Here is a 55,383-nt window from a genome sequence, read left to right as displayed (position 1 = left end):
CCGCCCGCGGAGTTCGAGGCCGATCACTACCAGCGGGAGTTCGGGTCAGCAGAGGATAGAGCGTTGGTTCCGAGCCTCTAAAGAACCCGGCACGGAACAGGGAGTCGCGGTACTCGCCGAGCCCGGGTACCTGATCGAGGTCGACGCGATAGCGGTGATCGATCAGCGGTCGGACGTGCCCTCGTCCGATCGATCAGCGGTCGGACGTGCGCTCGTCCCTCGTGGCACGGCCTCGCCAGCCCGGCCATCCGGTCGGCGCGCTCGATGGTCCTCCCGCGTAGGTCTCCTGTCGGGTCCGCGCGGAGCCGTGCGCGGAGCGGCGGATTCGTCCGGCACCTCACATTCCGCGGGGCTGTCCGGTCGAACAAGTAAGGCACCGTCCGGCACGCGGAGAGCCGTGCGGCGGCCCGCGGGTCCCTGGCCGGGAGGCCCCGCTTCGGGCATGCCGCCCAGGCGACCCAGGAGGCGCAGCCGCGGCGACCCCTGGGGATGCCGCCGCGGCGACCCCCTTCCGCCTCCGACCGTGAGAACGGCGCCGCACGGGGGATACCGAGAAATAGGGAGACCTTGCCATGTCCACACCCACGGCAGCCGACCTGCCAACGGGGCAGGACGACATCCAGTCGCCCCCGCCCGACCTCACCACGGTGTTCCCCGAGATCGCGGCGCTCTCCGAGGCCGCGCACTACGCCCTCCGCAACGGCCGGGTGCCGCAGACCACCATCGGCCTGATGCAGCTCCGCGCCTGGCAGGTCGTCGGCGGCACCTTCCACTCCATCGGGTCGACCCGGCAGCTGCGCGCGGCCGGTGAATCGGAGGCGCGCATCACCGCCGTCGCGACGTGGCGGGACGCCCCCTACTTCACCGGCGCCGAACGAGTGGCGCTGGAGCTCGCCGAGGCTGTCCTCGCCCCGAACCCGTTCGGGGAGCGAGTGTCCGACGAGCTGTTCACGAGGGCGGCCGCCCACTACGACGACGCGGCGCTCTGGACGCTGACCATCGCGCTCGGCCAGTTCTACCTGTTCGTCCCGGTCGTCCTCGTCGGCAGGCCGATCCCCGGCAGGCGGCCCGGCACGAACCACGGCAGCTGAGCCGCCAACGGGCACGGGGCGGTCCGGTGTTCCGGTGTACCGGCGCTGTGACCGCGCCGGGCACTCCGGCCCCCCGGCCCCTCGGGCATCCCGGCCCCTCGGGCATCCTTGGCCCCGGGCACTCCGGGCGCGGCCGGTCCAGCCAACTACAGCGGAAAGGCAAGCGCGATGGCCGAAGCCGCCGATGCCCGTCGGACCCGTCGGACACCGCACCGGGCGCGTGGCCGGGTGGTACTGGGGGTGCTGCGCTGGGTCGCCGCAGCGCACACCGCCGCGATCCTCGCCCAGCCGGTGTTCGCCGGCCGGTACCTGATCGGCGACTACGACATGCTGGCGCTGCACACGCTGGGCGCCGACGTGGTCACCTACCTCGCGCTGGTGCAGCTGGTGCCCTCGGCGCTGCTCTGGTGGCGTGTCGGGACGCGCTGGCCGTTCTGGGCGGGCCTGCTGCTGTTCACGTGCGAGTCCGGGCAGTACTTCGCCGGGCTGTCCGGCGCGCTGGACCTGCATGTCCCGCTCGGTGTCGCGCTCGCCGTGTTCGCGTCGCTCATGCTGGTCGGGATCTGGCGGACGGACGGGGCGGCGCCGGAGGTACTGCCATGAGCGGGCCGTCCCGGCGCCGGTTCCTCGGCCTGGCGGGCGGGGCGGGCGTGCTGCTCGCCGCGGGGGCCGCCGGGCCGCGGCTGGTCGGGCGCGCCGCGGCGACAGGGGAACTCCTCGGCAGCGCGGTGCCGCTGCCCGCGCCGTTCCAGGTCCCGCTGCCGGTCCCGGCCGTGCTGGCGCCGGTCGCGAAGGACGCGGACGCCGACCGGTACGAGATAGTCCAGCGGCAGACCACAGCGGAGATCCTGCCCGGGCTGCGCACGCCGATCTGGGGATACCAGGGCACCTTCCCCGGGCCGACCATCGAGTCCCGCAGCGGCCGGACCGCGGTCGTCCGGCACCGCAACGAGCTCCCGGTGCCGACGGTCGTCCACCTGCACGGCGGCCGCACCCCGCCGGACTCCGACGGGTACGCCACCGACCTGGTGCTGCCCGCCGACGGCACGCACGCGGCGTTCTCCCATGGCGGGCACACGGGAATGCGCGACCCGGACGCGACGGTCACCCGGGGCGAGCGCGAGTACCGGTACCCGTTGCGGCAGCAGGCGGCGACGCTCTGGTATCACGACCACCGGATGGACTTCACCGGGCCGGCCGTCTACCGCGGCCTGGCAGGGTTCCACATCGTCCGGGACGACGAGGAGGACGCGCTGCCGCTGCCGCGCGGCGAGCGGGAGCTGCCGCTGATGATCACCGACAGGGCGTTCGCCGCGGACGGCTCGATGCGCTACCCGTCCGTCGACCCGTCGCTGACCACCCTGCCCGGCGTCGAGGAGCCCTACGTCGAGGGGGTGCTCGGCGACGTCATCCTGGTGAACGGCGCGCCGTGGCCGGTGGCCGAGGTGTCGGCGGCCCGGCACCGGCTGCGGGTGCTCAACGCGTCCAACGCCCGCCGCTACGACCTCGCGCTCGACCCGCCGCCGCCCGGCGGCGGGGCCTTCACCCAGATCGGCGCGGACCAGGGGCTGCTCGCCGCGCCGCGCGTGCACGGGCACCTGCCGATCGCCCCGGCCGAACGCTACGACCTGGTCGTGGACTTCGGCCGGTACCCGGTCGGTACCGAGGTCACCCTGGTCAACCGGCTCGGTACCGGGACGACGGCCCGGGTGATGCGGTTCCGTGTCGCCCGGCGCGGCGCCGAGGACAGCCGCGTCCCGGACCGGCTCGCCGACGTCGCCCCGCTCGACCGTGCACAGGCCGCCGTGACCAGGGATTTCTCCTTCCGCGGCGGGCGGGTCGGCGACCGGCACGGCTGGACGGTCAACGGGGAGCCGTACGCGCCCACCCGGATCGACGCCCGGCCCCGGCTCGGCGCCGTGGAGATCTGGCGCTTCGTGGCGGACCTGCACCATCCGATCCACCTGCACCTGGTGCACTTCCACGTGCTCTCCCGCGGCGGCCGCGCGCCCGGGCCCTACGACGCCGGCCGCAAGGACACCGTCGACCTGCGCCCCGGCGAGGCGGTGGAGGTGATCGCCCGGTTCGACGGCTACCGCGGCCGCTACATGTTCCACTGCCACAACGCCGAGCACGAGGACATGGGCATGATGGCCAACTTCGCGACGGTCTGACCGGCCGTGTTCCCGGCCGCCGCGGGAGGCTCAGGCCGCGGGGACCCCGGCCGCCGCGAGGGCCTCGGCCGCGACGGCCGGGACCGCCGGGCGCGGTGCCCCCGCGGCCGGGAGTCAGCCCATGCTCTTGGCGCCGTCGAGGGATTCGCGGATGATGTCGGCGTGGCCGGCGTGCTGCGCGGTCTCGGCGGCGATGTGCAGCAGCACCCTGCGGGCCGTCCACCGCGCGCCCGGCTCGTTCCAGGGGGCCTCCGGCAGCGGGTGGTCGGCGTCCAGGTCGGGGAGCGAGGCGGCGAGCTCGTCGGTGCGGCGGGCCACGTCCTCGTAGGCGGCCAGGACGCCGGCCAGGGTCTCCTCGGGGAGCAGCCGGAAACCGTCGGTCCACTCGGCCATGTCGGCCTCTGACATCTCCGTGAAGTCGCCCATGGCCGACGGGCCGTTCAGGATGAAGTCGCCCCAGTTCGACTCGACCGCTGTGACGTGCTTGATCAGCCCGCCGAGGCACAGCTCGCTGGCGGTGGTCCGCTGCCGGGCCTGGTCATCGGTGATCCCGCGGGTGGTGTAGCGCAGGAAGTGGCGGTTCTGCGCCAGGGTCGACAGCAGGTCGGCGCGCTCCCCGGGAAGGGCGGGCGTGTTCTCTGCTGCGTGTGCGGTCTGCTGGTCGACGGCCATGGTCGGTGCCTTTCATCGCTGCTGTTCGCGTGTCACCACGAACGTTAGAAGCCGTCTAGGCCAGTTCATGACCTAGATGACCCGCTGCGTAAAATCGGCACCGATGGGATCCCGGGTGCAGGCGCCAGAGCATGCGGCCGCGACGGTGGCGGTGGCGGTGGCGGTTCTCGACCGCAGCGACACCCGCACCTGACCGCGCCGGCGGCGTGCCGCCGGCGCGGCGGTTCTAGGAGGTCTCCGTGGTGGGTGCGGCCGCGGTGCCCGGCGCCCCGGTGGTCCGACCGCCGCCGGCGTGGGCCAATGCGCTGGGTGTGCGGCGCCCGACGATCGCCGGGGCCTCGTGGACGAGCGTGTCGTCGGTGAGGGCCGCCACCATGAACAGGGCGAAGTCCACGCGCCGGGTCCGGTTGCTCGCGAGGGCGGGGTCGCCGACGTGGCGGCGCCACACGGGCAGCCCCTGGCTCTCGCCCTCCTCGAGGTCGCTCCCGCGGACGACGGTCCACCGCCGGTCGCTGGCGAAGATCCGCCGGCACGCCGCCACCTGGTCGTCGACGTCGACGACGCGCGCGAGGCGGGCGAGCACGCCGACGACCCGGACGGTCGCCCTGAACAGCAGGGAGTACCGGTCGCCGCCGTCGCGGGCGACGTGCCAGCCGCACGAGAAGACCAGGCGCGCGTCGGGCTCCGCGTGGTCGAGCACCGCCTGCGCCGTGCCCGACGAGTACTGCCGCACACCCCACGGGACCAGCACCGTCAGCACGCCGTCGCATCCGGCGACCGCCCGCCGGATCACCTCGCTGTCGTTGGTCGGCCCGGGGACGACCGTCATGCGGCCCTCGAACTCGGCGAGTTTCGCCACGCTGCGTTCGCGGCACACGCCGACGACCTCGTAGCCGCGGTCCAGCGCTTGCCGGACCATGTACCGCCCGAGTTTCCCCGAGGCGCCGATGACGCAGATCCGCCGCATCCGGTCAGTGCTCATGTCGGGCTCCCGCCTCTCGCACCACCACTCTGACTTACTGTGTAAGTCAGGTTAGACTTACGCCGTAAGTCCGTCAAGGAAAAGGGCAACGGGAGGGCGCACCCATGCGCGAGCGCAGTACCGGCGGGCGCACGAAGCGGCAGCCGCTCAGCAGGGAGCGGGTGATCACCGCGGCGATGGCGCTGGCCGACGAGAAGGACACGGCCGGGGTCACCATGCGGGCGATCGCCGCCCGGCTCGGCGTCGAGGCGATGTCGCTCTACAACCACGTACCCAGCAGGGACGACATCCTCGACGGGATGGTCGACGCCGTGTTCGGCGAGATCGCGCTGCCCGCCCCCACCGCCGGCTGGAAGGAGGCCATGCACGACCGCGCCGCCTCCGCGCGCACCGTCCTGCGGCGCCACCCCTGGGCCGTGGGCCTGCTGGACTCCCGCAGCAACCCCGGCCCGGCGACCCTGCGCCACCACGACGCCGTCCTGGGCGCCCTGCGGGCGGGCGGTTTCTCCGTCGCGATGGCGGCACACGCCTTCTCGCTGATCGACAGCTACCTCTACGGCTTCGTCCTGCAAGAGCGGAGCCTGCCGTTCGAGAGCACCGCCGAACTCGACGACATCGCGGACGGCATCCTGAGCGCGCTGCCGACCGGCACCCACCCGCACCTCGCGGAGCTGATCACCGAGCACGCCAGCCGACCGGGCTACGACTACGCGGCCGAGTTCGAGTTCGGCCTCTCCCTCATCCTCGACGCACTGCGCCCCGACGAGGACCGCGGCGGCCCCCGAGAGGTGCCCGAACCGGATCGCGCCTGAGGACGCCCTGGCGAACGGGTCGAGGCCGGGGGCTCAGGCGGTCCGGCCGGGCACGTCCTCGGCGCCGGGTGCCGGCCGGACCATCGTCCGCTGGTGCACGCGCCCGCCGTTGTGCCGGAGGCCGGGCACAATCGGTGCCGGGCCGTGCGCGACGAAGCCCATGCGCTCGAAGAACCGCACCGCCCGGGCGTTCTCGACCAGGGTTTGCAGGTGGCAGCCCGGCGACCCGATGTCGCTGAGGCGGCCGAGCCACCCGCGCATCAGGCCCTCGGCGGCACCGGTGCCGCGCGCCTCGGGCGCGACGTTGATGTGCAGGTGCGCCGGCCACCTGGGGTCGGCGAACCCGCCGGAAACGGGCCGCCCGCGCACCGCGGCCCAGCCCGCATCGGCCATGCTACGCGCGAAGAAGGCCGCGGGCCCGCGGCGGAGGACCAGGCGGTGGGCCCGCACCGCCCGCGCGATGCGCTCGCCGTCGTCGGGGAACGCCGCGCTGTCGGGGCAGCCCGTCAGGTAGCCCACCAGGGCCCCGTCGGCGACGGCGACGAACAGCGAGTCGGGCGCCAGGTCCATGTACGGGGCGAGGTAGACGGCGAGTTCGGATTCGGCGTGCCCCCACAGCGACGCGGTGGGGGCTCCCTCGCCCGCGCGCCGGGTCAGTGCGCGCAGCTCGGCGCGGTCGCCCTGCGCGAAGGTGCGGATCTCCACGACGCCTCCCGAGCATGCGATCCCTACCGTGTACAGGATATACGGAATCAAGGGACGCGGACCCGCCCCGGCGTCCGACGGCGCGCGGACCCGCCCCGGTGCCGGACGGCGCGGCGGACCCGGCCGTCCCGCCCGGACACTCCCCGACCTGCGCGGGCCGCGCGCCGCCTCACATTCCCCGTTGCCGCGTCGTCGGACAGCTGAGACACCGGACCGCCGGCCGCGAACCGGCGTCGAGATCGAGGAGGGACGACCGCCCATGTCCACACCCACGAGGACCCGACGCGGCAGCGTCACGGTCCTGCATGCCGCGATCGCCGTGCAGACCCTGGCCGTCCTCGTCCAGGCCGTCACCGCCGGACTGCTGCTGTCCGCATCCCACGGAATGGCGCTGCACAGTCTCGGAGCGCGTGCGCTGGTCGCCGCCGTGCTGCTGCACCTCGCCGCCGCGATCGTGGTGTGGCGGCAGAGCGGCGGCCCGCCCGGACCCGTCCTGCAAGCATCCGGTTTCCTGGCGGTCACGCTGGCGCAGATCGCGCTGGGCATCGCGGAGGTGACGGCCCTGCACGTCCCACTGGGCGTGGTGATGTTCGGCGGGAGCGTCCTCCAGCTCGCCCGGGCCGCGGCCGAGCGCCGCACGCGTGCGCCCGCATGACCGCCCGCGCCCCCGCACATCCCGCCCGGGCGTGCCGCCGGACCGGCTGAGACACCGTCCGGCGCACGCGAGCCCCCGACCCCCGGCCGGACCGCGTATCGCCGCCGAGCACCGCGTCGGACCGCGCGGCGGCCCCGCGACAGCGCACCCGTCCCGCCGGACCGCACGACCACCGCCGCAGAACCGAGAAGGGACGACCATGACCACACCAGCCACCGAACAGGACGCCTACGAGTCGCGCCTGCCCAACCCCGTCCCCCTCTTCCCCGAACTGGCGAGCATCGGGGCGGACATGGAAAAGGCGAGCCGGAACGCGGGGATCCCGCGCGCCACCGTCGGCCTGGTGCAGCTCCGCGCCGGACAGATCGTCGGCAGCACCTACCACTCCGTCCGGCAGGCCGGCCTCCTCCGCAGGGCCGGGGAACCGGAGGAGCGCATCACCGCCGTCGCGACGTGGCAGGACGCCCCCTACTTCACCGCAGCCGAACGGGTCGCGCTGGAGCTGGTGGAGGCCGTCCTCACCCCGAATCCGAGCGGCGAGCGCGTCCCCGACGAGCTGTACGCCAAGGCGGCCGCCCACTACGAGGAGAAGGAGCTCTGGGCACTCACCATGGCGATCAGCCAGATCTGCTTCTTCATCCCCGTCGCCCTCATCGCCAAGCCGATCCCCGGCAGGCCCCCGGGGCAGAACTACAGCAGGTAGCCGCGGGTCGGCCCGGCGCGGGCGCCGCCGGGCCGGGCCGACCGGGCACCGCGTTCGGCCTGGCACCGCGTTCGGGCGGGCCGCCGCGTTCGGGCGGGCCGCGAATGTGTCCCCCGCGTGTGCCACCGTGGTGGGCACCATGGACGACGCCGCGAACCGCCCGGACCGCCCCGCCGCCGAGCAGCGCGCGGCGGCCGAGCGCATCCGCGCCGCACGGGCCGAGGCCGCCGAGCTGGCGGCGAACCTGGAGCGGCAGTGGGACGCCGTCGTCGCGGCGGCCGCGTTCACCAACAACGACGACGAGCACGACCCCGAGGGCTCCACCCTCGCCTACGAACGCGAGCGCCTCACCGCGATGCGCGACCACGTCCGCCGCGAACTCGCCGGCCTCGACCGCGCCGCCGAGCGGCTGCGCGACGGCGCGTACTGGACGTGCGAGCGCTGCGGCGGGCCGATCGCGGCGGCGCGGCTGGACGCCCGCCCCGCGGCGCGGACCTGCATCGGCTGCGCGGCCGGGGCGCGCCGGTGACCCGGCGGCGGGAGCCCGCGGCCGCGCGGCCCTGCCGCACGCCGCGGTTCAGTCGGCGGGGAGCGCGCTCAGGGCGAGGCCGATGCTGTACGCCGCCGGCCACAGGATGTGTCCGGGCCGGACGTCCGGGCCGCACGAGCGCGAGCCGAGCCCGTGCTGGGCGGCGTCGAGGTACAGGTAGGTGCCCGCGCTGTCCGGCAGCTCGTGCGGGTGCGCCGCCGCGCTGAGCTCCTGCGCGGTGTGCCGGGCCGCGGTGAAGCCGACCTCGCTGCCGCCCACCGCGCGCACCCGCAGCCCCGGCACGGGGCCGGTGAGGCGCACCCACCGGGTCCCCGACCGGTGGCCGGTCTCCTGCGGCTTCGAGTACCGGACGCCCAGGTCGTCGATCGGGGCGCCGTAGGTGCCCACCAGCGCGGCCCGGCGGGAGTCCGGGTAGGACTCGTGCGGCCCGGTGCCGAACCACTCGGCCCCGCTCAGCGCCGCGGGCAGGTCCAGGCGCACCCCCAGCCGCGGCCACGGGCAGTCCCACTCCCCCGTGGGCACGGCGGTCAGGTGCAGGAACAGCTCCGCGCCGGCGGAGGTGTAGGTGGCGGTGACGTCCACCCCCAGCGAGGTGCCCGCCGCGCCGACCCGGGCGCGGACGACGAGCCGGTGGCCGTCGGCGCGCACCTCGGCCGTGCGGTGCAGCAGCCGGTCCAGGCCCCGATCGCGCCACTGCTTGGCCCACGACGGGACCTCGGTGCCGACCTCCGGCCCGTGGTCGTCGGGCAGGTAGGTGTGCGGTGCGGTGCCAAGGTCGTTGTCCGTGGGGGCGCGCCACAGTTCGAGCAGCGGACCCGCGACCTCCGCGTCGCCCAGCCGGAGCAGCCGGCCGGTGTCCGGGTCGAACCGGGCGGGGCCGAGCGCGAGCCCGCCCGCCCCGCGCTCCGGCCGCACCGCGCGCGCCGGGCCCGGTGGCAGGGCGCCGTGCGGGCGCGCCGCCCGGCCGCGCTGCGGCGCGGTGGTGCAGTCGACCTGGTGGGCGGCCACCACGTGCCCGGCGGGCGCCCACGCGGTCTCCTCGGCCAGTTCGGCGGTGATGGTCAGCCACACCTCGCCGCCGTCCGCCGCGCGCAGCGCCGACAGGAGTGCGGGCGGGGCGTCGGCCCCGGCGGATCCCTGCGGCGGCACCGCCTTCACGGGCACCTCGCCGCCGCCCGCTGTGCGGCCGTCGACCTGGACCTCCCACCGGACGCGCAGGTCGGCGGTGTCGGCGCTGTGCCGCCGGCTGGTCAGGACGATCCGCTCCTCGCCGGGGTCGAACGCGAGCCGGACCGGGGCGGCGACGGCGGCGAACTCGGCGAGGCCGGGCGAGGGGGTGTCGTCGGACAGCACCAGCCCGTCCATGACGAAGTTGCCGTCGTGGACGGGTTCACCGAAGTCCCCGCCGTAGGCGAAGTACCCGGTGCCGTCGGGGGTGCGGGTGCGCAGCCCGTGGTCGCGCCACTCCCAGACGAATCCGCCGTGCAGGCGCGGGTGCCGGTCGAACAGCTCCTCGTAGGCGTCGAGGGCGCCGGGGCCGTTGCCCATGGCGTGGGCGTACTCGCACAGGACGAAGGGGCGGCGGCGCAGCCGGGCCGCCTGGGCGGGTGCGGCGAACCGGATGGGGCCGGACTCCGCGCCGATGGCGGCGCACTCCTCCAGCGTGGCGTACATCCGCGAGTACACGTCGGTGTAGTCCCCGGTGTAGTCGCCCTCGTAGTGGACGGGGCGGCCCGGGTCGCGCCCGTGGACCCAGGCGGCCATGGCAGCGAGGTTGCGGCCGGTGCCGGACTCGTTGCCCAGCGACCACATGATGACGCTGGGGTGGTTCTTGTCCCGTTCGACGGTGCGGGCGATGCGGTCGAGGCAGGCGTCCGCCCACCGCGGGTCGTCGCCGGGGTTGTCGCGCCAGCCGGCCTGCTCGAAGCCGTGCGTCTCCAAATCGCACTCGTCGATGACCCAGAAGCCCAGCTCGTCGGCGAGGTCGAGCACACCGGGGTGCGGCGGGTAGTGGCTGGTGCGGATGGCGTTGACGTTGTGCCGCTTCATCAGCTCCAGGTCGGCGCGCGCGTGCTCGGCGTCGAAGACCCTGCCCCGGTCGGCGTGGATCTCGTGGCGGTTCACGCCGTGGAACGCCACCGGGCGGCCGTTGACGGTGAACCGGTCGCCCTCGATGCGCACCGTGCGGAAGCCCACGAGCAGGGCCGCCCGCTCCCCCGCCGCGGTGACGACCGCCTCGTAGCGGCGCGGGTCCTCGGCGCTCCACGGCCGCACCGCGCCGACGTCGACGGCCCCGACGTCCTCGGCGCGCTCCCACCGGTGCGCCACCCCCAGCTCGGGGATCTCCAGCACGACGGGGTAGGCCGCCGCGGGGGCGTCGATCTCCGCCGCCAGGCGCCCGGTCCCGGTGGCGTGGTCGTACTCCGCGCGCAGCCAGACGTCGTCGAGCCGGGCCGCGGGCCGCGCGAGCAACGTGACCTCGCGGAAGATGCCGGGCAGCCACCACTGGTCCTGGTCCTCCAGGTAGCTCGCCGACGACCACTGGTGGACGCGCACAACGAGCAGGTTCTCCCCGGTGCGCACCGCGCCGGTGACGTCGAACTCCTGCGCCAGGCGGCTGCCCTTGCCGACGCCGACCTCGGCCCCGTTCAACCACACCCGGTAGGCGGACTCCACGCCGTCGAAGCGCAGCAGCACCCGCTCCGCCTCGGACCACGCCCCGCCGGCGGGGACCGTGAAGCGGCGGCGGTGGTCGCCGGTGGGGTTCTCGGTGGGCACCCGGGGCGGGTCGACGGGGAACGGGTACCGGACGTTGGTGTACCAGGGGCGCCCGTAGGCGCCGTCGCCGTGCAGCACCCAGTGGGAGGGGACGGGCAGCTCGTCCCACGCGGCGTCGTCGTAGTCCGTGCGCCAGGTCTCCTCGCCCGGGTCGGCGGTCGGCCCCAGCCGGAACCGCCACCGGCCGCCGAGGTCGAGGGCCGCCGCGTCGGTGCGCAGGCGGGCGCGCGGTGCGGTGCGCGCACCGGCGCCGGGCGAGTAGTCCTCGTAGTAGGGCAGCTGCGTCACTGATGGTCCTCCAGGGTCGGTCCGCCGAGGTGCGTCGGGTTCGTTCCGGGCCGGTCCGGTGGCTACTCCTTGACCGCCCCCTCGGTGAACCCGCCCCGCCAGAACCGCTGGAGGACGAACATGGCCGCCACCAGCGGAACGGTCGAGACCAGCACTCCGCCGGTGGTCAGCTCGTAGAACTCCGGGAGCCGCTCGACCTGGGCGTACCAGTTGTTCAGGCCCAGGGTCAGCGGGTACAGGTCGGGGTCGGCGAGCATGATCAGCGGCAGGAAGTAGTTGTTCCAGATGCCGACGAGCTGGAACAGGAACACCGTGACCATGGCGGGCACCATGGCGCGCAGGCCCAGTGTGGCGAAGATGCGCATCTCGCCCGCGCCGTCGATCCGGGCCGCCTCGATCACGGTGTCGGGGACGGTCGCCGCGGCGTAGATCCGGCACAGGAAGAGCCCGAACGGCGACACCACCGAGGGGATGAGCACACTCCAGTAGGAGTTGGTCAGGCCGAGCTCGCTGAACAGCAGGAACAGCGGCAGCGCCGTGGCGGTCGCGGGAACCAGCACGCCGCCGAGGACCAGCCCGTACACGGCCTCGCGCCCGCGGAAGGCGTACTTCGCCAGCGCGTATCCGCCGGCCGCTGCGAAGAGGGTGGCGACCAGGCCGCCGATTCCGGCGTAGAGGACGCTGTTGGCGAACCAGCGCAGGAAGATCCCGTCGTCGTAGGTCAGGACGCGGGTGACGTTCTCCGTGAGGTGCGTGGTGGGGGCGAACCAGAACCCGTTGGTGGTGAACAGGTCTTCGGTGGTCTTGGTCGCCGCCACCACGATCCAGTAGGCGGGGACCAGGAAGTACACGCTGACGACCACCAGGATCCCGGTGACCAGGATCGTGGAGCCCGCGTTGGCGCGCCGCTGCCGGGGGTCCGCCGCACGGGCACCCGCCCTGTCCTTCGCACTCACCGCCGCCCCGCCTTCCGGTTGCTCAGGTAGAGGAACGCGTACGACAGGACGAACGCGGCGAGCGCGATGAGCACGGCCTGGGCCGCCGCCACGTTGTACTCGTTGTAGTTGAACGCCGAGTTGTAGGCCGCGAGGTTGGGCGTGTAGTCGTTGTTGATCGCGGGCGACACCTCACGCAGGATCTTCGGCTCGGCGAAGATCTGGAGGGTGCCGATGATCGAGAACACGACCGTGAGCATCAGCGCCGGGCGGATGAGCGGGAGCTGGATCGACCGGGCGATCTGCCACGGCCCGGCGCCGTCGACGCGCGCCGCCTCGTACAGGTCGCCGGGGATCGCCTTGAGCTGGGCGACGATGATGAGCGTGTTGTAGCCGGTGTAGGTCCAGGTGACGATGTTGGCGATGGACCACAGCACCGTGGACGGCCCCAGCACGTCCACGGTGATCCCCAGGCTCTCGGCGAGGTCGAGGAACGGGCTGAGGCCGGGCACGTACAGGAACGACCACAGGATGGTCGCGATGACGCCGGGCACCCCGTAGGGCATGAAGTAGGCCGCGCGGAAGAACCGCGGCCACTTCGCCGACGCCGATTCGAGCAGCAGCGCGAGCACCGTCGCCAGCGCGATCATCAGCGGGACCTGCACGGCGCCGAACAGCAGCACCCGGCCGATGGAGGCGGTGAACTCGGGGTTGCCCAGCGCCTTGGCGTAGTTGTCGAAGCCGGCGAAGGACGTGGTCGCGCCGTCCTCCCCGAAGAGCCCGGACAGCCGGACCCGGGTGAAGCTCTGCCAGACGGCGTAGAGGATCGGCAGCAGGAAGGCGAGGGTGAAGAAGGCGAGGAACGGCGTGAGCAGCAGCCAGGGGGCCGCCTTCTGCGCCTTCACAGCGACCTCGCGCTCAGGCCCTTGTCGCGGAGCATCCGCACCGTGTCCCGCTCGGTGCGGGCGCACGCCTCCATGAGGGTGATCTCGCCGGTGAGCCGGCGCCGGAAGTTGTCGGCAAGGTTGTCGAAGACCTGCTGGACAACGGGGCTCCAGATCCAGTCGGGGTTCTGCCGCCGCGACGCGGGAACGAAGACCTCCTCGTTGTAGCGCTGCCCGCCGAAGAACTCCGACGCCTGCCGCCGCCGGGTCCCGATGTGGTCGGGCGCCGGTGTCCAGCCGATGCCGGAGTGCTCGATCATCGCGTCGATCCCCGCGGGGTCGGTGGTCATCCACACGCTGAAGTCCAGGGCCTCCTGCGGGTGCGCGGAGTTGGCGAGGACGGCGGCCGTCGACCCGCCGAGCTGGGTGGAGCCGTAGCCGGTGCCGGACCAGGTGGGCATGGGCGCCACCCGCCACAGGCCCTCGGTGCCCCCGGTGCCCTGGATGAGCGCGTCGGCCCACGACGCGCAGGTGATCGCGCCGATCCTGCCGTCGGCCGCGGCGGCGAACCAGCCGGGGGAGAACATCCCCAGCGAGGTCTCGACCAGGTCCCGCTCGATGGCCCTGTCGAAGTGCTCGGCGACCATCATGGTGGCGTCGTCGGTGAGGTCGACCGCCCACCGGTCGCCGTCGATCTGGAACCAGGCGGCCCCCGCCTGGGCCGCGATGGCGGCGAAGAGCGAGGTGTCGCTGACGTAGAAGCATTCGAGGTAGCGGTCGGCGGCGCGGTACTCCGCCGAGAGGTCGGTCCACTCCTGCCAGGTGCCGGGCGGTTCGGCGCCGATCTCGTCGAGGAGGTCGGAGCGGTGGAAGAACGCGCAGGGCCCGGAGTCCTGGGGGGCGCCGTAGACGCCGCCGTTGAAGCCGACCTGGCTGACAAGCGTGGGATCGTACTTGTCCGCGTGGCGGTCGAACCCGTAGCGCGACAGGTCGACGAGGCCGTTGACGAGCATGAACGCGGGGATCTGCCGCATCTCGATCTGCGCGATGTCGGGCCCGCCCCCTGCTGCGAGTGCCGAGAACATCGACTGGTAGCCGCCGTCGTTGCCGGGCTGCGACCACACGGCCTCGACCTGGACGCGGGGGTGCGCCGCGTTCCAGACGTCGCAGACGCGCTGCAAGTCCTTCAGCCACGACCAGTAGGTGAGGTGCACGGTCTCGCCGGGCCCGGCGCGCGGGATGAGCGGCGGCTGGCCGGCAGGGCGGGCCCCCGTCCCGCACCCGGCCAGTGCGGCCACCGCGCCCGCTCCGACACCGGCCCGCAGAAGGTTGCGGCGCGACAGTCGGGCCATGCGTCCTCCAGACTCCGGGGGCCGGGGCACGGCCGGAGTGGGGGTACGCGCGGCGCCCGGCCGCACGTCCGCCGCCCGACCGGTGCTCACGGTGGCAGACCTGGTGCGTCTGAAACAGAGCGTCCGAAAACATCCGAACGTTTCTGATCAGAAACACGCATATCATCCGCACTGCGGCGATCTGATGTCAATAACGCCGATCAAATTCGATCGAAATGTCGGATTCGGCTGCGCGGCCGCGGCCCGCCGGTCCCTCAGGCGGCCGCGCCGTCGGGCGGACCGCCGCGCCAGGTGGGCAGCGGGTCCCGGCCGAGGGCGACCCCGACCGCGGCTTCGGCCGCCAGCGTGGTCGACTCCAGGGTGGGGATGGGCGACTGGGCAGGTGAGACAAGCAGCGGGAACTCGGTGCAGACCAGCGCGACGGCCTCGCAGCCGGCCGCCTCCAGGCCCCGGATGACGGCCACGAACTCGGCGCGGGCGGCGTCGGTGAAGAGTCCGTGGGTCAGCTCGCCGAAGGTGAGTTCCTGGATCCGGTCCCGGCTCGCCGCGTCCGGGACACCGGCCGAAATCCCGTGTGCCGCCAGGACCCGGGGGTACAGGTCCGCCTCCATCGTCCAGCGGGTGCCGAGGATGCCGACGCGCCGGTACCCCGCGGCAGCGGCGTGCCGGGCCACGGCCTCGGCGATGTGCAGCCCCGGCAGCGCCAGGTCGGCGCCGTCCCGCTCCAGTGCGAGATGCGCGGTGTTGTCGGGGCAGACGAAGAAGTCGCAGCCCGCTGCGGCGAGGCGGGCCGCGCTCGACGCGAGGACGGCCCGGACCGCGTCGTGGTCGCCGTCCTCCCACGCGGGCATGCTCCGGCCCATCGCGATGCAGTCCATGGTGACGTCGGGGTGCTCGTGCTCGCCGAGTTCGGCCATCGCCGTCTCGCAGAAGTGCCCGAAGCACAACGCGGCGCCGGGGACGCTGTGCGCCAGGATTCCCGCGTGCTGCACGACGACCACTCCCCCGTACCGGCGTGCTCCGAAGGATGCGGACCGCCCGAGCCGAAACCGCTCGACGCGCGGTCCTTGTCGAAGCGGCTCACTCATTCCCGCTATGCCCCGGCCTGAACCCGTGTCGGCCGTACCGACGTGGGGCGCGCCCGGGCTTCGGCGTCCCGCAACGGCGCCGCGGCGCGGCCGCGGCGCGGGCCGCTCGGCAGAACCGCCGCCGACCACTTGCATGATGCAATCGGTCGGCAGTAGCCTCAATGTAGTTGCATTTCACAATCAGTTCGCCGCTGCGCCGACGGAACCGGCCGGGCCGCGGCATGGGAGGCGTCATGACGATCACGCGGGTATTGGCGCAGGCGGCAGTGGACGACCTGGCAGTGGCGGAACGGTGGTACACGCTGCTGTTCGACCGCGGCCCGGACACGCGGCCCATGGACGGCCTGATCGAGTGGCACCTGTCCGGCACCTTCGGCGTCCAGGTCTGGGCGGAGCCGGACCGCGCCGGGAAGTCGGCGGTCGTGCTGGACGAGTCCGACCTCGACGGCCTGGTGGCGCATCTGGACCGGGCGGGGATCGCGCACCCCGGCCCGAGTGACGCGAGCTCCTCGCGGATCCTGCCGCTCGAGGACCCGGACGGCAACCGCGTCGTCTTCACCGGCGCCTTCGCGGGCCCCACCGGCTGACGGCGGCGGCCCTCGCCCGCTGGGCGCCCGACCGCCCGGCGCCCGGCCGTCCGGTGGGCGAGGGCTCAGCGCATGATCTTGAAGCCGAACATGTGGGTCGACACGGCCTTGGAGAGCGTCACCCACATCGGCAGCATCATCTCCGTGGCGCGGGAGGTCCTGATCCCGCCGAGGTCGATCACGTCCCGCCAGCCCAGGGAGCGCAGCAGGGCGCCGACCACGGCCTTCGCAGCGGGGTCGTCGCCGCTGACGAAGACGGAGTGGTCGCCGTTCCCGGCGGCGGACGGCGCCGCCATCATCTCCGCGGAGAGCGTGTTGAACGTCTTGACGACCTTCGCGCCGGGAAGGGCGCGCTGGATCTGCTCGCCCAGGCTGTCGGTGTTCGCCGGTTCGAGCACGACGTCCGCCTTCCCCTCGGCGAAGTCGAACGGGCTCGACACGTCCATGAGGGTCACGCCGTCCAGGGCCGCGGCCAGCGGGGTGAGCGCACCGACGCAGACCGGCCCCGAGATCGCGTTGACGACCATGCCGGCCCCTTGCACCGCGTGGGCGAAGGCAGCGAGTTCCAGCTCTGGACGGCTGTCGGCGAGGCGCCGGAACGGGGCGTTGCGCGCCGCGGTGGCCGCAGGGTCGCGGGTGCCCGCGACCACCTCGTGTCCGAGGTCGAGGAACGCGGGCGCGAGGACCTGGGCGACCTCGCCGGTGCCGAGGATTGCGATTCTCATCAGCAGACCTGCCTTCTCTCGGACCCGATCGTAGGGTCCGGCGCGCCGGACGCGACCGCCCGGGGGCGGATCGGCGCACCGCGCCGCCGGGGCGGCGCGGTGCCCGTTGCGCGCGCCGCCGGTCCTCAGACGGCGAAGACCTGGGAGTCGTCGGCGAACGCCTTGAACTCCAGCGCGTTGCCGGCCGGGTCGAGTAGGAACATGGTCCACTGCTCGCCGGGGCGGCCCTCGAAGCGCAGGTAGGGGTCGATGACGAACGTGGTCCCGGCCGCGCGCAGCCGGTCGGCGAGCTCGTGGAACACCGGGACCGGCAGGAGCAGGCCGAAGTGCGGCACCGGGACGTCGTGGCCGTCGACCGGGTTGTGGATCCGCTGCGCGCGCTCCGGTGCCAGGTGCGTGACGAACTGGTGGCCGTGCAGGTTCCAGTCCACCCAGGTGTCGGAGCTGCGGCCCTGCTCCAAACCGAGGACCTCGCCGTAGAAGTGGCGGGCGGCCGCCAGGTCGTCCACCGGCATGGCCAGGTGGAACCGCGGAATCGGAGAATCGGGGGCGGTCATGGGCGCACCTTTCTGTCGTCCGGCTCGCGCGCCGGAATCCACCCCGGCGCACATTGTCTGAATGTTAACATTAGGACATTGACGGAGGAGGAGCCCATGACCGACCGAGTGCGCGTGGCCCCCGCACGCCGCCGGGGCCTGGCCGGCGAGGTGGCCGACCGCATCAGGGACGCGATCTTCAGCGGCGCCTATCCCCCCGGCGCGCAGCTGCGCGAGGTCGAACTGTCGGGCGAGCTGGACGTCAGCCGCGGCCCGGTGCGCGAGGCCCTGCTGCTGCTGGAGCGCGAAGGGCTCGTCCGCAGCGCCTGGCACCGGGGGGCGACCGTGACCCGGTTCGCCCCCGAGGACATCGCCGAACTCGACAGCCTGCGCGACGTCCTGGAGCAGCTCGCCGTCCGCCGGGTGATCGCGCACGCCGCCCCGGAGGACCTGGCAGCCATCGACGCGGCGGTCGAGCGCATGGACCGCGCCGGGTCGGAGCACGAGATGGTGCGCTGCGACATCGCCTTCCACGACGCCGTGTACGCCGCGGCCCGGCACCGGCGCCTGCTCGAGGCGTGGCAGGCGATCCGCTCCCAGGTCCACCTGTTCCTGCTGACCCGCACCGGCCTGAGCAGCGCGGACTACCTGGCCCACGTCGCAAAGGAGCACCGCGGCCTCGCCGCCGCCCTGCGCGCCCGCGACACCCGAAGGGCCCTCGCCCTGTTCGCCGACCACCGCCGCCACGCCTTCGACGCGCTCTCCGACACCGGCGACGGGACGGACGGCCCGCCCGCCTACGAGCCGTGACCCCGGCCGATCGGCGGGGCGGGCGGCGGGGCGCGACCGGTGGGGCGGCCACCGTGTCAGCCGTGCCGGCCCTTGCGCATGCGGTACGCCCGCTGGCGGCAGGCGCGTGAGCAGTAGTCCCGGGGACGGCCCGCGGGGCCGCTCTCGACGGGCGCGCCGCACACCGCACACCCTTTTTCGTCTTCACTTTCGTCACGAATGAGTGCCGCCACTCCGTCGAGCACCCGTTGCAGGCCGAACTCGAAGGGGTCCAGCGGCGCGTCGTAGGCGCTCTCCCGGTACAGGCGGGTCAGCGCCGGATAGCGGTCCAGGTGGGCGTAGAGCGAGTCGCGGCCGCCCCACCACTCCTCGTGGCTGACACCGGAGCGCGCTTCGGCGCGCGCCGCCGCTGCCGCCTGCCGCGCCGTGCTGTCGACGAAGCCGCCGACGAGGTCCACCGACGCGACGACCTGCGCGGGCGCAAGGCCCGTGGCGGCGACGATGCCCAGCCCCCGGTCATAGCGGGCCACGATGTTCGGACCGGGGACCTGGCGCGCATCGTCGGACTCCGCCAGCCAGGCGTGCCGCCGGTGCAGCGCCATCGCCTCCCTGGCCCAGGCCGCCAGCGCGTCCCGCCAGCCGCCGCCCTCCCCGTCGGGCCCTGCGCCGGGCACAGCGCCGTCCTCCGTGCCGGGCCCTGTGCCGTCCTCCGTGCCGGGCTCCGCCGGGCCCCCGCCGTGGTTCTCGCCGTGGACCGCGTCGCACATGAGGGCCAGCAGCTCCGACTTTCCCGGAATGTGCCGGTAGAGCGCCATCGTGGTGAAGCCGAGCCGGTCGGCCAGGCGGCGCATCGACACCGCCGCCAGCCCCTCGGCGTCGGCCAGCTCCACGGCGGCGCGCACGATCGAGTCGAGGCTGAGGCCGCGCCGGGATCCCACCCCCCACAGCAGTTCGGTACTGCGCTCGGGATCGGCCATTCCCCCGCTCCTTTCCGTATTCACGCTGCCCCTCCCAAAGTGTACGGTGTAGACATGAGCGACGAGAAATCGATGATCTTCGTTGACCCCGCGGGCGACGACGCGGGACCGGGCACGTTCGAGGCCCCCTTCGCCACCCTGCACCGCGCACGCGACGCCGCCGGACCGGGGACCGTTGTCTCCCTCCGCGCCGGCACCCACCGCCTCACCGACACCCTCATCCTCTCGGCCGAGCACTCCGGAGTCTGCTACCAGGCGCACGGCTACGGCACCGCCGCCCAGGAGGAGGCGGTGATCAGCGGCGGCCGCCCGGTCACCGAGTGGGCCGCCGACGCCGACGGCACCCACCGCGCCGAGGTCCCCGGCCCGGCTCCCCGCCAGCTCTACGTCGGCGGGCGCCGCGTCGAACGGGCCGCGATCCCGCTGGACGGCACCCTGGTCCGGGACGACACCGGGTACACCACCGAGGGCACCGGGCCGCAGTCCTGGTACGGCGACGTGGAGTTCGTCTATCAGGGCGCCTACCCGTGGTCGGAGGCGCGCTGCCCGGTCGCGCGCATCTCCGGCGACGCGCACTCGACCGCCATCGCGATGGCGAGCCCCGCGTTCGACCGCGCCGCGCGGCTCTACCACTCGGTCATCACCTGGGACGGCCCCGGCGCCGGCGACAACAACGGCGTCGACTCCCCGACGTCCGCCGAGAACAGCCCCGCCTTCCTCACCGACGGCACCTTCGCCACCGCCGACGGGGCCCTCCACTACCGGCCCCTCCCCGGCGAGGACCCGGCCGACGCGGTGGTGCCGGTGCTGGAGACCCTGCTGCACGCCCGCGGTGTCGGCGACGTCGCGTTCCGCGGCATCACCTTCGCCGAGGCGACCTGGCGGCAGCCCGGGACGCCCGACGGGTTCCTGCACTACCACGGCAACGGCTACTACAACGGGGGCGGACTCCACACCGTCACCTTCGCCGAGGGCCAGGGGCAGGTGACCGTCCCCGGTACGGCGGAGAGCATCCCCGGAAACGTGGTCGTCGAGGACTCCAGCCGGGTCACGGTGGAGGGCTGCCGGTTCACCCGGCTCGGCGCGGTCGCGCTGGAGTTCCGCGGCGACGGGGCCGACAACGCCGTGCTCGGCAGCGAGATCACCGAGGTCTCCGGCGGCGGACTGGTGATCGGCGAGGGCGCGCGGCGCCACCGCGTCGAGGACAACCGCATCCACCGCATCGGCGCCGAGTACCGCGGTTCGCCCGCCGTCCTCGTCTCCGGAACCGTCGACACCACCGTGGCGCACAACAGGGTCGACACCGTGCCGCACAACGGCATCGTGGTGTACGAGGGGCGCGGCACACGGGTGCTGCACAACCTCGTCCACGACACGATGCGGGTCCTGGCCGACGGCGGCGGGATCTACATCTCGGGCCCGCAGGGCGACTCCCGCGACAACGGCGCCCTAGTGCGCGGCAACGTCGTCCGCGACACCGTCACCTCCTACAACTTCGGCCTGTACACCGACTACGGCGCCGCGTGGGTCACCGTCGAGGGCAACGCCGTGTACCGGGCCGACGCGCCGGTGGTGCTGGAGGTCTCGCCGCCGCTGGAGCACGTGGCGTTCGTCGGCAACGTGTGGGACGCCGACCCCGGTGCGGCGCCCGACGGCGTGGAACTGGCCGGCAACACGGTCCTGCCGGCCGAGGCGTTCGACGGCGACCCGCGGGTCGCCGCCATCGCCGCCGCGGCGGGCCCCCGTCCCGGCGCCGCCCGGGTCCCGGCCGCGGCGCCCCGTCCCGGCGGGTAGGAACATCCTCCGATGCCGCCCCGCCGCACGGCCTCCCGCGGCGGGGCGGGTCGCGGGGCCCCGCGGCGGGGCGGCTCGCGGGCCCGGGCGCTCCGGCCACGGGGCCGGACACCGCTGTGCGCGGGGGGCGTGCGACGATCCTGGCATCGTGCACGACCGCTGCGGAGGACGAGGATGTTCGCTGTCCCGCTGGGAGACGGAGCCGAGTTGCGGCAGCTGGAGCCGTGGCAGGCCGAGGAGTTCTACGCGCACATCGACCGCGGCCGCGCGTTCATCGGCCGCCACGTCGGACTCCCCGACGCGGCGCACGACCTCGACTCCGCGCGGCGCTGGCTCCAGTCCTACGCCGACAAGGCCGCCGCCGACACCGGCCGCGTCTACGGCGTCCGGCTCGACGGTCTGCTGGTCGGCGGCGTCCTCTTCCGGGACTTCAACGCGGCGGCGGGCAACTGCGAGGCCGGGTGCTGGCTGGAGCCCGCGGCGGCCGGACGCGGACTGGCCACCCGCGCGGCTGAGGTGATCATCGACTGGGCGGTGCGGGAACGCGGGATCCACCGGGTGGAGTGGCTGGTGTCCGCCGAGAACACGCCGAGCATCAACGTCGCCAAACGGCTCGGCATGCGCCGCGAGGGGGTCCTGCGCGCGAACTACCTCTACCGCGGCGTCCGGCAGGACACCGAGGTCTGGTCGGTCCTCGCCCCCGAATGGCACGCCGCCCGCACCCCCCGCTAGCCCAACGCCGTTGATTCAGGTGGGCGATGGAGGGCTCGTAAGCCCGAGCGGAGGCGGAGGCTGCCGCCGCGGGCCCCCGCTGCGCGATACTCCGCGAAGCGGGCGCAATAGGAGTGCGGGGCATCCGGCGGACAGAGGGTGGCTGCCGTCGCGGCTGCGAAGCACCCGGCCGCCACCCCAGGACACCAGGAACGCGCCGCCAACCCCCTTCGCCTGAGGGCGGCAGGGCCGCCCGAGGGCACCGGGGCCGTCAAGAACACCCTCGCACCCCGTTGATGCAGTGGCATTGCCGCTAGGTACGGTCGGTCTGCGCAGGCTCGTTCTCGTCGTCGGCGAGGACCAGCTCGATGCCGAGGCTGCGGACGCTCTCGACGGCACCATCGCTCAGGGTGCTGTCGGTGATGACGGACGAGAAGGAGCGCAGCTCCGCCGCCCGGTACATGCTGAACGACCCGTACTTCGAGCTGTCCGCGACGAGGACCGCCACCGACGCGGAGTCCATGGCCGCGGTCTTGACCTCGACCTTCCCGGGCACGGGCGTCGTGACGCCGTGGTGGGCGCTCCACGAGCTCGCGCTGATGAACGCGATGTCGATGTTCAGCCCGCGGAGCGTGTTCGCGGCGAGGAGCCCGATAGTCGACCGGTTGGCGTACTCGACCTGCCCGCCGATGTGCACCGTCTCGACCTCGCCGAGCAGGCCGAACTCCTCGACGATCGCGAAGTCGTTCGTCACGACGGTGAGGCCGTTGACCCCCTCGATGCGGCCGGCGATACCCAGCGTGGTCGTGCCGGCGTCGAGGTACACGACCATGTCGTCACGCACGAGCCGGGCCGCCTCGCGGGCGATCGCGGCCTTCTGCGGCGCCTCCATGACGCTCTTGTCGGCCCGGCTCGGTTCGGCGCCGACCCTGGTGGGCAGGCGCGCGCCGCCCGGGATGGCGAGGACGCGCCCCTCGCCTTCGAGCGCGGAGATGTCCCGCCGGACGGTCATGTGGGAGACGCCGAGCGCCTCGGTCAGCTGGTGCACGCTCAGCACCCGCTCGCTGCGCAGGAGGCGCACCAGGAGTTCGCGCCGCTGATCGGGGATGAGCGGAGCCTCGTCGTCGGTGCCCGAGGTCGTCATGGGAGCCAGGCTAGCGGCGCGCCGCTCAGCACGCGGTGGCGGTCCCCTGCGCAGCGGGAGCGGTCCCCTGTCCGGCAAAGGCGGTCCGGGTGCGCCGCCGCGGCGCGGGCCCCGACGGGTCGGGGCCCGCGCCCGCTCCGGTGCGGCACCGCGGCGCGCGCCGTCACAGCCACAGCGGCGGGACGACGAGCGCCCCGATCGTGACGAGCGGCCCGATGACCACCATCGACAGCCCCCAGTAGGTGAGATTGCGCGACAGTGTCGGCCGTTCCGGCTCCGCGGCCGACGCGACGATCGTGGCGCCCGTCGTGGAGAACGGGGCGCAGTCGACCAGCGACGCCGAGATCGCCAGGGCGTAGATGAGCCCCGTCATCTCCAGTCCGCCGCCGGGGACGAGCAGCGGGACGGCGAGCGGGATCAGCGCCCCGAGGATGCCGATGGTCGACGCGAACGCGGACACGAGGGCGCCCACGACGCAGATCACCGCCGCCGCGAGGAGCGGCTCGTCCACCGAGCGGGCGGCCGCGCCGAGGTCGTCGATGGCGCCGAGGCGCGTGAGGACGCCGATGTAGGTGAGGATCCCGCCGAGGAGCAGGATCGTCGACCAGTCCACCTTGGCCATTGCCCGGCGGCCCACGTCCGGCATGAAAAGGGAGAGCGCGACAGCGAGCGTGAGCGCGACGACCCCGAAGTTGACGTCGACCTCGAGGAGTGTCAGGCCGAAGAAGCCCGCGATCAGCACGACCAGCGTCAGCAGGACGAGGACCTGGACCTTCGTGATGGGCGTCGACTCCGTCCGCACCGCGGTCGCCGTGCCGCCGCCCGCACCGGAGCCGTCGGACCCGGTGCCGCCGTCGGCGCCCCGCTTGTCGCGCGGACGCCGGAGCAGCTCGCGCCCGCCGAACATGAAGAACGCGACCGCCACCACGACCGTGTTGACACCGACCGAGAGCGCGAACATGAGGAGGGGGTCGAACGGGATCCCGGCGTCCTTCGCGACCGTCGCCGCGGTGATGCCGTTGATGCTCGTCGGCGCGAGCGCGCCGCCGACGATCGCCGAGCTCATGGCGATGCCCATGAGCGTCGGGTTGATGCGGTGGGTGGTCGCGAGGCTCATGGCGATCGGCACGACGGCGAACGCGGCGTGCGAGGTGCCGAGGCACGCCACGCCCGTCCCGATGGCGTACATCGCCCAGGGGATCCACGCCACCCGGTCGCCGATGAGGCTGACCGAGCGGTCGACCAGCCAGTCGATGGTCCCGGTCTCCCGCGCGATACCGAAGAGGTAGGTGATCCCGAGGAGGATCAGCAGCGCGTCGACGGGGAACGCGGACAGGACCTCGTCGAGTCCCTCCCCCGCCAGGCCGATGCCGACCACGCAGGCCGCGACGAGGGCGAGCGCGCCCATGTGGATGTTGCGCAAGGTCGCGACCGCGAAGACCGCGACGAGCACGAGCAGCCCGACGAACTCGACGTTCACAGGACCACCCCGCCGGGGACGCGTGGCAGGGTCCGCGTGCGGAGGTCATCGACCGCACGGCCGGTCCCGCGGCGGGGGCTGGCGTGGCAGAGGGGCATCGTCAGATCTCTTTCGGCTGGGTCTGGGGAGGGGGTCGGGTCCGGTGCGCTATCACGCGCCGGCGCGTGCCGCCGCGGCGAGCGCGGGGTCGATGCCGGTCAGGTCGCCCAGCCGCAGCAGCGCACCGGGGGCGAGGCTGCCGACGGTCGTGGCGAACGACGCGAGGTAGAGGGGCGCGACGTCGTCGCCGACCTCGGACCGGCGCACCAGCACCGGGTCGACACCCTCGACGTCGTGGTGGTGGCCGCCCATGGCGAGCGTCGTCCCGGCGGGGATGGGGCCGCGCGCGCGTCCGGCGAGGACGACGTCCCCGCGCATGCGCCGGTAGCCGGTCGACAGGCCCGCGCGGGCGAGCGCGAGGATGGTCAGCGGGGTCTCGACGCCCATGTAGTGGTAGGGCAGGTAGAGGCAGGCGTACTTGCCGTTGCGGCTCACGACGTGCCCCTTCTGCGCGATCGTCGCCCAGGTGACGGGGTCGGTCGTGCGCACGACCGCGAAGACCCCGCCGGCGAAGCTCGCCTCGCCGGGGAGTCGGAGCGCGCTGAACACGTCGATGCGGCCGGTCCCGTCGAGGATCCCGCCGTCCTCGCACGGCGCGTAGATGTCGGCGAGTTCGGCGGGGCGCGCGACGGGGTAGCGCAGCCGCTCCGCGTCCGGCCGGAACCCGGCGTTCGCCGCGACGACGGCCATCTCGCAGTAGTCGGCGGTCGCGGAGCGGTGCAGCGCCGCCACCGCCGCGTCGCGCCGGTCGAGGGTGTCGGCGGTGTCGGCGCCGAGTTCGAGGAGCCCGGCGAGCCCGGGGGCGTCGACGTGCTCGTCGAGCTGCGTGAGGACCCCGGTCCGCGGGTCGTAGACCAGGTCGTACTCGCTGGACTTGCCGACGGCGACGACGTCGAGGCCGAGCAGCCGCACCGCGGACACGAGGGCGATGAGGTTGGCCGGCTGGTCGCCGCCCGCGAGCGTGTAGCCGACACCGGCGCGCTCCGCCGCGCCGAGCAGGTCGGCCGCAGCGACGGAGTCGACCTCCTTGCTGACCATCACCACGTGCCGGCCGGCGTCGAGTGCGGCCCGCGCGGCGGCGTACCCCCGAGCGGGGTTGCCCGTTGCCTCGACCAGCACGTCGAAGGAGACGTCGAGCAGGCGGTCGAGGTCATCGGTCAGGACGGTGGCGCCCGGCGCACCCTGGCCGACCGCGACGAGCCCTTCGGTGTGGCCGATCTCTGCCCACAAGTCGCGCACCCGGTCGGTGTCGAGGTCGCACAGCGCGGCGACCTCGATCGCGTCGATGGCGCGGAGCTGGGACAGGAGTGTGCGGGCGTAGCCGCCGTTCGCTCCGGTGACCGCGATCCGCACGGGCGGCGCCGAAGGGTCGGCGAGCAGCTCTTCAAGGTTCAACGGTAGGCCCCAATGTGCGTCGTCGTGGAAAGTAAGGAAACATGGATTTACATCAGAGTCAACTCGATTCCCAAATGGGAACATGCTACGGTCAGCCGACGCTAAGGAGACCGATGACGCAGCTGGGGTGTATCGCCGACGACTTCACCGGCGCCACCGACCTCGCGGCAGCCCTCACCGGCGCGGGCTACCGCACCCTGGTCGCGATCGGGACCCCGCCCGACGCGGCGCCCGACGCCGACGCGGTCGTGGTGGCGCTCAAGACGCGCACGGCGCCCGTCGCGGACGCCGTGCGGGAGAGCGTCGACGCCGTGCGGCGGCTGCGCGCGCTCGGCGTGTCGCGGTACTACCTCAAGTACTGCTCGACGTTCGACTCCACACCGGAGGGCAACATCGGCCCGGTGGCCGACGCCCTCCTCGCCGAGTTGCGGACGCCGCTGGGCGTGGTCGTCCCGAGCTCCCCCGCGAACGGGCGGCGGGTCTTCCAGGCCCACCTGTTCGTCCACGACACACCGCTCGGCGAGAGCCCGATGCGCCACCATCCGCTTACACCCATGACGGATTCGAGCGTGGTCCGGCTGCTGCGCCCGCAGACGGCTTCCGAGGTCCACCACATCCCGTTGGAGACCGTGCGCGAACCCGCGGCACTCGCCGCCGCGCTCGCCGCACTGCACTGCACAGCGGAAGCCGCACCACACGGCGAGTCCGGCACTTCGCCGCACAGCGACTCCGGCACCTCGCCGCACTCCGCTGCGGGCACCGCGCCACACGCCGACGCCGACACCGCGCCGCACAGCGCCGCAGGCACCGCGCCATTCGGCGACACGAACACCTCGGCGCACGCCGCTGCGGGCACCGCGCAGCGCAGCGCCGCCCCGGCGCTCGCCGTCATCGACGCGATCGACGCGGGCGACCTCGACCGCATCGCGGCCGCCGTCCCTGAGGGGACGCTGCTGACGGGCGGCGCCGGACTCGCGGCGGCCCTGCGTCCGCCCGAGGCACCGGTCCCGGCCGCACCGGTCGCCCTCCCCCAGGGGCGGCGGCTCGTCATCGCGGGCTCGGCGTCGGCCGCGACCCGTGAGCAGGTCGCCCTCGCGGCAGGTGAGATGCCCTCGGTCCAGGTCGACCGGGCGGCGCTGGCGGCCGACCTACTCGGCGAGGCCGCCCGCCTCGTCGGGTTCGCCATAACGTCTTGGGAGTCGTCGGACCAGCCCGTACTCGTGTACGCGACGGCACACCTCGACGACCTGGAGCCCCCACCCGCCGCAGCGGCGCACCCCGAGAGCACCACCCCCGCATCCGCCGACGCCCCGGCACACCCCGACCGCACCGGCACCGCATCCGCCGACACCCCTGCGCACCCCGACCGCACCGCACCCGCACCCGCACCCGCCGACACCCCCGCGCACCCCGACCGCACCGGCACCGCGGCGCGCATCGAGGAGTGCCTGGCGCGGGTGGCCGCCGCCGCGGTCGGGGCCGGTGCGCGGCGCCTCGTCGTCGCCGGAGGCGAGACCTCGGGAGCCGTGACCTCCGCCCTCGGGGTGCAGCGGCTCGACATCGGCCCCGCGATCGCCCCGGGCGTGGTGTGGGCCGGGGCCGAGACAGCGGACGGTACGCCCATCGCGCTGGCCCTAAAGTCCGGCAACTTCGGCGGGCCGCACATGTTCATCGACGCCTGGAAGGCGATTTCGTGACGATCACCCATTCGGTCGCGCACATCGGCTGCGAGCTCGCGGCGGCCGGGCTGACCGCGGGCCAGGCGGGCAACGTCAGCGTCCGGGACGGTGAGACGGCCGTCGTGTCACCGACCAACGCGCGCCTCTCGCACCTCGACCCCGGGCGCCTATCGTCGGTCGGGATGTCAGGGGAGCACCTCGACGGCCCGCGGCCGACCAAGGAGGTCCCCCTCCACCTCGCGATGTACCGGCGCGACCCCGCTGCGGGCGTCATCGTCCACGTGCACAGCCCGGCGGCGACCGCGGTGTCCTGCCTGGCGCCGTGGTCGGCGCACACGGCGATCGCGCCGCTCACCCCGTACGTCCTCATGAAGGTCGGGCAGGTCCCGCTGATCCCCTACCGCGCCCCCGGCGACCCCTCCCAAGCCGACCTCATCGCCGCCCACCCGATGCCATTCCGCGCGGCCCTGCTCGCGAACCACGGCTCGATCGTGGCGGCCGCCGACCCGGAGAGCGCGATCGCCGCGGCGATCGAGGTCGAGGAGGCGTGCCGGGTCATGCTCGAACTGCGCGGCGCCCCGGCGCGGACCCTCGACCACGCCCAGATCACCGAACTCGTCCACAAGAACAACACCCCCTGGACCCCGCCGGAGCCCGCCACCCCCTGACCGGACCCGCGCTGCCGGAGCGCTCCCGGCCCCTCGCAACGGCGTGGGCCCGCCCATTGGGCGGGCCCACGCCGTTCGGTCGGATCAGATGCCGCGGCGGCGGGGTTTGTCGGGGTCGTCGCCGCGGACGCCGCGGGTCACGCTGCGGCCGGCGTCCTTGAGGTCTTCCTTGGCTTCGCGCGCGTGGCCCTTGGCCTGTTCGGCGCGCCCTTCGTCCTTCAGGCGCTCGTCGCCGGTCACGGTTCCCGCCGCTTCCTTGAGCTTGCCCTTTGCCTTCTCGGTGTTGCTGCGGGCCTTCTCCGCACCACTCATGTCCGCCTCCTCGACGGTTCCCCGCAGGCGGGGGCGCCCGCGGGCCGGTTGTTCCCCCGCCCCCTGCCACGCGTCGGCGGGCCCATGCATCTGCGGCTGCCACGGTTCCCTTCCCCCATGCCACCCCAACGCCGTCCCCGCGCCGTCCCCGCGGGTGGGCGGGATTGACAGAGGGCCCGGCCGACCGCAAACTAGGTCAACCGACTTGGTCACTTGTCCAACAATTCCAAAGGAGCCGCAATGCGCGTCGCGGTGAACGGCACGTCCTTGTTCGTCGACATCGAGGGTCCCGGCCTGGTGCCCGACGGGGACGGCATGCGCGAGAAGCCCACGCTCCTCCTGCTCCACGGCGGGCCAGGGCATGACCACACGATGTTCAAGCCCGCCTACAGCAGGCTCGCCGACGTCGCGCAGCTCGTCTACGTCGACCACCGCGGCAACGGCCGCAGCCAGGACTCCGACCCCGCGACCTGGCACATGGACCAATGGGGCGACGACATCCGCGCGCTCTGCGACGTCCTCGGCATCACGAAGCCGATCGTCCTGGGCTGGTCCTTCGGCGGGACGGTCGCCATGAACTACGCCGCCCGCTACCCCGACCACCCCGCGAAGCTGGTCTTGCAGAGCACGCTCGCGCGCATGGACATCGACCGGGTCGTCGAGGGCTTCCGCACCGAGGCGGGCGAGGACGCGGCGGCCGCCGCCAAGGGGCTGCTCACCGAGGGCACCCCCGCGTCGTTCGCCGCGTTCGCCGAGCACTGCCTCGCCGCCTACAGCCCCGAGCCGTCCTTCCCCTCACCGGAGCACGCACAGGCGTTCGGCCGCATGGTCCTCAACCCCGAGCTGACCATGAGCTTCATGTCCACCGAGTTCGACCGCCGGGACTCACTCGCGGCGGTGCGCTGCCCGACCCTGGTCGCCGCGGGCGCCCGCGATCCGATCACGCCGCTGGCGGCGGCGGATGAGATCATGGCGGGTCTGCCGCCCGCTGCCGGGGCCCGGCTGGAGGTCTTCGAGCACTCCGGCCACTTCATCCCCGACTCGGAGGGCGACCGGTTCTTCGCGCTCCTGCGCGCCTTCATCACCGAGTGACCCGCGCCTAAGGGCCGGCCGACCCGAACGTCCCCCGTCCCCGCCCCCGCGCCGCACCGCGCGAGGACGGGGCCGCCGAGCATCCCATGGAGCGGTGTCCGTGAACTACCTGCCGGCCGACGAACGGCGCCGGACCATCATCGACGCCGCCGTCGACGTCATCGCCGCCGAAGGCCTCGCCCGCGCCACCACGCGCCGTATCGCCGAGAAGGCGGGGGCGCCGCTCGGCGCGCTCCACTACTGCTTCCGCAACAAGAACGAGCTCAACATGCTCATCCTGGAGCGGGGCCAGGCCACGATGCAGGCGACCTTCGCCCACATCGATCCCGCGGCGGGGTTCGAGGCGACCCTCCGGGCGAGCGTCGCGACGTACTGGCGGTGGATCCGCGAGAACCCCGGCCTGCACTTCGCGCTCATGGAACTGCTCATGTGGTTCATCCGGAACAAGGAGACCATCGCGCCGACCCTGCGCGACGGCGACATGTGGGTGGCGGTCAACGCCCCCATGGGCGGCGCGCTCATCCAGCGCAACCTCGACGCCGCCGCCCGGGCCGACGGCACCGCGCCCGCCATCGCCGTCCACGAGATCACCCGGTTCCTCATCCACCGAATGGACGGCCTGGTCTTCGAGTTCGCCGAGACGAAGGACGAGGAGTCGTGCGAACGGCAGGCGGAACTCCTCGCCGACGCGCTCGTCCACCTTTCGACGCGGTATTCGCCGGCCGCGGGCGAACACAGCCCATGATCCCGCCACATTTATTTCCCAGGTCACGTGCTTTCGTGCTGGTTCCCGCGCGGTTTCCCGCCGCCCCGAATCGCCTGGTCGGGAGAATTCCGGCCGGGAATTCATGAACGCCGTATCCAGGTCGGCGGCCTGCGCGGGCAGGTCGGCGGGCATGCTCGTGCGACGCACGAGGTGAATCCAGCACCGCGGGTTTCACACCCGCTGGCGCCGGTGGAAATAGGAGTGCGAATACCGCCCCGGGGGCCCCGGACGGGTCTACGATTCTGTCCACTCCCCCCGACGAATGAGGTGCGCGCAATGGAGCAGAATCCCCTCTCCTCCCACTTCCCGCCCGATATCGACATGACCACCCCGACGGTCGCACGCACCTACGACGCCTTGCTCGACGGCAAGGACCACTTCGCGCCCGACGCCGCGGCGGCCGAAGTCGTCGAGGGGATCAACCCGGGCACGAAGGTCCTGGCTCGGGAGAACCGGGCCTTCCTCTCGCGCGCCGTCGAGTACATCGCGCGCGACCTCGGCATCACCCAGTTCATCGACCTCGGCTCGGGGCTCCCCGCCGCGGAGAACACCCACCAGGTGGCCCAGCGGGTCCACCGCCGGGCGCACGTCGTCTACGTCGACATCGACCCGATCGTCCTCGTGCACGGCCGGGCGATCCTGGCCGACACCGCCGACACCACGGTCATCACGTCGGACCTGCGCGACGTCGACCGGGTCATGGGCGCGCCGCGCACCATCCGCCTCATCGACCTCTCCAAGCCCGTGTGCATCATGCTGGTCAGCCTGCTGCACTGCATCCCCGACTCCGATGACCCGTTCGGTCTGGTGCGCCGCTACTTCGACCGGTTGCCGTCGGGGTCCGCCCTGGTGTTCTCGCACCTGTGCGCCGACGACCCCGCCTCGGCGAACGCGTTCACCGAGGGGGTGCACAAGCTGGGGATGGAGTGGGGGCGCGTGCGCTCCCCGCGGGAGTGCGCGCGGGCCATGGACGGACTGGAGATCGTGTCGCCCGCCCTCGACGGCGGCACCGACCCGGTCCTGGTCGACTGCGTCACGTGGCGCAACGGCGACGCCGTCCCGCGCCCGCTCCCGGCGGACCCGAACAAGCTGATCTGGGAGCACGCCGGTGTGGGCATAAAGCCTTAGCGACGCCGCGGCGCGGGCCGCCGCCTTTGGTCGGGCGCGCGTGCGACTTTGGTCGGGGGACGGTGGTCTCCCGGCCGACGCGCGGGCCCGCGGCGGCGGCCTAGCGTCGGCGCCATGACCCCGACCCTGCCGCGCCGCGGCCCGCGCCGCCCGCACTCCACCCGCCGCCGCACACCGCTTGACCGCCGCAGCGCACCTCTTGCTTGCCGCAGCACGCCACCCGCGCACCGCCCCGGCGGGTCGGCATGACCGCCCACCCGGAGCGCCCGGAGCGCCCGGAGTCCGCCGCGGCCGTCGAACGGCCGCGCGCGCCCAAGGGCAGGCTCGGCCCGCGCATGGCGTCCGTTCTCGGCCTGCTGGTCCTCTCGCCCGTGGCGGCGGAGTACCTGATCGGCTACGACGATTCCGTGGGCGCCCTCCTGGCCCTGCTCGGCGGGCTGCTGATCCTGGGGCCGCTGTACGGCGGCGCCGCCGTGCTCATCCGCGAGGCGGCGCGGCGCACCGGGCGGGGCCTGCCCACGATGCTGCTGCTCGGCACCGCGTTCGGCGTGATCCAGGCGGGCCTGGTCGACCAGTCGATGTTCAACGACGCCTACCGGGACATCGACTACTGGGACGACGCGCGGCTGCCCACCCTCGTCCCGATGCTCGGCGTCAGCGTCCACCAGGCGCTCGGGTTCGTCACCGGCCATGCGGTCTGGAGCATCTGCGCGCCGATCGTCGTCATCGAGTCGCTGGCACCGCGCCGGGCCGCGGTGCCGTGGCTGCGGACGCCCGGCCTGGTCGTCGTCGCCGTGCTGTACCTATTGGCGTCGGCCGTGATCAGCTCCGACCACTACGACACCGAGGGCGCCGTCGCCTCGGCCCCGCAGTTGGCCGGCGCCGCCGCCGTTGCGGCGGCGCTGGTCGCCGCGGCGTTCGCGGTCGGACGGCGGCCGGGCCGCGCCGGCGGGCGGTGGACGCCGCATCCGCTGCTGGTGGGCGGGACGGCCCTCGTGCTGCTGGGCGCGTTCCAGTTCACCCCGCCCAACTGGGCGGGCGCAGTGGGGGCGATCGCACTGCTGGGCGCGCTCGCCGGGCTCATGGCGCTGTGGTCGCGGGGGGCGGCGTGGGGGCCGATGCACCGGTTCGCGGTGTTCGGTGGCGCGCTGCTGGTCAACGCCCTGATCGCATTCCTGGTGGTGCCGTTGGAAGGGCCGACTCCTGCGGCGAAGCTGGCGCACAACTCGGTGCTGCTCCTGTGCGTGGCCGGACTGCTCGCCGCCGCTGCGGTCGCCATCAGGCGCGCGGACCGGGGCCGCGGCAACACACCCGCGGGCGGCTGAGGGTCCCCTCCCCGATCCACGGTCTACTCTCCTCCCCCGCTCCACGATTTACATCAAACGTTTTCCTTAATGCATTACATGTTGTACTTTAGGTGTGAGTCGAGACCAGGACCATGGGCGAAACGGGGAGTAGGGACATGTCGTTCACCGAGGAAGAGCTGGCCTACCTGCGGTCGCAGCCGCTCGCCCGCATCGCCACCGTCGGCCCCGACGGGCAGCCCGACGTCGCGCCGGTCGGCTTCGAGTTCGACGGGGCGTTCTTCTACGTCGGCGGGATCGACCCGGCGAAGACCCGCAAGTTCCGCAACGTCGCGACGGGAAACGACCAGGTCGCCCTGGTCATCGACGACCTCGTCGCCGTCGAGCCCTGGACCCCGCGGTTCCTCCGGGTCTACGGGACGGCCGAGCTGATCGAGCGGGCCGGCCGGTTCGGCACGGCGCCGTACATGCGGATCACCCCCACCGTGTCCTGGAGCTGGAACCTCGAGGCGCGCGGCTTCGGCGACGACAAGGACGAGTTCGTCCCGCTGCGGACCGTGCACCAGCGCTGAGTCCCGCGGCACCCCACCGCCGGGCCCGGCGCCCGGCACCCATCCGCAGGCCGGCCCGGCCACCCGGTCCGGCCACGCCACCGGAAAGGCCGCACCGATGGACGCCGTCCACCCGACACACCCCGCCGACGACCCCGGGGAGGACCCGGGACCCGGCGCCGACCTGGCGCGCGCGTTCGCAGCGCCCGCGCGGGACATCCGCCCGAAGATCTACCTGTTCCCGCCCGCGGTCGACGCCATCGGCGCGGCCGAGCTCTCCCGCGCGATCGAGCAGATCGCCGCCGCCGGATTCGGCGGCGTCAACCTGTTCGACCTCGACATCGCCCCCACGGCGCGCCGGAACGACCTGCTGCGGTCGGCGCTGGAAACGGCGCGGCGGGTGGGAATCGCGGTCGACCCGACCATCCACAACACGGCCCGGTTCCCCGAGGTGACGGCCGACAGCGGAGTCGACCAGCAGGAGATCGCCTACGGGACCGCCGCGATCGGCGGCGGCACCGTGTACAGCGGTCCGGTCCCCGAACCCGCCACCGATCCGGAGCGGCCGCGGACCCTCGTCGCCGTGGTCGCCGCCCGCCGCGCGGCGGGCGGGGCGGACGCGCCGGACGGGGCGGACGGCGCCCCCGTGCTCCTGGACCGGGCGGGTCTCGCCGACCTGACCAAGGACGCCGAGGACGGCCGGATCACCTGGACCGCCCCCGAGGGCGACTGGCTGCTGTTCGGTGTGTGGCGGCGGTCGACCGAGTCGCCCTACGCCGACTACTTCAGCGCGCGCGGCACGGACGCCATGACGGCCTACTGGGACGAGCAGGTGTTCACGCCCGAGATCCAGAAGCTGGTGGACGAGGTCGACGACACCCTCTTCGAGGACTCCCTGCACCTCCAGGGGTACCAGCTCTGGACGCCGGACCTCCTCGCGGAGTTCGAGCGGCGCCGCGGCTACTCGCTGCGCCCGTACCTGCCGGTCGTCTTCATCCCGCACCTGAACGACTGGGTCGCCAACACGTTCAGGGCGCCCCAGACGCGCCACCCCGACACGCCGGCCGATCACGACTTCGCCGACGGCACCGGCGCGCGCATCCGCAACGATTACTACCGGACGCTGAGCGAGCTGTACGAGGAGCACCACCTCCGCCCGCTGAACGCCTGGGCGCGCTCGCACGGGCTCCGCTACCGCCCCAAGCCGTCCTACAACGCCACCCTCGACATCTCCGCCGCGGCGGCGGTCGAGGTCCCGAACACCGAGAACTTCGCCATGGGCAACCGGCTCGACGGCATCCGGGCGATCGCCGGGGCGGCGCACATGGGCCGCAGGCGGCGGCTCGTCGTCGAGACGGCGCCCACCACCACCCGCGTGGGCCACGACCTGTACTCCACGACGTGGCGGCAGGCGCTGTCGGCCGCACACGGGGCCTTCGCCGGGGGCGCGAACCACGCCGAGCTGCACAGCTTCGCCTACCCGCGCGGCCCCCGCTCGTTCGGCGTCAGCGCCGACGGCCCCGAGGCCGACTGGCCCGGGTTCTGGTCCTACATGGGGACGAGCATGCCCGACGTCGTCGGCCCGCTCGGCCTCGCCGAGGCGTACGGGCCCCGCATGCCGTACTGGGCGCACACGCCCGACGTCACCGCGTTCCTCGCCCGCGAGCAGTTCGTGCTCCAGCAGGGGCGACCGCGGGTCGACGTGGCGGTCTACCGGCACAGCTACTGGAGCCACGGCTTCCCCTACACCGCCAACCACAGCGCCGACGACCACTTCCGGTGGTTCACCGACACCACCATGGAGCGCCTCGGCTACACCTACGAGTTCATCGGCCCGGCACTGCTCGACCTGCCCGGTGCCCGGGTGGCCGGCGGGCGGCTCGACCCCGAGGGCCCCGCCTACAAGGCGCTCGTCCTCGACTTCGCGGGGCAGCGCGCCGGCGTCCGGGGGATGCCGGCGGCGGCCGCGCGGGCGGTCCTCGACCATGCCCGCGCGGGCCTGCCCGTCATCGTGGTGGGCGAACTGCCTGACAGTACCGGCTTCTTCGGCGACGCCGGCGACGACGCCGACGTCCGGGCGGCGCTCGCCGCGCTCCTCGCGACGCCGGGCGTGCGCAGGGTCGCCGCCGAGGACGCGGTCCCCGATGCGCTGGCGGCAGCGGGGGTGCGCCCCGACTTCTCGCCCGCCGCCCCGTCCAACGTGGTGGGCGTGCACCGGGCGGACGACCGCGCCGACTTCCACTTCCTCTACAACCAGAACGGGGTGAACAACATGACCGGCGCGCCCGAGCCGGAGCCCGCCCCGTTCGACCAGACCGTGGCCCTCGCGGGCAGCGGGCGGCCCTACCGGCTCGACGCCTGGACGGGCGCGATCGAACCCGTCGCCGCCTACCGGAGCGACGGCACCGGCGGCGGCCGGATCACGACCCGCGTGCGCCTCGCGCCGGGCGAGACCGCGCTCATCGCGATCGTCCGCGACACGGTGCCCGACCGCGTGCACGCGGTGGAGAGCACTGCGGACGACCTGGCGGTCGGCTCCGACGGCGGCGTCCTCGTGCGCGCCGCCGCACCGGGGACCCACACGGTGGCGTTCAGCAACGGGCGCACCGCCGTGGCGGTGGTCGGCGCGCTGCCGGACGTCGCGACACTGTCGCCGTGGCACCTCGCGGTCGAGGACTGGCTGCCGGGCCCGGACGCGGCGCAGACGCGCGTCGAACGCCACGAACTCCGCCTCGACGCGCTCGCCCCGTGGCCCGACATCCCCGAACTCCGCGACGTCTCCGGGATCGGCCGCTACACCGCGCACGTGGAACTGGGCGCCGACTGGGCCCGCAACGGCAACCGGGCCCGGCTCGACCTGGGCGCGGTGTCCGACTCGGTGCGGGTGCGGATCAACGGGGAGCTGCTGCCGCCCGTCGACCCGCACCGCCCCGTCGCCGAGGCGACCGCGTACCTGCGGACCGGCCACAACACCGTCGAGATCGAGATCGCGACGACGCTGCGCAACCGGCTGCGGACACTCGACACGCACCCGGCGTTCGCCGCGGCCGAACGGCAGCCCTACGGGCTGGTCGGGCCGGTGCTCCTCGTCCCCTACGGCGAGGCGGCGGTCGGCCTCCCGGCCTGACCGCCGCCCTGGGCCCATTAGGGTCCGGGGCGGCGGCCGCTCAGGCCCTGCGGTGGACGGCGTGCCCGTCCTGGTAGACCGTGCGGATGCGGCCGCTCAGGTCGTCGATGTCCAGCGGGTCGCCGTCGACCAGGACGAGGTCGGCGCGCTTGCCCGGTTCGAGGGAGCCGAGTTCGGCGTCCAGTCCCATCAGCTCGGCGGCGGACAGGGTCGCCGCGTGCAGCGCCTGCGCGGGGGTCAGGCCCTCGTCGACGAGCAGCCGCAGCTCCGTCAGGTTCTCGCCGTGCGGGATGAGGGGGGTGTCGGTGCCCATGGCGATCGGCACCCCGGCCCGCACCGCGCGGGCGACGCTCGACCCGCCGGACTCCTCGATCTTCGCCAGCACGTGGTCGGGGTACTGCTCACCGCCCTCGATGGCCCGGCGCAGGCCGAGCCCGGCGCTGAGCGTCGGCACCAGCCAGGTGCCGCGCTCGGCCATCATCGCGAGGGTCTCGTCGTCGAGGTGGTTGCCGTGCTCGATCGACCGCACGCCGTTGCGCACGGCCGCCTTCGCGCCGTCGGCGTTGGCGTGCGCCATGACGTGCAGGCCGGCCGCCGACGCCTCGCTCACCATCATGGCGATCTCGTCGTCGCGGAAGTGGGCGATCCGCGGCCCGGCCCCGCTCGACACCAGGCCGCCGCTGGTGGCGACCTTGATGACGTCGGCGCCGGCGCGCACCAGCTCCCTGATCTTGTGCCGGATCTGCTCCGGGCCGTCGACCACGACGGGCGGCCGCCCCGGGTGCGCGGGGAGCAGGTCCATGACGCAGGTGGAGGGCCACCACGGGTCGCCGTGCCCGCCGGTCTGGCTGAGCATGTTGAGGGAGACCCGCATGCGCGGGCCGGGGATCATGCCGCGCTCCTGGGCGACGCGCATGCCGTGATCGGCCCCCGCTGCGTCCCGCACGGTGGTGATGCCGCACGCGAGGGTCTTCGCCATGTTCAGCGCACCCTCGTAGAACTGGACGGAGAACGGCTCCTGCGCGATGTGGAAGAGGTCCGTGCTGCTCATGGTGAGGTGCACATGGCAGTCGAAGAGCCCCGGCAGGATCCCGCGCCCGGCGCAGTCGACCTCGGTGTCCCCGTCGAGTCCGGTGCCGACGGCGGCGATCCGGCCGTCCTCGACCGCGATGTCCGCGACCGTCGCGGACTTCGACACCGCGTCGAACAGTGTTCCGCCGCGGAAGACCGTGCGGGTCATGGGTGATCTCCGTTTCCGGGTCGGGCCGCGGGCTCTCCGCGGCCGGGGCCTGCCGGGTCCGAGTCCGGGTCCGGGGTCGCGTCCGTGGTGGAGTCCGACGCCGTGTCCAGGGCCGAGTCCTGATCCGCGGTCGGGTCCGGGGCCGGGGTCGCGTCCGTGGTGGAGTCCGACGCCGTGTCCAGGGCCGAGTCCTGATCCGCGGTCGGGTCCGGGGCCGGGTCCGCGCGTTCGATCTGCCGCCGGATGAGCGGGGAGCAGGCGAACAGCAGGAGGCCGAGGGCGAGCGTCCCGGCGCCGATCGCGCCGAAGTAGACGCCTGCGGTGCCGGGGTCGTAGAACCCGACGAGCTGCGCCGCGATGCCCTGGCCCGCGGCGTTGGAGGCCAGCCAGAGGCCCATGGTCTGGGTGGCGAACGCGGCCGGGGCCATCCGCGTGGTCGCCGAGAGTCCGATCGGCGCCAGGCACATCTCGCCGATGGTGACGACGGCGAGGCTGGTGATCAGCCACAGCGGGCTGCTCAGCCCGCCCGCGCCCGCCGGGAGCACGAGGATCAGGTAGGACAGGCCGGCGATGACGAGCGCGACGCTGAACTTCTGCGCGGTGGTCGGCGGGCGGGCCGACGCGTCCAACCTGAGCCACAGCAGCGCGAACAGCGGGGTCAGCACGATCAGCACGATCGACCCCACCGACTGGAACCACGAGGCCGGCATGGCGAAGCCGAACCAGTCGAGGTCGGTGCTCTCCCCCGCGTACTGGGCGATGACCGTGGCGCCCTGCTCCTGGATCACCCAGAAGAACACCGCGGCGGCGAACAGCGGGATGTAGGCGCGCAGGCGGGCGCGCTCGGCGGGGGTGGTGCGGCGGCTGCGCAGCATGACCGTGAAGTAGCCGATGGGCAGTGCGATCGCCGCCAGGCTGATGAGGTTCACCACGGCCCCGACGGACAGCGCCCCCGACCCGGCCGCGTAGGCCGCGGCGGCGATCAGCGCCGCGGTCGCGGCGCCGATGAAGGCCGCCCGCGAGCGGGGGACCCGGCGCAGGTCGAGCGGGTTCCTCGGCCGGCTGCTGACACTGCTGAGGTGGCGCTGGGTCGCCACGTAGACGATCAGGCCGAGGGCCATGCCGACCGCGGCGATGCCGAATCCGAGGTGGTAGTCGTAGGTCTGGCCGACCGTGCCGACCACGAGCGGCGCCGCGACCGCCCCGACGCTGATGCCCATGTAGTAGATGGAGAAGCCGGAGTCGCGGCGGGGGTCCCCTGCGGCGTACAGGTCGCCGACCGAGGCGGAGATCGTGGGCTTCAGCAGCCCGGTACCGCTCGCGATGAGGATCATCGACGCGAACAGCGCGCCGGCGCCCGCGGGCAGGGCCAGGCAGATGTGGCCGATCATGATCAGCACGCCGCCGTAGAGCGTCGCGCGGCGGTTGCCGAGGATGCGGTCGCTGAGCCAGCCGCCCAGGATCGCCGCCATGTAGGTGGCCGACCCGTACACCGCGATGAGGGACTTCGCGGTGCCGTCGGGGATGCCCAGGCCGCCGTTCTCGACCTGGTCGTACATGTAGTACAGCAGCAGCGCCCGCATGCCGTAGTAGGAGAACCGCTCCCACGCCTCGGCGAAGAACAGGCCCACCAGGCCGCGCGGGTGCCCGAAGAACGCACGGTCCCCCGATGCCGCGGCGGCAGGGTCCGGGGCACGCCGTCCGCTCACCATCTGCTCACCATCGACCTCCGGAGGACTGCGCTGCGGGGCCCGCGGAACCACCGGACCACCCTCGAATAAGCGCCGACGATACATCTGCACCGACCGGCTATCAATAGATGATTCGACGGAAAATTCGCCGATACCTCACTGAAACACGGATACGACGGCATCCCGTTTTCGCCATTCGATGACGTCAACGACGCCTCGCCGTGCGATAGGTTGACCGCGGCGGCGCACCACTCGAAAGGACGCGTGTGGACCTGGACGACGTGGACGAGCGGCTCGTCCGCGCCCTGCAACGCGACGGCAGGGCCTCCTACGAGGCCCTCGCCCAACACGTCGGGCTCGCGCGGTCCACCACCAAGGCGCGGGTGCGCCGACTGATCGACGACGGCGGGCTGCGCCTGGTCGGCGCCGTCCACCCGGCGGTGTTCGGCCTCAACCAGCTCGGCCACGTCATCATCGAGGTCGACGGCCCCGTCCGCGAGGTCGCCCGCGCCGTTGCCGAGATCGACGAGACCTCGTTCGTCACCACCGCCGCCGGCCGGTTCGCCGTGACCGCCGAACTGCGCACCGGCGGCCTCGACGCGTTCTCCCGCGGGTTGGCGCGCGTCCAGGCGGTCGACGGCGTCCGCTCCGTCCAGGTCGTCACCTACCTGCGGATCTGGAAGGACCCCTACTTTCCGCCCGGGCCGCTCAAAAGCCCGGGGCCGCTCGACGGCATCGTCCTCGATACCGCCGACCACGCGCTCCTGGAGCACCTGCGCGTCGACGGGCGCGCCTCCTTCGTCGAACTCGCCGCCGTGAGCGGGCTCTCCCCCGGCGCGGCCCGCGCGCGGGTGCTGCGCCTGCTCGACGCCGGGGTCGTCCACATCGGCGCACTCGTCCGGCTCAACCCGCTCAGCAGGGTCCACACGGTCGGATTCGCGCTCACCTTCGACGGCGCGGCCGAACCGGTGGCGCGCCGGATCATCGAACTCGACGAGGTCGACTGCCTCGCCACGGGACTGGGGTGGTGCAACGCCATCGGCACGATCCGGGCGGGCTCACTCGACGGCGTGTCCACGGCGCTGGAGGACATCCGCTCGACGCCCGGGGTCCGCTCCGTCGAGTCGTGGACCCACCTGCGCGCCACCAAGGAAGAGCACGACCTCGCCCGCCCCCTGACATCCCCCACCCCCTGACCCGCGCCGTCACGACCGCCGCCCCGTGCGGCGGGGGTGCGGTCCGCCTCAGGTCGCGGGGGGAGGCCTGCCTCATGGGCGCGCGCCCGCCGCCGCCGTAGCGTCGGTCCGGTGCAGACACGGAACCTCGCCCTCGCCGCGGCGCTCTGCGGCTTCGCCCTGGCGGCGCCCGCACCCGCGGCCGCCGCAGGCGGCGCCCCCGCCGCCCCCGCGGAGATCGACGCCTACATGACCAGGAGCCTGGAGCGAAGCGGTTTGCCCGGCGCCGCCGTCGCCATCACGCGTGGGGACGAAGTCGTGCACACCGCCGGGTACGGCCGCGGGTCCGGCGGCGCACCCCTGACCGCGCGGACCCCCATGGCGATCGGCTCGCTCAGCAAGTCCGTGACCTCGCTGGCGGTCGCCCAGCTCGTCGACGACGGCCTGCTCGGCTTCGATGATCCCGTGCGGGACCACCTCCCGGAGTTCCGCCTCGCGGACCCCAGGGCCGATCGGATCACCGTCAGGATGCTCCTGACCCAGACCTCGGGGATGGCGGATCCGGGCTTCCCGGAGATGCGCCGACCGCAGCCGCGCGACCTGAAGGGCGCGGTGGCGCGGCTCGCGTCGGCCCGGCTGGTGGCCGACCCGGGTACCCGGTGGAACTACCACAATCCCAACTACCACGTCGCCGCGCGGCTGGTGGAGGTGGTCGCCGACCGCCCGTTCGCCGAACACCTGCGCACGCGCGTGTTCGGCCCAGCGGGGATGGACCAGACCGCGACCCGCGACACCGCAGCGCAGCGGCCCGGCGGGCTGCGCGACGGCTACACACCCGCGTTCGTGAAGATGGCGGCGAGACCGCCGTTGGACCATTTCGTCAACGGCTCGGGCGGCGTCGTCTCCACGGCGGACGACCTCGCGCAATGGCTCATCGTGCAGGGGGACGGCACCGCGACCGACGGGACGCGCCTCGTCTCCGCGGCGGGCCTCGCCGAGATGCACGCGCCCGGCCCGGCCGGCGGCGACTACGGCATGGGGTGGGACCTCGACCGCACCGGGGGCAGGATCGCGCGCATCCACCACGGCGGCACGCTGTTCACCGCCAGTGCCGAGCAGATCCTCCTGCCGGGCGCCGAAGGGCGGGACGACTACGGCGTCGCCGTCGCGTTCAACAGCGCGAGCGCGCTGGGAGCCGAGCAGATGGCCGTCATCGAAGGACTGGTCGCGCTGGTCCGCGGCGAGCGGCCGGACCTTCCGGTGCCCGCGACCGCCTACGCCGACCTCGGCCTGACCGGGCTCGGGGCCGTCACCCTCGGAGTCGGCGGGTACCGCATCGCCCGGGCGCGGCGGTGGGCCCGGCGCCGTGCGCACCGCCCATTGCCGCTCCTGCTGCTCTCGCTGGCGCCGCGGCTCGTCCCCGTCGCACTGTTCCTTGCGCTGCCCGCGCTCGCGGGGCTGCTGTTCGGCGGCCGCGACGTCACATGGGAGGCGGCGTTCTACGGCTGGCCGCTGTTCGTGGCGTGGGCGGCGCTCGCGGCGCTGCTCAGCACCGTTCTGCTGGCGGCGCGCGCCGTCCGCCTTTCGGACGTCCGGCGCGCGCGTCCGGATTAGGGCGCGGCACCCGTCCCGGCGGCCGGTGGATTATCCTGCCGGTCGTGGCGCGGGGACCGTCCCCGGGCCGCGCAAGGGGGGCGTGATGATCGAAGACTCTCCGGCGGGGCTCGCACGGATGTTCGTCGCGCTCGCCCGCGATCTCGAAGCCGCGAAAGAGCCCACCGAGGTACTGGAGCGGATCGTCCAGTCGGCGGTGACCACCATCGACGGCTGCGAGGAGGCCGGAGTCCTGCTGGTGAACCGGCGCGCGAACACCTTCGAGTCGCCAGCGGTCACCGGTGCGCTGGTCACAGCGTCCGACGAGGCCCAGCTCGCCTTCGATGAAGGTCCGTGCCTGGACGCCGCCCGGCACGAACGCAGCTTCCTGATCGACGACATGGCAGCAGAGACGCGCTGGCCGCGTTACGCGCCCCGCGCCGTCGAACTCGGCGTCGGCTCCATGATGGGCTTCGAGCTGTTCGCCCAGGACCACACGCTGGGCGCACTCGACCTGTACGCGCACAGGCCCGGCGCGTTCGACGAGCACGCGCGCGAGATCGGCTGGGTGTTCGCGTCGCACGCCGCCATCGCGCTGGCGGCCGCCCAGCGCGCCCACAGCCTGCGCGCGGGGTACGACACCCGGCAGGAGATCGGCGCGGCGGTCGGTGTGCTGATGGAGCGCCACCGCCTCACCAGCGACAAGGCGTTCGACATGCTCAAGGAGACCTCCTCGCGCACCAACGTCAAACTCCGCGAGGTCGCCGCAGAGGTCGTCCGCACCGGCCAGCTCCCGTCGATCGGGGAGTAGCACTCCGCCCCGCCGCCCGAGCGGCCCGCCTCAGGCGGGAACTCCGCTCTTTGATCATGCGCAAACGGATCCTTCAATCGCGGCTGAAGTGTCGCCCTCCATAGAGTCGGCCCGTTCGCCGAGCGGCCTTCTCTCCGAGCCGCGTGCCGGTGATCAGTGGTCAACAGCAGCGCCAACGGCGGCGAGGGGTCGGGCTCGGTTGGTTCGGTCGGGGTGGGCGGTGGCCGGGGTAGGCGCCGGGGCGGCGACGGCCGGTGGTGGGCCGGGTGCGGGATAAGCCACCTTTGCGCATGGGGCGGGGGCCGTTGGGCCGCCGCGCCGCGGAGCCTCACACAAAAGGGCAGGTCAGCGGCTCGGGTGCGGCACCCCATCACCCCTTGCGTCTCACATCGTGAGAACTCGATGGGAGGGACAACCCAGACGTCACCCGAATGACGTCTGGGTCGTCCCTTCGCCACCCCGCTGGCCTGTGCCGCCCGCGAAAACCGGATACCACGCCGCAATCCGGGCACGTGAAGGCGGCTTCGCCCGGCCGCCCGTCCGCATGATGGACATGATCTTGGTGCGGGGCCCGAATCGGCGCCCCTCCACCGGGAAGCACGTGGCCAAAAGGGATATACGCCGCCAATTGCCCTCCGCGGGTGGGGCTCTGCGCACCTAGCCGTGCTTTTCGCTGCGCAGGGACGCGCAGGCGTGCGGGCGGCCCCGAGGAGCCCGCCTCCGACCGCCCGCCCCGGCCCACCACCGGCCATCGCCGCCCCGTCGCCCACCCCGGCCCCCGCGCACGGACCGATGCCACCGGGCCCCGGCCCCTTCGCCGCCGTTGGTGCCGCTGTTCCCCACCGCCCACCCGGCACGGTTCCGCCAGGGCCCGGAAGCCCGGCCGCCGTCGTTGCTGCTTGTGACCACAGGCCACCAGCACACGGCCCGGCCACGAGGCCGCCCAGCAAACGGACCGTGCCCGAGCGGCCCCGCCGCACGCCGGGGTTCCGCCCGCTGATCCTCTGGGGCGGGTCCCGCGCCGACCAGCGGTGCCCGCTCCCCACCCGATCGCCCGATCGCCGCAGGAAGCGGGGCCCGCAGAGCGAACGTGCCGACGTATTACCGGACGGCCGCGGGCACAGCCTGGTCCCGCGCATCGGCCGCGAGCGTACGCGCCCGGTCGGCGATCGCGATGATCAGCAGGAAAGCGGCAATGGCGGTCGCGGTCCTGATGATGTGGAAGGTGTCCCACACCTGGAGGATGTCCGCGTAGTCGGCGGGCGGGGCGTCCGCGACCCATTCCCGCATCTGGCGGTTGATGGGCACGTTGCCGAACCGGGTGACCAGGAACGTCGCAAGGAGCAGCGCGCTCGCCCCGGCGGCGAGCAGCCGCGGGACCGCCGCGCGCACCACGACGATCAGCGCGATCGCGCTGATCAGCGCCAGCGCCATTCCGGCCTGCATCACGACCGCGTTCATCTTCATGAGCGCGATGTGGAACGTCAGCCGCACGTCCAGCGGCACTGCCCGGAACGTCGGCGCGACGTTGACGGCCCCGTAGCTGAACGCACCGGCCAGCAGGCCGGTCGTGAGCAGCGCGATCCCTCTGGCGATTCGGACGAGCAGCATCGCAACCTCGATCCCTATTTACTGAGTTATTACTCAGTAATTTAGCGCGCCGGGAGGATCATCCACATCGGGGGTGGCCGCAACGGCGGGCCGCGGGCTCAGTCCGCGCGCAGGCTCGGCATGAGGGCGTCCACGACCTCGGTGGACGACGCCGTTCCGGCGTCGGCGTCCTCGGCCAGGTACCGGTACAGGGCCCGCTGGTGTGCGGCACCGACCACGAGCAGCGCCATGGCGTCGACATCGAGATCGGCGCGCACCCGGCCGAGGTCGCGCTCCTTCCGGAGGTACGCGGCGATCGGCGCGAGCCCGCGCCGCGGCCCGGCGTCGGCCGTGCGGGTCCGCTCGGCGAGGCGGTTACGGAGGTCGCCGTCGGCCTGCACGGCCGAGAGGACCGGCATGATGCGCACGTAGTACGCCTCCATGCTGTCGAGCAGGGCGACCAGGTTGTCGCGCAGACTCCCCTCGCCGGCGCGCTCGTTGATACCGGCGGCCGCCTCGCTGTAGACGGGGAGGTGTTCGTGGACGACGGCGCGCAGAAGCCCCAGCCGGTCGCCGAAGTGGTAGAAGATGCTCGACTCGGCCACCGCTGCGCGGCTGGCGATCTCCTTGGTCGACAGCCGCACGGCGCCGGTCTCGGCGATGAGCGCCTCTGTCGCGGCAAGCACCGCCTCGCGGACGCCTGTTCCGGGGCGGCCGCGCCGCCGGGTGCCTCCCGCCATCATGCCGCCCCGCTTCGTCGCGCGCCCGAGGTACCGGCCACGGACCGGCCTGGGGTGATGCTACCAATCGGGTACCCCTACCGGCCTCGGCCGCCGCGCGCGCTACGGTGCTGCGCGCACCGGGCCGGCGGCGCGCCGCCGTTGACATGCAGCCTTTCGGCTGCCTATATTTCATGCAGCCGCACGGCTGCATTTTTTTGGAGTGGCGAGAGATGGACGAGGTGTTCAAGGCCCTGGCCGATGCCAGCCGCCGCCAACTGCTGGACAGCCTGAACGCCCGCAACGGGCAGAGCCTGCGCGAACTGTGCGCCGGCCTGGACATGGCGCGCCAGTCCGTCAGCAAGCACCTGGCGGTGCTGACCGCGGCGAACCTGGTGACCACCGTCCGCCGCGGCAGGGAGAAGATCCACTACCTCAACGCCGAACCGATCAATGCCATCGCCGAGCGCTGGATCGACCGCTACGACCGCGAGCGGGTGCACGCACTCGCCGACCTGAAGACGGCATTGGAGCAGGAACCGATGAGCAGCACCGAGTTCGTCTACACCACCTACATCAACACCACACCGGAACGGCTCTGGCAGGCGCTGACCGACCCCGCCTTCACCCGCCGCTACTGGCAGGTCGCCTTCGAGTCGGAGTGGACGAAGGGCGCCACCGTCACCTGGAACCAACGCGGCGTGACGATCGCGGACCCCGAGCAGGTGGTCCTCGAATCCGAGCCCTACCGTCGGCTCGCCTACACCTGGCACACGATGACACCGGAGTTCGCCGCGTCCGTCGGGATGGACGAGGACGTCCGCGCCACGCTCGCAGCGGAGCCGCGGTCCAAGGTGCACTTCGAGATCGAGCCGGCCGGGCCGATGGTGAAGCTGACCGTCGTCCACGACGGCTTCGCACCGGGCAGCACCGTGCTGGAGATGGTTTCCGAGGGGTGGCCGCACCTGCTGTCCGACCTCAAGACCCTGCTCGAAACCGGCGAGACCTTGCCCGAGATCCCGGAATAGGCGACCGGATCCCGGAGCGGGCAGGCGACCGGATCCCAGAGCCGACGGGCGGGCGGAGTGGAGTGGAGCACGGCCCCGGAATAGGCGACCGGCCAGAGCGGGACACGGGTCCGCTCCGGCCGTCCGTGCGAACGCACCGCGGCACACCCGCGTCTTTCGTGCGTGCCAACCGCGAATGCCGTTGAACTTGGGCGTGGATCTCGTCCTGGTGCAGAGTTGGTGGGTTGCGGCCTCGGCTTCATGCCGGGAGTGAAGGCCGAGAGCGTCCTTCCCCGCAGCGGACCCGGGCAAGGCTGCCGGGGCACCGTTCCCTAGGGTCGAGGACGCTCTCGCCCCCAGACCCCTCATGGGACGCGCGCGGTCGGATACGGGTTCCCCTGAAACGCTCTCGCCCCCGGACGCTCCCTCATGGGACGCGCTTATCCCCGGGCGCAGAGGACGCGGGTTTCTCGCGGGGCCACGTAGGCGTGATGGATCGCAGTCCCCTCCCGCGCCCGCTTCTCGGAGGGCCGGCCAGTGGGGGCACGGCGGTGTTCAGGACGGGGCGGGCCGTCCGGCCGGGGGCTGGATGTGTCTTGGTCTTGGTCTTGGTCTTGGTCTTGGTCCGGGGGCCGGGGTTGATGTCGGGCGTGTGTCGACACGATCAAATCGGACGATCCCACCATTCGCCCCCTGTTCACCTCTGGCCCCGCGCCGGGCCGGTCGTTACCCTGGCCACCACGGTGCTCCCGTCCGGGTGCCCGGCGATGGACTCGTACCCTGCCCGGACGTGTGCGCCGTTGCCGTATACCTGGCGTATCCGCTCCGTCCCGGCAGGCGCCGGGACCGCCACTGTCGCCCCTCGCGACACGACCCCGCTGCCCCGTCCGACACGCCCGCCCGCCGCGCCCCCGCGGCCGGGCCGAAGCGGACCGGCCGCGAGAGAACGGTGATCGAATGAGCCCCGCAGCACACCAGCATCACGGCCAGGAGGTCATCGGCCTGGGCGACACAGCGGCCCCGTCATGGCTGACGCCCGAAACGATCGCGTCGGTCCGGGCCGCCGAGGAACCCCCCTTCGCCCCCGCCGAGTACGCGTCCCGCCTCGACCGCGTGCGCGCCGCGATGGCGGCGGCGGGACTTGACGGGCTCTTCGTGTTCCGGCCGTCCAGCGTCGACTACCTCTGCGGCTATCACAGCAAGGAGACCGCGCCGCAGCCGCTCTTCGTCACGCACACCGGCACCTACCTGCACGTCCCCGACCTCGAATTGGGCCGGGCGCTGGCCTGCTCCACCGCGGACACCGTCCTGTACTCCGCCTACGCGAGCGCGCGCCACGCGCTGGAGACCGTCGCGGCGCACGCCGCCGGGTCGGTGTCCCGCGGCGGTCGCATCGGCATCGAGTTCGCGCACACCTCCACCCCGCCGCTGATGGTGGAGCTGCTCCGGACCCAGGACGTCGAGGTCGTCGACGGCGACCACCTCGTCGAGCAGGTCCGGCTGGTCCTCTCCCCCGCCGAGATCGCGCACGTCGAGCAGGCCGCCGTGGCGACACAGCGCGGCGTCGCCGCCGCCGCACGCGCCGCCGCGCACGCCGACGCGACCGACGCCTCCGTCGGCGCCGCCATCACCGAGGCCCTCTACGGCCGGGCCACGGCCACCTCCGCGTGGGGTCCCGTGGTCGCCACCGGGCGGCGGGGCGGCATCCCCCACTCCACCTGGGGGGTGAACCCCATCAGCGACGGCACCACCTTCATCGAGTTCGCCGGCGCCCACCACCGCTACCACGCGCCGGTGATGCGGACCCTCTCCCGCGGCGGCGCCACCCCGGACGCCGAGCGCCTCGCCGACCTCGCCAAGACCGCGCTCGCGGCGGTCCTCGCCCACGCCGCCCCGGGCGTGCCGTGCTCGGAGGTCGCCGACCAGGCGCTGAAGGCCATCGGCCGGCTCCCCGACGACGTCGTCTTCCACCAGCTCTTCGGCTACCCCGTGGGCCTCGCGCACCCGCCGCACTGGATGGACGGCGCGCCGTTCTACATCACGGCCGGCAACCCCGAGCCGCTGCGCGCCGGCATGGTCTTCCACATGCCGGGCTCCTTCCGGTCCTTCGGCAGGTCGGGTGTCGGCCTGAGCCAGACCTTCGTGGTCGAGTCCACCGGTACGCGCGTCCTGACCAGCGGCGCCGCCGACCTCATCCACGTGTGAGGCGGGCCGGGACGCCCCGGCCGGCCCACGATCCGGAGAAAGGCACACGACCATCAGCGAACACACCGAACCCACGCGCGCCGGTACGGCGCCGCCGGTGACGGACCGCGCCACCATGCGGCGCGCCGTCACGGCCGCAATGATCGGCAACGCGACCGAGTGGTACGACTACGCGATCTACGGCTACCTGGCGGTCACCCTCGGCGGGGTGTTCTTCCCCTCCGACGACCCGACCGTCTCCCTGCTCGCCTCGTTCTCGGCCTTCGCGCTCGCGTTCCTCATCCGCCCGCTCGGCGCCTTCTTCTTCGGCCCGCTGAGCGACAAGATCGGCCGCCAGCGCTCGCTGTCGATCACCATCCTGGTGATGGCGGGGGCGACCTTCGCCATCGGCCTGCTCCCCGGCTACGCGACGGCCGGGGTGTTCGCGCCCATCGCCCTGGTCGTCCTGCGCCTGGTGCAGGGCTTCGCCGTGGGAGGCGAGTACGGCGGCGCGTCCACGTTCGCCGTGGAGTACGCGCCCGACAAGCGGCGCGGCATGTGGGCGAGCTGGCTGGAGTTCGGCGCCATCGCCGGGTTCCTGCTGGCATCGGGGCTCGTCGCGCTCCTCACCGTGTACCTGCCGCACGACGCCATGGTCACGTGGGGGTGGCGGGTGCCGTTCCTGATCGCCGGGCCGCTGGGGTCCATCGGCCTCTACCTGCGGATGAAGCTCGTCGACACGCCGAGCTTCCGCGCGCTGGAGGACAACGAGGAGGTGGCGCGGGCCCCGGTGCGCGACACCCTGACGAACCACTGGCGGCACGTGCTGATCTGCATCGGCATCGTCATGTACTCCAGCATCGGCACGTACACGATCCTCACCTTCATGCCGAGCTACTTCTCCGAGACCCTGAAGACCGGCGCGGGCTCCGCGCAGCTCCTGGTGTTCGCGGCGGGTGCGCTGCTGACCATCGGAATCCCCGCCGCGGGCATCCTGTCCGACCGGGTGGGGCGCAAACCGCTCCTGGTCGCCGCGGCGCTCGGCTACGCGGTCCTCGCCTATCCCGCGTTCTGGCTGATGTCGCTCGGCTCGATGCCCGGGCTGCTGTCGGGGGTGCTGCTGCTCACGCTCTGCCAGATCCCGATCCTGGGGACGACGACCGCCGTGCTGCCCGCGCTGTTCCCGACGCGGGTCCGCGGCACGGGGGTCTCGATCGGCTACAACGTCTCCCACGCGATCTTCGGCGGCACGGCGCCGCTGCTGGCGACCTTCCTGGTCGACCGGACGGGCAGCTCGTTCGCTCCGGCGTTCTACCTGATCGCGGTGTCGCTCGTGGCGCTCATCCCGGTGCTCATGAGCCCGGAGACCGCGGGGCGGCCACTGCGCGAGGAGTAGCGCCGCCGGTCCCGCGCCGCCGCAGGCCGCGCGGGACCGGCCCCGTCACAGGGTCCGTCACAGGACCCGCCACCGGCTCCGTCACAGGCCCCGCTAACGACCCCGTCACCGGCCGCCGCGGTCCGCCGCGGCGCCCACCAGCCGGGCCGCCTCGGCGGCGCACCCCCAGGACAGGGTGACTCCGGCGCCGCCGTGCCCGTAGTTGTGGACGCACACGCCGCCGCCGGGCAGGGCCTCCTCCTCCAGCCGCACCCCTGCCGGGCGCACCGGGCGCAGCCCGGCCCGGTGCTCCAGGACCCGCGCGTGTGCCAGCCGCGGGTCGAGTTCGGCGCAGCGGGCCACGATCTCCTCGGCGACCCGCGGGTCAGGCTCGGTGTCCCATGCGTTCTCGTCCCCGGTCCCGCCGAGCAGCAGGCTGCCGAGCCGCGGGATGACGTAGGTGACACCGCCGGGGTGGTCGAAGTCGGCGATGCACCGGTCGATGCCGGGGTTCTCCACGCGGACCCACTGCCCCCTGACCGGCACCACCCCGGTGTCGCCCGCCAGTTCGCGGGCCCGCAGGCCCGTGCAGTTGACGACGATTGCGGCCGCCTCCGCCGGCTCGGCCAGGGAGGTCACCTCGCGCAGGTGGACCTCTCCCCCGCCCGCGCGGAACCGGTCCAGCAGGTAGTCCAGGTAGATGGGCATGTCGATGACGGGCTGCGTGAAGAAGTAGCTGTCGCGGAACCCGTCGGGCAGCTCCGCCTCCGGTACCCGGCGCAGGTCGGGCACTGTGCTCGCCCACCACGGCACCAGGTCGACCGGGTCGCGGTACAGGTGCAGGCAGTCGCGGACGGCGACGCCCGTTGCGGGGTCCGCCGCCATCTCCACGAACACGGGCTTGCTCACCCGCGCCCACTCCAGCACCCGGTCCAGGGGGTAGGCCTTGTAGGGGAACCAGGTCGCCCCCGCGATGATCGACGTGGTGTCGGCGGGCGGCTCCGCGCTCCAGATCCGCACCGCGAACCCGGCCTCTTGCAGCGTGATCGCGGTGGTCAGGCCCACCACCCCGCAGCCGACCACGATCACCGACGTGTCCGGCAGCGCCCCACTCCGTCCCATGTCCACCATCGCCCCGCCTACCCGGCGAACCGGGTCGTCGTCCATGCGCGTCGGTGGATCCTAGTACCGGCCCCGCCGCCGCCCCGACACCGCGTCCCCCATGCGCGGGCCGCCCTCGCGGACGCGCCGCGGCCCCGGGGATGTGCTCCCCGGGGCCGCGGCGGACTCCCTCCGGTCCCGGCGCCCGCTGTGCGGTGCGCCGGTGCCGGTCAGGGCCGTGGCGGCCGCACCTCGCCCCGCCACGCGCCCGTGGGCGTGCGGCGCCGCTCGATGAAGTCCTTGAACCGGCGCAGGTCGGCCTTGATACGGCTGGTGACCAGGCCGAGCTTGTCGCCGAGCTGCTCAACGGCCCCTTCGGGGACCGTGTGCACCTGGAGGGTGACCCTGCTCCGGCCGTCGTCGATCCGGTGGAACGTGACGACACCGGCGTGGGTGACGCCGTCGACGGTGCGCCATGCGATGCGCTCGTCGGGAATCTGCTCGGTGACCTCGGCGTCGAACTCGCGGCGCCGGCCGGCGATGTCGATCGTCCAGGCGAGACGGGTGTCGCCCTGCTGGACGACGGCGATGACCCCCTCCATGAACTCGGGGAAGTCCTCGAACTGGGTCCATTGGTCATAGGCGGCCCGTACCGGGACGTCGACCTCGACGGTCTCGATGACCTCGGACATGGTGGCTCCCTTGCCGTTGCCGGGGCCCGCGCGCCGCCATCGCCGATATCCGGCTCCAGGCGGGCTGCGGGCGGTACTCGGTCGGTGTTCCGCTGCCCCGGCGCCGTCCGGATCATGCACCACGGCCCTGCGGCCCTGCCGACCTGCGGCCCTGCCGACCGCTCCCGCGAACGCGCCGCGGCCCCGGGGATTGTGGTCCCCGGGGCCGCGGCGGACTCCCCTCCGGTCCCAGTGGCCGCCGTTGGGCGCGGCGGCGTCAGGAGACGTGGGTGACCTGGATGGTCAGGTCGTAGTCGGCGTCGCCGTCGGTGAACTTGCGGACGACCGGCGGGAGCGCCTGGCCCGCGTTGGGAATCTGCTTTTGCAGCACGGCGCTGCTGAACACGAACGTCTGGTCGGCGATGTGGTCGTCGTCGAGGAAGCCGAGCAGCCACTGCACGACCGCGCCCACACCGACCACCACCGCACCGACCCACGCCGCGACACCGGTGGCGGCGAGGATGCCCGCCGCGGCGGCGAATGCCGCCGCGACCCCGGCCTTGATCTGGTCGGGCTTGCCCTCGTCGTGCTCCCAGAGCTGCACCAGCGAGGCGACCTCGCCCTCCGGCAGCGCCTGCGCGACGCAGTTCTGGCCCCAGATGCAGCCGGCCGTCGCGGAGAACGTGCGGCTCTCCCCGCTGTCGACGCCCTCGAAGATCGGGCTGCGCGTCGTGACGGGGGTGCCGCCGCCCAGGGACCCGAAGATCCAGTACGCCTCGTTCGACCGGTTGAAGATGGAGTCCCCGGCCCTCTCGATGCACTTGAACCGGGTCGCCTTGATCGTGTACTGGCCGGCGGCCGCAGCGCGCGGCGCCGGGGCCGCGTCCGGCTCGACCACGACGAGCGCCTCGGAGGCGTGCTCGCGGAGCACACTGTTCTTGATCCGCGGGAAGTCGCGCAGCGTCGCGCGCTTGGCGTGGATGGCCGACACGTCGACGTTGGTCACGTTGGGCCGGGCCCGGAAGGTGCGCACGATGCCTTCGGCGTCGCGGCGCATGTCGTTCATCGAGTACGAGCTCTTGACGTCCAGCCGGGCGAACTTCTCCGGGAAGATCGCATTGCGCATGTCCTGCGGGATCTGCTCACCCAACTCGCCGTGCTTCTTGATTTCTTCGTCGCTGAACCCGTTCCGCTGGAACGCCTGGACGACGACGGTCTCCAAATCGGAGAGCTTCTGATTCTCGGCGAACTTCGAGAAACTGTTCAGTGTGATCGCGAGAAGCCAATTGTTCTCTTTGTTCACTGCCAGCTTCCGCCGGGTTTCAGCTCCCTTTCCCTGCTTCTTTGCGACCTGTTCGAGGATTCGTTCGGGCGGGCGAGCAACCATGGTCGTCCCTTTTCCCGGCACGCCGGAACCGCACGTCGAGTGCTGTTCGCACGACGATCCGAATTATCGTCAATAAATGAGTTCCGCTGCGTGGTGTCCACCAGCGTACAACGGAGCCTAAAGGCCCTTGTGTCGATTATCCAGGCCGCACTAGCATGGCCCGCCGTCTGCAAAATGTCACCCGATGGTAATACTCCCGATGAAACACCAGCGACATGAGCCCCAAATTCTCAATACTGAGCGAATAGCGGGTGAATCGATCAGCATCGACAATGTCGGCTCATCGCGTCGTGGCCGCATCGTCACCCTTCGGATCCACCGGAATGCATTTGCAGCGGTCGTCGTGGAAAACACCGCGGCGGACTCCGGAAGCGGCCGCCGGAAATCGCGCCCCGCGCCGTTGAACGGGCCAGACGGCGGTGGTTGGTAGGGTTGCCGACGGCAGCAGTGGACCCACCGAGGAGGTGAGACCCGTCAGTACCGGATCAGGCCGGGTACTCCCTCTGCACCGCCGCGCGGTCGGCACGGCGTAGGCGGCACAGGGAGCGCCCCGCGACGGCTGCGAAAGGCTCCCATGTCGACCACTCCACTCACCCATTCCGCCATCACCGCCCGGCTCCGGGCCGTCGGCTGCGTGTTCGCCGAGGACGAGGCGCGGATGCTCATGTCCGCTGCGCACACACCGGCCGACCTCGACGCCATGGTCGAACGGCGTGCCGCCGGCCTGCCCCTCGAACACGTCCTCGGCTGGGCCGAGTTCTGCGGCCTGCGGATCGACGTCGACCCCGGGGTGTTCGTCCCCCGCCGCCGCACCGAGTTCCTCGTCCGCCAGGCCATCGGGCTCGCCCACCGCCGCACCGCCCCCTTCGCCGCATCGGGCACCGTCGTCGACCTGTGCTGCGGCTCGGGAGCCGTCGGCGCCGCGCTGGCGGCGGCACTCGGCCCGGCGGAACTCCACGCCGCCGACATCGACCCCGTTGCCGTGCGGTGCGCCCGCCGCAACCTCGCCCCGTTCGGCGGTGTGGTCGGCACCGGCGACCTCTTCGCGCCGCTCCCGGCCTCGCTGCGGGGCCGCGTCGACGTCCTGGTCGCCAACGTCCCCTACGTCCCGACCGACGAACTGGGCCTGCTGCCTCCGGAGGCCAGGGTCCACGAACCGCCGACGGCGCTCGACGGCGGCACGGACGGGCTCGACGTCCTGCGCCGGGTCGCCGCCGAGGCGCCGCACTGGCTGGCGCCGGGAGGCCACCTGCTCATCGAGACGAGCGGACGCCAGGCGCGGGCGGCGGTCGACGCGTTCGCGCACAGCGGGCTGGCACCGCGCGTGGTCGCCTCGGCCGAACTGGAGGCCACAGTGGTCACCGGCACGGCCCCGGCACACGGGTGAGGACTGGTCCGCCCCGGCCCGGACGTCGGGCCGGGTCGGGTCGTGCGAAGGCGGGACAGGTCAGGCCAGTGTGGGTCGGGTCGGGACGGCAACCCACCCCCTCTGTCCGCCGGACCTGCGTTCCGGAAGCGGCGGTGCCGTGTCCGGTTGCCCGGTACTTCGTGCCCGCTTGCGCTGCACGCGGAGTGCAAGCCCTCGACGTCGCAGGGCTGTCGGGAATCAATTGCCTTGACAGTGGATCGGCACCGGCGGAAGGCTCCGATTCCGTGACCCTTGACTTCCCGCTGCTGAGCGACCGGCTCCGGCTCCGGTGCTTCCGTCCCGACGACCACGACGCGATCCACGGGGTCTACGGCGATCCCGAGGTGATGCGCCACGTCGCCTACGGCGCCCCGGCGTCCTCCGAAGAGAGCGCGCGGATGGTGACCGACTACATCCGGCACCAGGAACGGCACGGATACTCCTTCTGGGTGGTCGAGGACCGCGCCACCGGAACCGTCATCGGCGACGCCGGGTTCGAGGCCCGCGACGACGGCGCCGAGTTCGGCTACACGCTGGCACGCGCGTGGTGGGGGCGCGGCCTGGCGACCGAGGCGGGGCGGCTGTGCGTCTCTGTCGCGTTCCGCGACCTCGGCCTGCCCCGATTGACCGCTGTGGTCGACCCGCGCAACCCCGCCTCGTCCCGGGTACTGGAGAAGCTGGGATTCCGGTTCGTGGAGCGGCGCGCGGCCTACGGCCGCCCGCATGACGAGTACCTGCTCACCACCGGCGAATGGGCCCGCTCCACCGAGGACGGCACACGGGCGGCACCCGACGAACCAGTGCCGTGCCGGGTTCTTTAGAGGCTCGGAACCAACGCTCTATCCTCTGCTGACCCGAACTCCCGCTGGTAGTGATCGGCCTCGAACTCCGCGGGCGG

The 55,383-nt window shown here is 73.1% G+C and carries 49 protein-coding genes; 27 read left to right on the top strand and 22 right to left on the bottom strand.

The window, feature by feature from the left end; genetic code table 11:
* Nucleotides 1-572 precede the first annotated feature (572 nt).
* The 3 genes from CLV63_RS31565 (at nucleotide 573) to CLV63_RS31555 (ending at nucleotide 3,265) form a co-directional block, all read left to right on the top strand.
* A complete protein-coding gene (locus CLV63_RS31565) occupies nucleotides 573-1,091 on the top strand; it encodes a carboxymuconolactone decarboxylase family protein (RefSeq protein WP_106586903.1) in 519 nt (172 codons plus the stop codon).
* A 228-nt stretch (nucleotides 1,092-1,319) separates the two neighbouring features.
* Complete coding sequence (locus tag CLV63_RS31560; protein ID WP_245929252.1) at nucleotides 1,320-1,694, top strand: hypothetical protein; 375 nt, start codon at nucleotides 1,320-1,322, stop codon at nucleotides 1,692-1,694.
* Nucleotides 1,691-3,265, top strand: a complete 1,575-nt coding sequence (locus tag CLV63_RS31555; RefSeq protein WP_106586901.1) for a multicopper oxidase family protein — start codon at nucleotides 1,691-1,693, stop codon at nucleotides 3,263-3,265. Before CLV63_RS31560 ends, CLV63_RS31555 begins: the two co-directional genes overlap by 4 nt.
* Nucleotides 3,266-3,379: 114 nt before the next feature.
* On the opposite strand, the gene CLV63_RS31550 is transcribed toward CLV63_RS31555, so the two are convergent.
* A complete protein-coding gene (locus tag CLV63_RS31550; RefSeq protein ID WP_106586900.1) occupies nucleotides 3,380-3,937 on the bottom strand; it encodes a DinB family protein in 558 nt (185 codons plus the stop codon).
* A gap of 226 nt (nucleotides 3,938-4,163) precedes the next feature.
* Entirely contained in the window at nucleotides 4,164-4,919 is a 756-nt protein-coding gene (locus CLV63_RS31545; protein ID WP_106586899.1) for an NAD(P)-dependent oxidoreductase, read from the bottom strand.
* 104 nt (nucleotides 4,920-5,023) lie between these two features.
* Between CLV63_RS31545 and CLV63_RS31540 the strand changes: the two genes are divergently transcribed.
* A complete protein-coding gene (locus CLV63_RS31540; protein ID WP_211301575.1) occupies nucleotides 5,024-5,731 on the top strand; it encodes a TetR/AcrR family transcriptional regulator in 708 nt (235 codons plus the stop codon).
* Between the two features lie 33 nt (nucleotides 5,732-5,764).
* Here the strand turns inward: CLV63_RS31540 and CLV63_RS31535 are convergent, their stop codons facing one another.
* Nucleotides 5,765-6,436, bottom strand: a complete 672-nt coding sequence (locus CLV63_RS31535) for a GNAT family N-acetyltransferase (protein ID WP_106586898.1) — start codon at nucleotides 6,434-6,436, stop codon at nucleotides 5,765-5,767.
* A 259-nt stretch (nucleotides 6,437-6,695) separates the two neighbouring features.
* Between CLV63_RS31535 and CLV63_RS31530 the strand changes: the two genes are divergently transcribed.
* From CLV63_RS31530 to CLV63_RS31520, 3 genes are all read left to right on the top strand, one after another.
* Entirely contained in the window at nucleotides 6,696-7,091 is a 396-nt protein-coding gene (locus tag CLV63_RS31530) for a hypothetical protein (RefSeq protein ID WP_106586897.1), read from the top strand.
* A gap of 199 nt (nucleotides 7,092-7,290) precedes the next feature.
* Nucleotides 7,291-7,794 (top strand): carboxymuconolactone decarboxylase family protein, encoded by a 504-nt coding sequence (locus CLV63_RS31525; RefSeq protein WP_106586896.1) that lies wholly within the window; start codon nucleotides 7,291-7,293, stop codon nucleotides 7,792-7,794.
* Nucleotides 7,795-7,933: 139 nt separating this feature from the next.
* Entirely contained in the window at nucleotides 7,934-8,323 is a 390-nt protein-coding gene (locus CLV63_RS31520) for a TraR/DksA family transcriptional regulator (protein ID WP_106586895.1), read from the top strand.
* Nucleotides 8,324-8,371: 48 nt separating this feature from the next.
* Here CLV63_RS31520 and CLV63_RS31515 read toward each other — a convergent pair whose 3' ends face one another.
* The 5 genes from CLV63_RS31515 to CLV63_RS31495 all read right to left on the bottom strand — a co-directional run bounded on the left by CLV63_RS31515 (nucleotide 8,372) and on the right by CLV63_RS31495 (nucleotide 15,573).
* Nucleotides 8,372-11,410: a glycoside hydrolase family 2 TIM barrel-domain containing protein gene (locus CLV63_RS31515; RefSeq protein ID WP_211301573.1), complete on the bottom strand. Its 3,039-nt coding sequence runs from the start codon at nucleotides 11,408-11,410 to the stop codon at nucleotides 8,372-8,374.
* Nucleotides 11,411-11,472: 62 nt separating this feature from the next.
* A complete protein-coding gene (locus CLV63_RS31510; RefSeq protein WP_106586894.1) occupies nucleotides 11,473-12,366 on the bottom strand; it encodes a carbohydrate ABC transporter permease in 894 nt (297 codons plus the stop codon).
* Complete coding sequence (locus CLV63_RS31505; RefSeq protein WP_106586893.1) at nucleotides 12,363-13,250, bottom strand: carbohydrate ABC transporter permease; 888 nt, start codon at nucleotides 13,248-13,250, stop codon at nucleotides 12,363-12,365. Before CLV63_RS31505 ends, CLV63_RS31510 begins: the two co-directional genes overlap by 4 nt.
* A complete protein-coding gene (locus CLV63_RS31500; protein WP_106586892.1) occupies nucleotides 13,247-14,581 on the bottom strand; it encodes an ABC transporter substrate-binding protein in 1,335 nt (444 codons plus the stop codon). Before CLV63_RS31500 ends, CLV63_RS31505 begins: the two co-directional genes overlap by 4 nt.
* Nucleotides 14,582-14,835: 254 nt before the next feature.
* Nucleotides 14,836-15,573 carry an aspartate/glutamate racemase family protein gene (locus CLV63_RS31495; RefSeq protein ID WP_106586912.1) on the bottom strand — a complete coding sequence of 246 codons (738 nt, stop codon included), beginning with the start codon at nucleotides 15,571-15,573 and terminating at the stop codon, nucleotides 14,836-14,838.
* A 329-nt stretch (nucleotides 15,574-15,902) separates the two neighbouring features.
* On the opposite strand from CLV63_RS31495, the gene CLV63_RS31490 reads away from it, so the two are divergent.
* Entirely contained in the window at nucleotides 15,903-16,256 is a 354-nt protein-coding gene (locus CLV63_RS31490; protein WP_106586911.1) for a glyoxalase, read from the top strand.
* 65 nt (nucleotides 16,257-16,321) lie between these two features.
* Here CLV63_RS31490 and CLV63_RS31485 read toward each other — a convergent pair whose 3' ends face one another.
* Complete coding sequence (locus CLV63_RS31485; protein ID WP_106586891.1) at nucleotides 16,322-16,981, bottom strand: NADPH-dependent F420 reductase; 660 nt, start codon at nucleotides 16,979-16,981, stop codon at nucleotides 16,322-16,324.
* A gap of 125 nt (nucleotides 16,982-17,106) precedes the next feature.
* Nucleotides 17,107-17,538 (bottom strand): VOC family protein, encoded by a 432-nt coding sequence (locus CLV63_RS31480; protein WP_106586890.1) that lies wholly within the window; start codon nucleotides 17,536-17,538, stop codon nucleotides 17,107-17,109.
* A 96-nt stretch (nucleotides 17,539-17,634) separates the two neighbouring features.
* On the opposite strand from CLV63_RS31480, the gene CLV63_RS31475 reads away from it, so the two are divergent.
* Nucleotides 17,635-18,327 carry a GntR family transcriptional regulator gene (locus CLV63_RS31475; protein ID WP_106586889.1) on the top strand — a complete coding sequence of 231 codons (693 nt, stop codon included), beginning with the start codon at nucleotides 17,635-17,637 and terminating at the stop codon, nucleotides 18,325-18,327.
* A 56-nt stretch (nucleotides 18,328-18,383) separates the two neighbouring features.
* On the opposite strand, the gene CLV63_RS31470 is transcribed toward CLV63_RS31475, so the two are convergent.
* On the bottom strand, nucleotides 18,384-19,283 hold the full coding sequence (locus CLV63_RS31470; RefSeq protein ID WP_106586888.1) for a TetR/AcrR family transcriptional regulator: 900 nt from the start codon (nucleotides 19,281-19,283) through the stop codon (nucleotides 18,384-18,386).
* A gap of 54 nt (nucleotides 19,284-19,337) precedes the next feature.
* Here CLV63_RS31470 and CLV63_RS31465 point away from each other — a divergent pair, with 54 nt between their 5' ends.
* Both CLV63_RS31465 and CLV63_RS31460 read left to right on the top strand, forming a co-directional pair.
* Complete coding sequence (locus tag CLV63_RS31465; RefSeq protein WP_211301571.1) at nucleotides 19,338-21,077, top strand: right-handed parallel beta-helix repeat-containing protein; 1,740 nt, start codon at nucleotides 19,338-19,340, stop codon at nucleotides 21,075-21,077.
* A 174-nt stretch (nucleotides 21,078-21,251) separates the two neighbouring features.
* Nucleotides 21,252-21,809, top strand: coding sequence for a GNAT family N-acetyltransferase (locus CLV63_RS31460; RefSeq protein ID WP_106586887.1), 558 nt, complete (start codon nucleotides 21,252-21,254; stop codon nucleotides 21,807-21,809).
* A 292-nt stretch (nucleotides 21,810-22,101) separates the two neighbouring features.
* On the opposite strand, the gene CLV63_RS31455 is transcribed toward CLV63_RS31460, so the two are convergent.
* The 3 genes from CLV63_RS31455 to CLV63_RS31445 all read right to left on the bottom strand — a co-directional run bounded on the left by CLV63_RS31455 (nucleotide 22,102) and on the right by CLV63_RS31445 (nucleotide 25,906).
* Nucleotides 22,102-22,932 carry a DeoR/GlpR family DNA-binding transcription regulator gene (locus tag CLV63_RS31455; RefSeq protein WP_106586886.1) on the bottom strand — a complete coding sequence of 277 codons (831 nt, stop codon included), beginning with the start codon at nucleotides 22,930-22,932 and terminating at the stop codon, nucleotides 22,102-22,104.
* Between the two features lie 163 nt (nucleotides 22,933-23,095).
* Nucleotides 23,096-24,412 (bottom strand): SLC13 family permease, encoded by a 1,317-nt coding sequence (locus CLV63_RS31450; protein WP_106586885.1) that lies wholly within the window; start codon nucleotides 24,410-24,412, stop codon nucleotides 23,096-23,098.
* Nucleotides 24,413-24,562: 150 nt separating this feature from the next.
* Nucleotides 24,563-25,906, bottom strand: coding sequence for a homoserine dehydrogenase (locus tag CLV63_RS31445; RefSeq protein ID WP_245929251.1), 1,344 nt, complete (start codon nucleotides 25,904-25,906; stop codon nucleotides 24,563-24,565).
* Nucleotides 25,907-26,019: 113 nt separating this feature from the next.
* Here CLV63_RS31445 and CLV63_RS34850 point away from each other — a divergent pair, with 113 nt between their 5' ends.
* Both CLV63_RS34850 and CLV63_RS31430 read left to right on the top strand, forming a co-directional pair.
* Nucleotides 26,020-27,603, top strand: coding sequence for a four-carbon acid sugar kinase family protein (locus CLV63_RS34850; protein ID WP_245929249.1), 1,584 nt, complete (start codon nucleotides 26,020-26,022; stop codon nucleotides 27,601-27,603).
* Nucleotides 27,600-28,253 carry a class II aldolase/adducin family protein gene (locus CLV63_RS31430; protein ID WP_106586883.1) on the top strand — a complete coding sequence of 218 codons (654 nt, stop codon included), beginning with the start codon at nucleotides 27,600-27,602 and terminating at the stop codon, nucleotides 28,251-28,253. Before CLV63_RS34850 ends, CLV63_RS31430 begins: the two co-directional genes overlap by 4 nt.
* An 84-nt stretch (nucleotides 28,254-28,337) precedes the next feature.
* Here the strand turns inward: CLV63_RS31430 and CLV63_RS31425 are convergent, their stop codons facing one another.
* Nucleotides 28,338-28,565, bottom strand: a complete 228-nt coding sequence (locus CLV63_RS31425; protein ID WP_106586882.1) for a CsbD family protein — start codon at nucleotides 28,563-28,565, stop codon at nucleotides 28,338-28,340.
* A gap of 240 nt (nucleotides 28,566-28,805) precedes the next feature.
* Here CLV63_RS31425 and CLV63_RS31420 point away from each other — a divergent pair, with 240 nt between their 5' ends.
* The 6 genes from CLV63_RS31420 to CLV63_RS31395 all read left to right on the top strand — a co-directional run bounded on the left by CLV63_RS31420 (nucleotide 28,806) and on the right by CLV63_RS31395 (nucleotide 36,533).
* On the top strand, nucleotides 28,806-29,657 hold the full coding sequence (locus CLV63_RS31420; RefSeq protein ID WP_106586881.1) for an alpha/beta fold hydrolase: 852 nt from the start codon (nucleotides 28,806-28,808) through the stop codon (nucleotides 29,655-29,657).
* 100 nt (nucleotides 29,658-29,757) lie between these two features.
* Complete coding sequence (locus CLV63_RS31415; protein ID WP_170134393.1) at nucleotides 29,758-30,402, top strand: TetR/AcrR family transcriptional regulator; 645 nt, start codon at nucleotides 29,758-29,760, stop codon at nucleotides 30,400-30,402.
* Nucleotides 30,403-30,699: 297 nt separating this feature from the next.
* Nucleotides 30,700-31,551 (top strand): SAM-dependent methyltransferase, encoded by an 852-nt coding sequence (locus tag CLV63_RS31410; RefSeq protein WP_106586879.1) that lies wholly within the window; start codon nucleotides 30,700-30,702, stop codon nucleotides 31,549-31,551.
* A 245-nt stretch (nucleotides 31,552-31,796) separates the two neighbouring features.
* Nucleotides 31,797-32,876 (top strand): hypothetical protein, encoded by a 1,080-nt coding sequence (locus tag CLV63_RS31405; RefSeq protein WP_146165717.1) that lies wholly within the window; start codon nucleotides 31,797-31,799, stop codon nucleotides 32,874-32,876.
* Between the two features lie 137 nt (nucleotides 32,877-33,013).
* Complete coding sequence (locus tag CLV63_RS31400; RefSeq protein WP_106586877.1) at nucleotides 33,014-33,427, top strand: PPOX class F420-dependent oxidoreductase; 414 nt, start codon at nucleotides 33,014-33,016, stop codon at nucleotides 33,425-33,427.
* 97 nt (nucleotides 33,428-33,524) lie between these two features.
* Entirely contained in the window at nucleotides 33,525-36,533 is a 3,009-nt protein-coding gene (locus CLV63_RS31395) for a glycosyl hydrolase (RefSeq protein WP_106586876.1), read from the top strand.
* A gap of 40 nt (nucleotides 36,534-36,573) precedes the next feature.
* Here CLV63_RS31395 and CLV63_RS31390 read toward each other — a convergent pair whose 3' ends face one another.
* Both CLV63_RS31390 and CLV63_RS31385 read right to left on the bottom strand, forming a co-directional pair.
* A complete protein-coding gene (locus tag CLV63_RS31390; RefSeq protein WP_106586875.1) occupies nucleotides 36,574-37,773 on the bottom strand; it encodes a metal-dependent hydrolase family protein in 1,200 nt (399 codons plus the stop codon).
* Nucleotides 37,770-39,485 (bottom strand): peptide MFS transporter, encoded by a 1,716-nt coding sequence (locus CLV63_RS31385; RefSeq protein WP_245929247.1) that lies wholly within the window; start codon nucleotides 39,483-39,485, stop codon nucleotides 37,770-37,772. Before CLV63_RS31385 ends, CLV63_RS31390 begins: the two co-directional genes overlap by 4 nt.
* Nucleotides 39,486-39,730: 245 nt before the next feature.
* On the opposite strand from CLV63_RS31385, the gene CLV63_RS31380 reads away from it, so the two are divergent.
* From CLV63_RS31380 to CLV63_RS31370, 3 genes are all read left to right on the top strand, one after another.
* On the top strand, nucleotides 39,731-40,660 hold the full coding sequence (locus CLV63_RS31380) for an Lrp/AsnC family transcriptional regulator (RefSeq protein ID WP_106586874.1): 930 nt from the start codon (nucleotides 39,731-39,733) through the stop codon (nucleotides 40,658-40,660).
* 111 nt (nucleotides 40,661-40,771) lie between these two features.
* A complete protein-coding gene (locus tag CLV63_RS31375; RefSeq protein ID WP_106586873.1) occupies nucleotides 40,772-42,253 on the top strand; it encodes a serine hydrolase domain-containing protein in 1,482 nt (493 codons plus the stop codon).
* An 85-nt stretch (nucleotides 42,254-42,338) separates the two neighbouring features.
* Nucleotides 42,339-43,043 carry a GAF and ANTAR domain-containing protein gene (locus tag CLV63_RS31370; protein WP_211301570.1) on the top strand — a complete coding sequence of 235 codons (705 nt, stop codon included), beginning with the start codon at nucleotides 42,339-42,341 and terminating at the stop codon, nucleotides 43,041-43,043.
* 1,101 nt (nucleotides 43,044-44,144) lie between these two features.
* On the opposite strand, the gene CLV63_RS31365 is transcribed toward CLV63_RS31370, so the two are convergent.
* Both CLV63_RS31365 and CLV63_RS31360 read right to left on the bottom strand, forming a co-directional pair.
* Nucleotides 44,145-44,654, bottom strand: a complete 510-nt coding sequence (locus CLV63_RS31365; protein ID WP_245929245.1) for a DUF1772 domain-containing protein — start codon at nucleotides 44,652-44,654, stop codon at nucleotides 44,145-44,147.
* A gap of 98 nt (nucleotides 44,655-44,752) precedes the next feature.
* On the bottom strand, nucleotides 44,753-45,319 hold the full coding sequence (locus tag CLV63_RS31360; RefSeq protein ID WP_211301569.1) for a TetR/AcrR family transcriptional regulator: 567 nt from the start codon (nucleotides 45,317-45,319) through the stop codon (nucleotides 44,753-44,755).
* A 266-nt stretch (nucleotides 45,320-45,585) separates the two neighbouring features.
* Between CLV63_RS31360 and CLV63_RS31355 the strand changes: the two genes are divergently transcribed.
* From CLV63_RS31355 to CLV63_RS31345, 3 genes are all read left to right on the top strand, one after another.
* Nucleotides 45,586-46,380 carry an ArsR/SmtB family transcription factor gene (locus CLV63_RS31355; protein WP_106586871.1) on the top strand — a complete coding sequence of 265 codons (795 nt, stop codon included), beginning with the start codon at nucleotides 45,586-45,588 and terminating at the stop codon, nucleotides 46,378-46,380.
* Nucleotides 46,381-47,316: 936 nt separating this feature from the next.
* Nucleotides 47,317-48,564, top strand: coding sequence for a M24 family metallopeptidase (locus CLV63_RS31350; RefSeq protein WP_106586870.1), 1,248 nt, complete (start codon nucleotides 47,317-47,319; stop codon nucleotides 48,562-48,564).
* A 97-nt stretch (nucleotides 48,565-48,661) separates the two neighbouring features.
* A complete protein-coding gene (locus tag CLV63_RS31345) occupies nucleotides 48,662-49,939 on the top strand; it encodes an MFS transporter (protein WP_245929243.1) in 1,278 nt (425 codons plus the stop codon).
* A gap of 105 nt (nucleotides 49,940-50,044) precedes the next feature.
* On the opposite strand, the gene CLV63_RS31340 is transcribed toward CLV63_RS31345, so the two are convergent.
* From CLV63_RS31340 to CLV63_RS31330, 3 genes are all read right to left on the bottom strand, one after another.
* The gene (locus tag CLV63_RS31340) at nucleotides 50,045-51,085 is read right to left on the bottom strand and encodes an FAD-dependent oxidoreductase (RefSeq protein ID WP_211301568.1); all 1,041 of its coding nucleotides are present in this window, start codon (nucleotides 51,083-51,085) and stop codon (nucleotides 50,045-50,047) included.
* 164 nt (nucleotides 51,086-51,249) lie between these two features.
* Complete coding sequence (locus tag CLV63_RS31335; protein WP_106586869.1) at nucleotides 51,250-51,711, bottom strand: SRPBCC family protein; 462 nt, start codon at nucleotides 51,709-51,711, stop codon at nucleotides 51,250-51,252.
* Nucleotides 51,712-51,967: 256 nt separating this feature from the next.
* Nucleotides 51,968-52,993 carry a hypothetical protein gene (locus tag CLV63_RS31330; protein ID WP_245929241.1) on the bottom strand — a complete coding sequence of 342 codons (1,026 nt, stop codon included), beginning with the start codon at nucleotides 52,991-52,993 and terminating at the stop codon, nucleotides 51,968-51,970.
* A gap of 658 nt (nucleotides 52,994-53,651) precedes the next feature.
* Here CLV63_RS31330 and CLV63_RS31325 point away from each other — a divergent pair.
* Both CLV63_RS31325 and CLV63_RS31320 read left to right on the top strand, forming a co-directional pair.
* Nucleotides 53,652-54,464: a putative protein N(5)-glutamine methyltransferase gene (locus tag CLV63_RS31325; RefSeq protein ID WP_106586867.1), complete on the top strand. Its 813-nt coding sequence runs from the start codon at nucleotides 53,652-53,654 to the stop codon at nucleotides 54,462-54,464.
* 266 nt (nucleotides 54,465-54,730) lie between these two features.
* Nucleotides 54,731-55,306 carry a GNAT family N-acetyltransferase gene (locus CLV63_RS31320; RefSeq protein WP_245929240.1) on the top strand — a complete coding sequence of 192 codons (576 nt, stop codon included), beginning with the start codon at nucleotides 54,731-54,733 and terminating at the stop codon, nucleotides 55,304-55,306.
* Nucleotides 55,307-55,383: the final 77 nt, after the last annotated feature.

This window comes from Murinocardiopsis flavida, assembly GCF_003014485.1.
In the GTDB taxonomy this organism is placed as follows: Bacteria; Actinomycetota; Actinomycetes; order Streptosporangiales; family Streptosporangiaceae; genus Murinocardiopsis; species Murinocardiopsis flavida.
This window is presented reverse-complemented; position numbering and strand designations above follow the sequence as displayed.

Coding starts and splice junctions, on each gene's coding strand:
- CLV63_RS31565 (WP_106586903.1), top strand. CDS start 573: ATGTCCACACCCACGGCAGCCGACCTGCCAACGGGGCAGGACGACATC.
- CLV63_RS31555 (WP_106586901.1), top strand. CDS start 1,691: ATGAGCGGGCCGTCCCGGCGCCGGTTCCTCGGCCTGGCGGGCGGGGCG.
- CLV63_RS31550 (WP_106586900.1), bottom strand. CDS start 3,937: ATGGCCGTCGACCAGCAGACCGCACACGCAGCAGAGAACACGCCCGCC.
- CLV63_RS31545 (WP_106586899.1), bottom strand. CDS start 4,919: ATGAGCACTGACCGGATGCGGCGGATCTGCGTCATCGGCGCCTCGGGG.
- CLV63_RS31540 (WP_211301575.1), top strand. CDS start 5,024: ATGCGCGAGCGCAGTACCGGCGGGCGCACGAAGCGGCAGCCGCTCAGC.
- CLV63_RS31530 (WP_106586897.1), top strand. CDS start 6,696: ATGTCCACACCCACGAGGACCCGACGCGGCAGCGTCACGGTCCTGCAT.
- CLV63_RS31525 (WP_106586896.1), top strand. CDS start 7,291: ATGACCACACCAGCCACCGAACAGGACGCCTACGAGTCGCGCCTGCCC.
- CLV63_RS31520 (WP_106586895.1), top strand. CDS start 7,934: ATGGACGACGCCGCGAACCGCCCGGACCGCCCCGCCGCCGAGCAGCGC.
- CLV63_RS31500 (WP_106586892.1), bottom strand. CDS start 14,581: ATGGCCCGACTGTCGCGCCGCAACCTTCTGCGGGCCGGTGTCGGAGCG.
- CLV63_RS31490 (WP_106586911.1), top strand. CDS start 15,903: ATGACGATCACGCGGGTATTGGCGCAGGCGGCAGTGGACGACCTGGCA.
- CLV63_RS31485 (WP_106586891.1), bottom strand. CDS start 16,981: ATGAGAATCGCAATCCTCGGCACCGGCGAGGTCGCCCAGGTCCTCGCG.
- CLV63_RS31480 (WP_106586890.1), bottom strand. CDS start 17,538: ATGACCGCCCCCGATTCTCCGATTCCGCGGTTCCACCTGGCCATGCCG.
- CLV63_RS31475 (WP_106586889.1), top strand. CDS start 17,635: ATGACCGACCGAGTGCGCGTGGCCCCCGCACGCCGCCGGGGCCTGGCC.
- CLV63_RS31470 (WP_106586888.1), bottom strand. CDS start 19,283: ATGGCCGATCCCGAGCGCAGTACCGAACTGCTGTGGGGGGTGGGATCC.
- CLV63_RS31465 (WP_211301571.1), top strand. CDS start 19,338: ATGAGCGACGAGAAATCGATGATCTTCGTTGACCCCGCGGGCGACGAC.
- CLV63_RS31460 (WP_106586887.1), top strand. CDS start 21,252: ATGTTCGCTGTCCCGCTGGGAGACGGAGCCGAGTTGCGGCAGCTGGAG.
- CLV63_RS31455 (WP_106586886.1), bottom strand. CDS start 22,932: ATGACGACCTCGGGCACCGACGACGAGGCTCCGCTCATCCCCGATCAG.
- CLV63_RS34850 (WP_245929249.1), top strand. CDS start 26,020: ATGACGCAGCTGGGGTGTATCGCCGACGACTTCACCGGCGCCACCGAC.
- CLV63_RS31425 (WP_106586882.1), bottom strand. CDS start 28,565: ATGAGTGGTGCGGAGAAGGCCCGCAGCAACACCGAGAAGGCAAAGGGC.
- CLV63_RS31420 (WP_106586881.1), top strand. CDS start 28,806: ATGCGCGTCGCGGTGAACGGCACGTCCTTGTTCGTCGACATCGAGGGT.
- CLV63_RS31410 (WP_106586879.1), top strand. CDS start 30,700: ATGGAGCAGAATCCCCTCTCCTCCCACTTCCCGCCCGATATCGACATG.
- CLV63_RS31405 (WP_146165717.1), top strand. CDS start 31,797: ATGACCGCCCACCCGGAGCGCCCGGAGCGCCCGGAGTCCGCCGCGGCC.
- CLV63_RS31400 (WP_106586877.1), top strand. CDS start 33,014: ATGTCGTTCACCGAGGAAGAGCTGGCCTACCTGCGGTCGCAGCCGCTC.
- CLV63_RS31395 (WP_106586876.1), top strand. CDS start 33,525: ATGGACGCCGTCCACCCGACACACCCCGCCGACGACCCCGGGGAGGAC.
- CLV63_RS31390 (WP_106586875.1), bottom strand. CDS start 37,773: ATGACCCGCACGGTCTTCCGCGGCGGAACACTGTTCGACGCGGTGTCG.
- CLV63_RS31385 (WP_245929247.1), bottom strand. CDS start 39,485: ATGGTGAGCGGACGGCGTGCCCCGGACCCTGCCGCCGCGGCATCGGGG.
- CLV63_RS31370 (WP_211301570.1), top strand. CDS start 42,339: ATGATCGAAGACTCTCCGGCGGGGCTCGCACGGATGTTCGTCGCGCTC.
- CLV63_RS31365 (WP_245929245.1), bottom strand. CDS start 44,654: ATGCTGCTCGTCCGAATCGCCAGAGGGATCGCGCTGCTCACGACCGGC.
- CLV63_RS31355 (WP_106586871.1), top strand. CDS start 45,586: ATGGACGAGGTGTTCAAGGCCCTGGCCGATGCCAGCCGCCGCCAACTG.
- CLV63_RS31350 (WP_106586870.1), top strand. CDS start 47,317: ATGAGCCCCGCAGCACACCAGCATCACGGCCAGGAGGTCATCGGCCTG.
- CLV63_RS31340 (WP_211301568.1), bottom strand. CDS start 51,085: ATGGACGACGACCCGGTTCGCCGGGTAGGCGGGGCGATGGTGGACATG.
- CLV63_RS31335 (WP_106586869.1), bottom strand. CDS start 51,711: ATGTCCGAGGTCATCGAGACCGTCGAGGTCGACGTCCCGGTACGGGCC.
- CLV63_RS31325 (WP_106586867.1), top strand. CDS start 53,652: ATGTCGACCACTCCACTCACCCATTCCGCCATCACCGCCCGGCTCCGG.